Raw genomic sequence first — 51,461 nt, forward strand, 5'->3', positions numbered from 1 at the left:
CGTGATGGGTGAGCACGACGAGGAGTGCGTCTTCCTCGATCCTGAAACCATGATGGTGCTCGCCACTGACGAGCAGCGCGAACTGCTCGTTCGGGATTGGAACCGACGCAAGAAATCAGCCGCCCAGTACCAGGGCGAGCCGGCGGCAGCTATCCCAGACGGTTACTGCCTCATGCCCAGGCGGCTCACGGCCGAGAACGGCGCCAAAGCTCTGCTGCTCGGTGAGTTCAAGCTGGAAGTCATTCGCGAATGCCCGGAATGCATTGACCTGGAGGAGCCAGCAGAAGGATGCGAAATATGCGATGGCGAAGGTGAATACGCGCAACGTCACACGATCCCGTGGGAGCAGATCAAGTTCATTTACAGCGAGGCCGTAAAGGGTCTCGCGCTCCAGCCGAGCCGCATCCTGTAGCGAAAAACTCCGACAGGAGAACATTTGTACTCCACCCGACGAAGCGCCATCGACGGCTGAGCGAAGCGGGAACAAAATACTGTTTATTTGAACAGTATCCTCTATGCACTTCCTCATCGTTCCAATGCGCGTGCGCGGCGTGCCCCGCAGCAAGAAAGAGATCAACAGCGCCGTGCCGATCCGCGGAGACGTGCACCTGTGCGTCGATGCGTTCTCACCCATGGGCCGGCCTTCCAGCTCTGCGTCGATCCTGAAGATTCACCCGGGCGAGCCGCTTCTGCCGCCGCTGTATGAGGCGGTGATGACTGGTATGTCGACCATGGGCGCCACGTTCACTGGCATCGAGTTCATCGACGGCGTGGCCTACGCACAAAGCTGGTGGGTCCGCGTTCCGTAGCAACACCCCTGCCCCTCTCCCCTCTATTCACTGCCGCGATATGGCGGCCAAGGAACCTGCATGCCTGCAAAACAGCATCCGCTCGACGTGCAGAGCGTTGGCGAAGACACCTACATCGTCATGAGCAAGGGGCATCACGACCTCGAGCAGTTCATGGCCGCAGCCATCAAGCGGTATCCGGGCTGGGCGCTTGGCGGCCCTGTCCACGTCTGGATCAAGACAACCCCGGGTCGCGGCACCTACGCCTGCATGTACAACATGGTGCCAGAGGGCACCCGGGGCGCCTGGCCTGCGACCTACTGCCATGAGTACGGCGAAGGCTACGAGCGCTACAGCGGCGAGGTGCAGCCATGACCCGCCTCGCCCTCTGCCTCCTGCTGCTGGCCACCGGCGCCAGCGCAGCATCCCCTGATGCAGAAATCCGCCGACTTGAGCGGGAAGACATGGGTTTCGGTGACGGTGTGACCGTGATCCATGACGACCGCCGCAGCGTTACATGCTGGGTCGTAAGCAGCTGGTACGGGAAAGGCATCAGCTGCATTCCCGACAGCCAGCTGCAGGTCAGCAACCAGCGCCAGCTCTCCCCGCACGAACAAGAAGACAACTCCCCTACCCCAGCAGCCGCTCAGGGGTGCTGGATTGATGAGAGGTATCAGCTGTGAAAGAAGACGACATCATCAAGCTTTCGGCCAAGGCCATGGGTTTTGAGCTGGAGTACCGACGCGGCAGTGACTCCTTCTACTACGACGACCCCGAGACAGGCCGAGAGGTCTGGCTGCCGATGCAGGATGACCGGCAGACGATGCTCATCATCTCGAAGTTGAAGGTGGACATCTGCTCACTTCACAGCCTCGCTCGCGCAACTGCCTTCGTGCCATACACCGGGTACAAGGCGTGCGAGATTCCGCATGCAGATGATCCAGCGGCACGCCGCGAAGCTCTGCGCCTAGCTATCGCCACAGTGGCAGCCGAGTACGCGAAAAATATGATAGCCGGCGGTCCTGATGAGCGGGTCCTGGTGCACCTGCTTGGCATCGAGGGATCGACGGCTCACGCCATGCGCGGGGCCATTCGCGAATCTCGCGAGGAGATCAGCAAGGCATGTCAGCGCCTGAAGCGAAAAGGACTGGTGACCAACAAGGGGCCATTCTGGCAGGCAGTGCAGCCATGACCGACCTGATCGAAGTGAAGACGGCCGACTTGGCCGGCGAAGCGCTGGGCTGGGCTGTCGGCAAGGCCGAAGGGCTGAACCTTGAACTGGTCCCGCCGCAGTACGGCAACCCCTGGCGGGTGTTCGCCCGGTACCAGGGCCAGGCCATCGAGCACACCAAACGCTACAACCCGTGGGAAGACTGGGCGCTGGGCGGGCCGCTGATTGACAAGCACCACGTTCAAACCAGCTTCAATGGAAGCGGCTTCAGTCGCAGCCCTACCGGCGAATACTGGTGCGCCTATGTGTGCAAACCAACCGGACAGCAGGAGCTCCCAAGTGGAGGCGGCCCTAATGCGCTGTCTGCCGCCTGCCGAGCGATAGCACAGGCCAAGCTCGGCGATACCGTCCAGGTGCCGAAGGAGCTGATGCCATGATCCTGCCCCTGATGTACATGGCCTACCTGATCTACAGGGGGCCGCGATGAGCGCCGCAGCAAAAGTGCTCGATCCGTGCAGCGCCAGCCGCATGATGTGGTTCGACAAGCAAGACCAGCGCGCTTTGTTCGGCGACATCCGCGACGAGGAGCACCTGCTCTGCGACGGCCGGGTGCTCAAGGTTGAGCCGGATGTGCTGATGGACTTCCGGCAGTTGCCCTTCGAGGATTCGACCTTCCGCCTGGTGGTGTTCGATCCGCCGCACCTCACCCGCGCTGGTGTCGACAGTTGGATGCGCGCCAAGTACGGCCTGCTCACCAGCGACTGGCGCGAAGACATCCGGCAGGGGTTCGCCGAGTGCTTCAGGGTACTGGAACCTGAAGGAGTCCTGATCTTCAAGTGGAACGAAACCCAGGTGCTGGTCAGCGAGCTGTTGGCCCTCACCGATGAGAAGCCCCTGTTTGGCCACAAGTCCGGCAAGCGCGAAAAGACGCACTGGATCACCTTCATGAAGCGCCCCGCTTCAGCCTAACCCCTCCCCCAACTACTCAAGCCCGCCGACATGCGCGGGCGAGGATGACCTGTGCTCAAACAAACATGGAAGCTCGTCACCGAGCCGCTTCGCAAGGGCGACAAGCACCGTCCGCTGAAATGGCGGATGGGCATGCGCCTGAACCACGTCCACCTCGATCTGCACAGCAACTACCCTCGGGCCTGGAACGAAATCGTGCTGGCCGGACGCTTGCTGATATGCAAGCCATTTGGTCACCGATGGTCACGGTTCTCGCACGTGAAGTATGGGGACTTCGGCGATTCGCGCATGTGCAGGGTCTGCCGAATCAGCCACGGGCGGCATCGCAGAATCGATACCTACCACGAAACTCACCGGCCGGGCGGCTGGACGCCGATCACCAAGCCCTGACCACCAACCTGCCGCCACCGGCGGCGTGGAGACCATCCCATGGCGAACGCCAGCGCGGCACCTGCCGCACGCATTCTGCCGCGCATTATCCGCGCCGGCGAAGCCCCGCAGTACCTCGGCATGTGCCGGGCTGAATTTAACAAGACCGTCAGGCCGTATGTGAGCGAATTCCCAATCGGGGAGCGCGGCATCGGCTTTGACCGGGAAGAACTTGATGTCTGGGTGAACGACTACATCCAGGCAATGGCAATTGCGAAAGAAGGCGCTCAGGGACGACAATCACCCGGCAGCGAGCGCCCATCAGGAGATAAGGGATGGCGCGAAAGACAATCACAGGCCTTTCCCAAAGGAACGGCATCTGGCACATCGACAAGAAGATCAACGGAGAGAGACTTTACGAAAGCACTGGAGTTGGTGACCGGGCGGAAGCAGAAAAGTACCTGATTCACCGCCTGGAGCAGATCCGCCAGCGCAAGGTGTATGGCATCCGGCAGATGCGGACGTTCCGCGAGGCGGCCACCAGGTACTTGCTCGAGCACAAGGATCAGCCGTCGATCAAACTTACGGCTTTGTGCTTGCAGCAACTGGACCCATACCTGGGCGACCTGCCACTGACCCACATCGACGACCAGGCGCTGGCCCCGTTCATTCGGGACCGGCAGACGGACGAAGACTTGCCGGATGGGAAGGTGAGGAAGGCAGTCAGCAACAGAACGGTCAACATCGCGATCGAGCGTGTGATTCGCGTTCTATCGCTGGCTTGCCGGAAGTGGCGGGATGAAGAGCGCAGACCCTGGCTCGACAGCATTCCGCTGCTGGCCAAGCTGGAGGAGAAGAGAGCCAGTCGAAAGCCCTACCCGATGTCGTGGGACGAGCAGTCGATTCTCTTCGGAGAATTGCCGGACCACTTGCAGCGAATGGCCCTGTTCAAGGTGAACACGGGCTGCCGCGAGCAGGAGGTCTGCAAATTGAGGTGGGACTGGGAAATCTCGGTACCTGAGCTGGGCACCAGCGTTTTTCTGATACCTGCCGACTTCGGCGGCCGGCACGAGAACTCAGGCGTGAAGAATCGGGACGAGCGCCTGGTGGTGCTGAACACCGTGGCCAAATCGATCATCGACGGGCAGCGCGGAATCAGCCGGGAGTGGGTGTTCCCCTACAACGGCATCGGGATGCACAGGATGAACGACTCGGCCTGGAAAAAAGCGAGGGTGCGCGCGGCAAAGCTCTGGCAGGAGCAACACTTGCGGCCGGCACACCCCGGGTTCGCTTCTATCAGGGTTCACGACTTGAAGCACACTTTCGGCAGGCGCCTGAAAGCAGCGGGTGTAACAGAGGAAGATCGGAAGTCGCTACTTGGCCACAAGAACGGAAGCGTGACCAGTCACTATTCTGGCGCGGAGCTGGGACAGTTGATAGAGGCGGCAAACAAAGTTTCAGCGACGGACTCGCGTGGGCCGGTGCTGACAATTTTGAAGAGGAGGCAGGCGTAACAACCTGAGAAGTCACGCAAAAGTCACGCACATGAAAAAGGCCACCCCTTTCGAGAATGGCCTAAGTCATTGAAATATATGGTCGGGACGGAGTGATTCGAACACTCGACCCCTTGCACCCCATGCGTGCAGGATATCACGGAAGCCTTTGAATTCAAGGCCTTGAGCGGTTGCTCGCTGCAAACGGTGCCGCACTGTGCAATACCAATTTTCACCATCCCCCGAAAATCTCCCCACGGGCTCCGTCCCGCATCCGGCGTTCTGCCGACCGTTCCCCTTCCTTTATATAGCTACTCACAGGTGGGCTTGCCGCTACCCTGTATCACCTGTACGCCGCCGGGATGATCCTGCGGATAGTCGCCAAACAAGTCCAGCGCCCAGGCCTCTTCGTGCTCTATCAGCGCCCAAAGCCGCGCCGCCTCGACAAGCTCGAGCATTTCGCCCATCTCCTCGATGGACACCTCAGCCCGCTGATAGCAGTCGTAGGCCATCTGCCTGAGCACGGCAACTCGCGCCTCTGGATCTGTGATCAGTGGATCGCGGTCATCGAGTGCGGTTACCCAGGCTGGAGGGTATGGGAGTGACATGGCCGATACTGTATGTAAAACCAGTATCGTATAGCCCGTCATGGCCTCAGGCAATCACCGGTCAGCGGGGCGTTCTCGTGCCGTCCATGATCGATTCACACGCTAGCCCAGCTATTCGGCTTCGCTCAAGCGCTGCTGCGCAGCTGCCCGCCATTCGGTCAGCGTCTTCAAGCAATCCCCCGAGCACCACGACGGCAGTGGCTCCTGCCTGGCGCTGCTGGGTAGCGATGGTATCGCAGGTGGCTGAATGCCCGGCGCGTAGCCGGTTGATTTCCCCGCGCAGCCCGCCAGCAGCAGACTCAGCAGCAAAAAGTTTGCCCTGCAGAGCTTTCTTTTCCCGTTCGGCATTCTCCCCCTCCTCATCAGCCACTAATTGGCGGCGCTGCTCTTCTGCCCGGTCACGAACAGCGCTACGCCTGTCACGCTCCGCGACCTCAAGCCGGTAATCGGCCAGGGATTTGCGCGCATTCATTGCGTCACCCTCGGCGCCGAGCACCCTGAGTTGCTGGAAGGCTCCGACAGCGATAGCAATGCCGAGCCACCAGACCCACGCTGGTGCCAGCCTAAGCCAAGTCACACCAGCACCTTGAGCGCACGCTCGTACAGGGCAAGCCGATCAGCCTGTCCGTTGAGGCCGCCGTTGATCTTGCGGGTGATCGCCTCGAACTTCCCATCGTCCGCCAGCTCGTTCAGGCCGTTCTGTGCCCACCACCAGGCTGCCGACTGGCACGCACTCTCCGGCTGCTCCAGCATTTCAGGCTTATCGATCAGGGGCAGGTCCAGGCCGTCAGCGGCGGCGCGGTAGTTCGACCGGCCGGTGAGCTGGATCAGCCCGCGGCCTCGGTACCGCCAACCATCGCCCGATGACTCGGGGCCGTTCGCCATGCGATCGGCATATACCTTGTTCGCGATCTTCTCAGGCTGCCGGGCATAGGCGGCGCTCGACAGCGCGGTGAACCGTGTGGGCCAGGTCCGCGCCAGCGCATCGGCGCTGTAGTTCAGGTTCTCAACCAGGCTGCGCAGGTGGCCCGACTCATGGCCGACCTGTGCAAGAAACGCCGAGGCGCGCAAACGGCTGTTGATCTTGAAACGAGCCATGGCCCGGTTTAGAGCAGGCAAAAAAATGCCCGCGACTGGGCGGGCATTGGGGAGGATCTGCAGCAATTGCTGCTCGGTGATCGGCATGGGCACTCCTTTGGGTTAAACTCTCGGCCGCCATAGCAGGCAGCTGACCAACACAACAGGTAAGTTATGAGCAATCCGAATATCCAGTACCGCCCTGACATTGATGGCTTGAGAGCAGTTGCAGTCATTGCGGTAGTCATATTCCATGCATTTCCAAGCGCACTTCCAGGCGGTTTTGTCGGGGTAGACTTTTTCTTTGTGATTTCCGGTTATCTGATCGGCGGAATCCTTCTAAAAAGTATCGCAAACGGTACATTCAGCTTTTCCGACTTCTATTCTCGACGGGTTAAGCGAATTTTCCCAGCTCTGCTCACGGTTCTAACGGCCTGTTACATATTCGGCTGGTTCGGACTATTCGCAGATGAATTCGAGCAACTTGGTAAGCACATCGCCGGTGGGGCTGCATTCGTCTCAAACATCGTACTGCTTAATGAAAGTGGATACTTTGACAACTCGGCAGAAACAAAACCACTATTACATCTCTGGTCTCTCGGCGTTGAAGAGCAATTCTACTTTCTCTGGCCCATCATACTTTGGGCCGCATGGAAGATTCGCGCAAACATACTGATAGTCTCGGCAGTTCTGTTTACTGTATCGTTCGCATTGAACATCAGCATGATCAAAGGCGATTCAGTATCAATCTTCTATTCGCCCCAAACCAGATTTTGGGAGATTATCGCCGGCGCGATTCTAGCCTACTTTGCGATATTCAAGAATATTCAACCTAGATTCTATTCTGCAAACCTTCTATCCCTTGGAGGAATATCTCTCGTTGCGTATGGAATTGCGACTATCAGCAAAGAGAACAGCTTCCCTGGGTGGCTTGCGTTGATCCCAGTGTGCGCAGCCGTTGCCCTGATCTCCGCTGGCCCTAGCGCAGTGATCAACAGATACATACTATCCAGCAGACCCATGGTTTGGATTGGATTGATAAGCTTCCCACTTTATCTGTGGCATTGGCCTCTTCTGTCACTTCTGCGAGTAGTGGAGGGTGAAACGGCTTCCGTAGAGCTTCGTGCGATAGCCGTTGTTGCAGCTGTAATACTAGCAGCAGCTACATTTTACTTGATTGAAAAACCATTAAGAGCGAAGACCAAATGGAAGCTCAAGACTCATGCGCTTACTGCTGCCATGGGCATTACTCTGTGCATAGGTCTTGCCACATATTATTATTCAGGCATTCCAAACCGAAATACCGTAAAATCGTACAAGGATATTAACTCGCAATTTGTTGGGCCACACTGGAATTTCTCCACAAACAAGACCTGCCTAAACAGATACAAATTCAAAGAGGCATCGACTTATGATTGGTGGTTCTGCGCAACAAACAACGACAAGCCGCCAACCATCCTTTTGATGGGCAACAGCTTCGCCAATCATATTTACCCAGGTTTGAAAAGCGTACCTGAATTCAAAAACCAGACTATTTTATCTATCGGTGCGTGCGACCCTACCCTGGCAGACACCCAGTCACCAGACGATCCAAAAACAGGAAGACCGTGCGCAGGATTTAGGCCGCTCCATCAGATGGAGTACATAAAAAAGATTATAAGCCAGACCCCAGGACTAAAGTACGTACTTATAAGCGGGCTATCAGGCGCTCCGACAGACAAGTACATAGAATCAATCAAAGAAAAGATCTCATATATCGAGAGCAGTGGCGCCAAGGCCATAATTTTCGTGCCGCATATGGTTTTGCCATACGATATAAAGGGATGCTTTTCCAGACCCTTCACATCTCCAAAAAATGATTGCAGCAAACCAGAATCTGATCATCTTCGTTTAAAAAAATCGTTTGAGAAGCTGATGAGCGAAATACAATCAAGCAATCCAAAAACACTATTTTTTGATCAAAATCAATTATTCTGCAACTCCAGAGATTGCAATTTTATAATTGACGGAATGCCAGTATTCCGGGACGAATACGGCCATTACTCAGAGTATGCTAGTCTGAAATTGGCCGAGCAATTCGTTTCATGGTCAAAAGTAAATGCCCCGGATATATTCCAATAAAGAAAGCTAAAATCTATAAGCATTATGTTTTTTAATTTTCAAAGAATTATACCCAGCATCGCGCGTATGTGATGCTGGGCTTGTCCCATATACTACATAGTAGTCGGCTGATACAGAGGCATGTAGTAGGTATTCGCCCCTCTTCGATAGGGTGCCCAGGCCTTGATCGTCCCTGGCACAGGCGAGGCGCTGGCGGTAACAAAGTCAAGCCAACCAGGGTTGTTGTAGGCGATGGTGGCGGTGCCGAGCACGAGTGATCCGGAGAAATTTCGGAACAGGTTATCGCTGACAAGACCGTCGTTGATCCCTGCCGCCATATCGATGCTGCCGTTCAAGTAGTTGTTCTGCATCGTGAATACCGTTAAAGGAACTCCTACTTGGCGGACAACCTTTGATCCTGAAGCGGTGCCAACCAAGCGAACGCCATTCAATTGCCCTGATGCGGATGCTCGCGTCTGAGTAAGGCGGATCCCCTCCGACCCGGCGGATAGCAAATCCCCGTCCGTTCCCGACACCCGCAAGGTCTCCCAATCGGCGTAAGACTCGTAGATACCCCAAGCACCCTGATGATAATTGCTTTCCGAGGAAACATGACTGCAGGAGTTTATCTGGATCCCGAAAGTCGCAAGCGGGACGGATGGCGTTGTAAGGCAATAGCAGCGATTGCGCGCCAACATAAGAGACCGTACCTGCTGACACTGAATTCCACCTCCGAATCCATCGGGGGCTTCTGCTGGGTTAATTTCGAGGATGTTATCATGGATGCTAACATCTCTAATTAGTACAGGGGCTGCACAAATGACGGATACCCCAAGGTAGCCACCGTCTCGCACCACGTTGTGATGGATACGGATCCCCGACACGCCAGCAACTGGAGATGCTCCAGTATTGTGAATATCGATGCTTTCCAGGGGATAGCTGGCGATACTGTTACGGTAGATCTCCAGATCTGTGAGAAGCCCGATACAGTAAATTCCCATGGTAATTTCTGGGCTGGCTGTTTTATCTGTGCACTTCAGTACACAATCTCGAACCGAATGCCCCGATCCGTAGGAAATAGATATGCCAGTTGATGTTCCGGAAACATTGCAATTGTGTAGCTTCGCCCGGTTGCATACGGAGCTTTCCCCGAACACTGCTATAGCCCCGTAAGTCAATCCTAAGTCAGTAGATCCTACAGAGTCTCTTACGCAGTTCAAGGCTTCGCAGCCGGTGAGGTCAGGGTCATCGCATCCCTGGACGCGGATGCCCTGGCCTGGCGTATTTTCCGCAAGGCACCCGCGCAGGTTGATGTTGTGGGTCCCGCCGTATGCGCAGATGCCGATTACGCTGGAGGCAGATCCGGTGTATTTGACATGCAGTCGGCTCGCGTCGAGGTCTTCCGTTGTCGTGAAGGCCACAATCGCGTTGGCGAATGCGCCTGTCGTAGTCCCGCCGCCATAGCTGATCGTGCCGTTGCGCAGGCTGGCGGTACGAGTGACGCCAGCCGTCACGATGTAGCTGTCTGCTTGCAGGTCGAAGGGGAACTGCAGGCTGTTTAGCAGCGTTGTGATGTCATCACCAGGGGAAAATCCGAACATCGACGGATGCAGACCATCGCCCTTGAAAATCGCATCAAGCGCGACTTTCAGCGATCCAGTACTTCCGTTGTTGGAATAGGAAACGGATTCCGGCGAAACGATCTGGCTCGTTCCCAGCATCAAATCCTGACGAAGTGAACTGTCGCCGACCACGACGAATTTGTCCTCCTCCGTCGCCCAGTTCCCTGTAATGGTGTAGGGAAGCAAGGCCGGGTCTTTCAGTCGGTACTGAATATCGTCGCGGACAACAGTCTGAGTGATACGCTCAAGAGTCACTCCGGCTGCATAGCTCACCGGAGGCTCATAGGAGCTGGCCTGCAGGAATGCTTGGAATTGTGCTTCCCAGCCATCAAACGCGCTTTCGACATCTGCCTCGATGCCGCTCCAGCTGATTCGCTGCTTACCAAGACGATCTGGGTAGAACGGCTGCTCACCATTCACAAACTTGTCCAGATTCCCGGCGTTGTCATACAGATCGCGAGGGTCGGTAGAGCCAACCGGGTTATTGGTGTCGTAGGCCATGCATTTCTCCAGGGCATAAAAAAGCCCGCTCAGTGGCGGGCATGCTCATTCAGGGTCCGGTCAGGCCGGTGGGAAGTTGTCGTCGTCCAGATAGACGCGCTCGTCGTAGTTCACAGCGTTCACGTTGCAGCTGACCGTCCCGCTTGGGTTGACCTCTTTGATCAGCGCGGGGTAGCAGAACTTGGCCTTTGGGCCGAACTGCAGCACAGGCGCGTCCATAGCGGTGTCCAGAACTGGAACGAAGTCCAGTGCAGGGATGGTCAGGCGGTAGTCGTCGATTCGCGTGGCCACATACGGCCCTGACGCGCTACCGTCGAGCCGGCGCAGAGCAACCCAGTGCTCGCCGCCGGCAGACCAATCAAGGCGCTCCGACGAGACCAGCATGTGCAGGCTGCCCAGCTTCGCGTACCCCTTGAGCATCGCGCTTTGGCCGTACCCGGGCGTGGTGTCGCCAAGCAGCGCGTAATCCAGGTAGCCGCTATTCAGCGCGTCCAGCTCCGTCGAGAAGCTGTAGCGCTTGCGCTGGTAGACCTGCTGTCGGCGGCGGCGCATGCCGATACGCCAGGCGCGGTGCTCGTCGCATACGCCTTCGATTCTCACCTTCTCGGTGCGCCGACCAAGATCCCCGGGCAACCGGCACGGAACGGTCTCAACCTGCCAGGTGGCTGAGCTGAGGTATTCAACATCCACCCCGTCGAAGTCATCTGCTGTGGAGTGCTCGGCCTCACGCTTCAGCGGCTTGGTCATCACCTGCGGGTTGTAGATGTGATCGAAGTCTGGGCCGCGAGGCTCATCACGAACAGGGCGAATCAACCCACGATCAATGGTCAGCTCGGCAAAGCCAGCCTGAAGGGCCTCAATCATGCAGGCCTTCACTGTGCTGGCCGAGTCAATGGTTCGGTCGTAGTGGTCACCCCTGGCACTCCAGATGGCCTGGAGTCGATCCAGCTCTGCCAGGTCGATGTCAGAATTACCATCCTCGACCGAGTACCCTACGCTCTGGGCGATGTAGCCAATCCATGCCGCGATGTCGCGAGTCGGCTCTTCCGTGGTCCAGGCGCCGTTCCTCCGCGTGCGCAGAATCCTGGTAGCAATGCATGAGACCTGGCTTTCAGACTGCGAGGCGATCCGGTTACCGCCCTTCACCCGAAGCGCCAGCATGGTCACCCCTTCGTAGCGAGTCGGGGCTACCAGGTTGGCGCGTAGCCCATACCACTGAACATTATCAGCAGTACTTGCATCTCCGGTCTTGGCGCCAATTCTGCGCATGCGCACTTCTGGCCTAATTCCCGCCGGAAGGTTTAGGTATTCGGTAAACCCCAACTGATCCAGTGTCCGTGCTGAGTAGGTCTTCTTGAATGACGTCCATGCACCTGCCCCAGCAATATTTCGATACTGAAGCTCGACGGTTACTGACTTGTCGAACCAATTCCCCTTCCCCCCGATTTCAATGAGCCCTTGAGGGAAAAAAACATCCCACGCGATGCGCCGAGTTGTCGTTCCGCTTGGACATGCCGGGAATGGCCCAGACCAATCGCCCTCTTGCGTAGAACCATCGAGCCGCAGGACGGCAGTAGATGTCGTGAGTACGTCGTAGCCCGGCCACGTAGCGTCATTGTCACCATCGGCATTTATCCGCTCAACGCTGATTGCCGCAGTACTGGCTGCCGTGATTCGATAGCGCAGGCCGCGAAAGCCAATGCCCATTATCAGGTTTGAACCCACGTCCAGGCTGGTAGCGGGTCCGCCTGCCGCCCAGTCCAGGGTCATTTCGTCCGAGGCCCCGCCAACTCCAGGCGTGTAGCTTGCGACGACGTAGTCACCAGCGTTTGCACCAACAATCTCGATGGGCATGCCGACATAGGGCGCTACTTGCCCAAGCTTGCCGCGAATGATGTCCCGACCTGCGCCACCATCGACAACGGTGTACGGGTAGCCGACTTCAATGCGCACGATCATGCCGGCGGCCCAGCCGGCGGGAAACTGGCCGGCGCCGGTTGGCACTGTGACTGTAAATCCCGCGAACTGGTAAGACTGCGCAGTCGGCACCGGGCTGACCGCATAAGTCGCCTTCAGCTCGATGCCCGCAGTGCCGGTGGACGTCGCCCCGACCTCGGGCGCCGAATGCCACCACTTCGCCGCGCTTTCACCAGAAAGGTCTGCGCCAGGCCCATAGATTTGAAGCTCAGCATCAGCGCCAAGCGAGATAACCGGGGTCTCCCCGATCGTGATGCTGCTGAGCGGGATGTCGAACTTTCCGCGCCCTACACACAGGAGCATCTCAATCCACTGAGAGCGCGGATCGAGGAAGTAGCGGTTTGGTGGCAGCGCATAATCTGGATACGGGCGCTGACGGCCGGCGATCTCGCGGATGACCGCGTTCAGCTTTACCTGGTTTCCTTTCACGGTGGCCAGGCCGAGGTCGTTACCGCGCTTGGTGTTGCCTCCGCTGTTGAGCGACGGCATCTTTGGCATCAGCGCGCCAAGCACAGCCTTGGCGCCAAACACCAAGGCCAGGGTGATCGAGAATGGGTCGGTACCCTTGGGCTCCCGGTAAATCTGTACCTGGTCCTGCGGGCCGAACTCGATGGCCGCCCACTGGGTTGGCAGTGCGCGCTCGCCATTGACGAAAACGCTCACAGGAAGCGCTGCCGGCTCCACGTCTACAGGGAGGCCGTCTGCGTGAAACCATGCCAGCAGGCTTTGCCGCCCGGTAACCTGGCGAGTCTCGGCCGGGAACGGCACGATCTTGTTGGGGAAGACTGAGATCATTGGCGGTCCCGATAGTAGATGACGGCGTTGTGGTCCCGCTCCCACTGGGCCAGCGGGAGGCAGCGGGCGCCACGAGTGGGGTTTATCTCCAGCGCCTTGAGGCGTCCGCCGGCCTCCACCACCAGGGCGACGTGCACACAGAGATGCCCACGCATCACAGCCGCAATCGCCCCCGGCTCAGGCCGGCATACTTCCATGTGCTGTGCCTCGGCCCGGTATGCCCGGGTGAACTCCTTCGGCTCTGTGTTGCGTACATGCCCCCAGCTGGGTAGCAGGCGCTTTCCGAGATGCCTATGCCGCGCATCCCGCACCAGGCCCCAGCAATCAAACATTTCTGGACCGCGAGCGCCGTCCTCATACCTGCATGACAGGTATTCGTTGATCCATTCCATAGGGGAGTCCTTACAGGTACTTGAGGCCAGGCACGAAGTTGGTGTCGTACAGGGCGCGCGGCCAGGCCGTGCCGATCAAGTCGAAGAAGCCGCACTGCAGAGTCGCCTGGTTCTGCTCGAACGAATCGCTGTCGACAGACATTCGATATGGCTTCTCGCACGGCGCTGAGAGGTCGCTGGCGAGGTACACTCGGTATGTTGCGGTAACCCTTGCGTTTGCATCCAAAGCTTGGTCAGCGAGCGCTTGGACGCGCCCTGTGGTGTTGTCGACGCCGAATGCCAAGGCCTGGTTGCCCTTGTTGTTTTTGGCGGCCAACGCGATGCCAATGTTGGCCGCCTCGAATGTCACAAGTCGGCCGTCCTCGGTACCGCACACTCGATCCTTGAAGCCGTTACAGATGAGGACTGGCGCGCTCCAGGCTGGGCAGGTGATCTCCAGAGTGCGAACGAAAGCTTCCTTGCCACCAGACGCGACTGCCTCGCGGTAGATCTGCTCGAGAATAGTGGTATCAGTCATGGCTGAGGCCACTCCCTGTTCACTCCATAATCGAACGCGTCCATGTAGGTCTCATACCGACTTAGAGGCCACTGCTCGTTTACCGCGTAGTCGATAATGTCCATCATGAACCAGAACTGCGGGAAGTCCTCCCAGCCTGGCTGGATCAGCGGAGGCTCACGCAGCTCAAGAGTGGCTGAGAACTCCCAGCGGCTGACCTGAACGAGCGCCGGGCCGGTGTAGTGCCCCGTGAATCGGCATTCGTAGTCCTTGAAGCCGATCGGCGTCAGAAGCGTGGCCTTGAACCACTCCACGCCCTGCACCAGGGTCCTGGCGTACCAGCCCTGGAAGAACGCCATTTGGTTGCGGTCGCAGTTCCATCTGGCGTTGATCAGGTATGGCACCTCATCGAAGTTCAGGCGCTGCCTGGCCCTGCCCGACTCCATCGGCGTGCGGAGCATGGGATCAACGGGGGTTTCCAGCACATAGCCATCTTGGAGCGGCAGAGGGAGCTCTGCTGGATACTCAATCATGAACCTACCCCTGGGATTCCGAACTTACTGCTCACGGCCTGATACAGCTCGCCGTCACCCATGATGCTGGCCACGCAGATTTGCAGAACGCTCTGACCATCTTCTGACGTTGTCTTCGACACCTTCCCGGCGTTGGACTTGTCCTCGATCAGGTTGACGGTCAAGCTCATCTGCGCGCCCTGCTGGCCTGTACCTGGTGCACCCTTCACGCTGTTGACCGAGATGTTCTCGCCCGACATGGAGATGCGTTCGCCGGAGTTGATGGCCTCAAGCAGCTGACGGTTGCGCTTCGTAGCCTGGGCATTGATGACGAACTCACCGTTGCTCAGCCGCGCGGGGATGCTGTCCGAGGTTCCCGTGCCCGACCCAGAGACATAGCCACCAGTCGAGAAGCCTTTGATCAGCGCAAAGGCTGCAAGCAGAGCCGTGCCGCCTACCACTGCCGCTGCGCCGAATGAGCCGATAGAGGCCACTAGCGCTGCTGGCAGCCATGCACTGAGCGTGGTACCAGCTGCAGCGACCTGGGCGGTGGTTGTGGTAGCGGTAGATGCGAGGCTGGATGCAGTGGCGATCCCATCCGCCGTCACCTTCGCTGTTGCCACGGTCGCCGCACCTGCCGTCTCTGCAGCAGTGACCGCTCCAACCTGAGCGATTTGCTGAGCCGCAACCGCTGCTGACGTCTGCCCGAACAGCACTTGCATGGCCTGGTTCACAGCCCACTGTGCAGCCATTTGGCCCAGCGAGTTGATAACGCTGCCGAACAAGCTCCGCGTGATGTTGGCCACTGACTGCCCGAAGGTCTGGCCGTCGAGTGCCATGCTCTCGAAGGCGCTCCCCACGCTGGATTGGAGGCTGCCAAAGGCACTCGCAAACAGCGACTGGGTCTGCCCGGCTACGTTGGCCGCGCTTGCCTGGAAGTTCTGCAGCGCCGCTGTCCAGCCATTGATCGGGCTGAGCATCGCCTGATCCATCTGCGTCCATCCGGCCTGCATCGCTGCAAGCTGCTTGGGCAAGAACTCGTTGGTCAGATCGATCTGCGCCTGCAGGTCCTGGCGCTGCTTCTCCGTCGTGGCGTTGGCCAGTTCGGTGCGCAGCTGCAGGATGCGGTCGTTGGTCTGCTGTTCCAACTGGACACGCTGCTGCATGCGCTGGGTTTGTTGGTCTCCCATCCCAACGCCGGCAGCGGCAGCGCCGTACTCATTCCGCTGACCGGCCAGTTGGCGCTCAAGCTGCGCGCGGTACTGCTCGGCCTGGGTCAGGCCTTGTGCGCCTTTGATCGCGGCCGCGTAGTTGATCGAGGCCTGGGCCAGGGCCTTGCCGTACTCCTCCTGGCTGATCTTGCCCTTGCTCATCGCCAAATCGAGCTGGCCCTGCTCTTTTGTGAGTGCGCGGGCTGCCTGGGCGGCTGGGTCATACTGGTTGTACAGCCGGGCGAAAGTGTTCTCCGCCTCTGCAACACCTCGATTGGCGTTCTTTGGCGCGGCCTTCTTCGCCTCGCGGGTTTTGATGTCCGCGATTTCTTTCTCGATGTTCTTGCGAGATTGCGCGTACTTCGCCTCTTCGGCAGCAGTAAAGACGCCGGCAGCTACCGCCTTGGCCCGCGCCTTGTCGAGGTCAGTCAGCTCCTTGTTCAGGCGCTGTGTCTGGGTCAGCGCGCTCTTGTAGGAGGTCTCCAGGTCCTGCAGCCCTTTGCGACCCTCCTCCTGGATACGACGCCGCTTCTCTTCTTCCTCAAGCGTGGCGGAGTTGACCTGCTTGATATCCTGGCGCTTCTTCAGCTCTTCCTGAAGGCTCGAAATGCGCGATCGTGCATCGTTGTCCTCGTAAGCGGTGTCCAGAGTGCTCTGCAGATACGCAATCTTCTGCTGCAGCTGGGTGATGGCCTTGTCTTCGCTCTCCACACTCTTGCGGCCGATACTCGCGAAGGCATCGAGGACTTCGTTCGTTGCATCCTTGATGTTGAGCCAGCCACGCTCGATGAGACCCAGGTTCTCCCGGATCTTCGAGGTGCGCTGGCCCATGGCTTCGGCATAGGTGCGCTCTGCCAGGTCGGCGGCAGCCACCGCGTTGCCCTGGTCGGACAGGGCCTTGATCTGGGCATATACCGATGCAGTCAGGAACCGGTACTTCTCGTCCAGCTCTACGATGCCAGCAACTGGGTCCTTGCCCAGTTTGATGAACTCAGCGACGGTATCCTCAATCGCCTTTCCAGTGACGCGCTGCATTTCGACAGCGGTGGTGGTGATCAGCTTGAGGTTACCGCTTGTGTTCGCACCGGCGGATGTGAGCTGGGCCAGGGCGCCAGCTGCCTGGCCAAATGTCCCGGTAACCTTGTCGGCGGAATCAGCCAGAGCAATCAGCTGCGCCTCTGAGGCCTTGGAGAAATTCCCGGTGAGGATCAGGCTGTTGCGCAGCGCATCAGTCTGTTCTGAGCCCTTGTAGTAAGCCAGGGCCAGTGCGCCGGCGGCGGCCGCCGCGACAGTAAATGGATTGACAAGGCCGAGTATGTACCCACCCAGCGCCTTGGCCGCCGGCCCGATTCCGCCGAACATGTCTTTGAGCTGGCCGCCCTGCTGCAGAAAGACGGTTAGCGGTGCCTGGCCGCCCTGCAAGCTCACCGCGATATCCGTGAACTGTGCCGGCACGCCGCGGAGTGCTGCCTGATAGGCCTTGGCCGACATGCCCGCCTTGTTCATGCCCGTGGTGGTCTCGCCCAAAGCATCGCGCATGGTGTTGATGCGCTGGGTGTACTCCACGAAGGTGTCACTCTCGACAACCCCGTTCTTCCTGAACTTGGCCAGCTTCTCCTGCATCTCATCCAGGCGGCCGAGGGCAGCCACAGACGGGTTGATCTGCCCAAGGAGCTGGGCAAGCTCTTTGCGCTGATCGTCAAGGCTGCTGCTCACCTGGTCGGTCGACGCCGCGGCGGCCTCCCCTGCCTGCTGCATTCTGGTGAGGGTTCTTGCAAGGTCTTCCGCTTTACGCTGAGCGTCTCGCGAGTCGATCGTCACCGCAAGGCGGGATTCCTGCGCCATAGCATTCTCCAGGCGTAAAAAAACCCGCTGGGCGGGCTATCGTTTCTTCGTCGGCGATTTGGGCCTGTCTTTCTCCTGCTGCTCTTCCCAGTACCTGCGGAATTCGTCATCCAGGGCGAAGATGGCGGCGTCATACTCTTCGCGGCATATCGCAGTCGGGTAGCGCTCTAGGTACTCGGTGATGGCTGCTGGTGCGATTGGCGCCGGGGCGCCGACCATTCCGACGTACTGCCTGGATCGGCTGATGTAGCCATAGGCCTCAAGGACTTCGGCGGTTACCCCGTCGATCTCTGGCTGTGGCGGCACCGGCGCTACACCCTTCAACCGCTCTCGCTTCCAGCGGGCCTTTTCATTGGCCTCCCCTGCCCATTCGCGCCCCCACAGGTATGCCGCTACTGCTTTTCCGCAGTGGCCTTGGCCTTCTCCTCGACACGGCGTGCGATGTCGGTGGCGGTGCGCAGCGCCAGGAAGTACATGCTCGGCATCTGGTTGATCAGAGCCACACAGAGTTCAGGGCTGTAAGGCGCCGGCTCGCCCGGTTTCTCTTCGACGTCTACACCCTTCCAGTCCTTGATCAGGTGCTTGGCCGCCAGCTCGACGAACAGTTCGTCGTCGGTTTCCAGCTGCACGTCTGGGATTGCGCCGATACTGAAATCAGCGGTCCCGACGCCGGCCTGCTGGTTGATAGCGGCCAGGTGGCGGTTGACCAGTGCCTGGTGTGATCTGTAGATCGGGTTGGCGATGGAGCTGACCAGGATCTCGGCGCCAGGCGCGAACTCGACCCAGCGCTGGCCGTTGATGTCGAGCTCTGGCTTTTTAGCGATGGTGATACCCATGGATTTCCTCTGCGGTAAAAGGCCCGACGCGCACCGCAGGGCGCGCCGGGCAAAGGGTTAAACGGTGACGGTGATTTCAGCGGTGTCGGTCTTGGTGCCGTCTGCTGCGCTGGTTGCCGTGATGGTTGCCGTGCCGGCAGCAATGCCGGTGACCAGGCCGGTGGCGCTGACGCTGGCGATGGCCGGCGCCGAAGAAGTCCAGGTGACGAGCTGGCTGGCACCGATCGGCGTGACGACTGCCTCAAGGTCAACCGTCTCATCGACTTCGATGCTGGCGGTGGCCGGGGTCACGGTCACGGCAGCGATTGCCACAGGGCCAGGGATGCGGGTGATGGTCGGCGGCACACGCCGGCCGGTGTAGCTCAATTCAACCTGGATGATGTCGGTGGCACCGCCATCAGGCCAGTCGCCGCTCACTTCCATCTCGGGCAGGAAGAAGGTGTAGCCACCGTCTGCGTTGTTCAGCGTGAACTCGAAGCTCAGCGCATCGCCAGTCTGCTGCGCCTTCCAGTACTCGTATGCAGTCTTCGACCAGCTCATGGTGATCGAGCCAGACGGCGTGAAGGTGGTCGGGATGATGTTGCCCGGGAACGGATTGCCGTTGCCGATGCAGCGCTGGGTTTGTACGGCGTTGTCGAACTGCAGGTTGAAGCTGTCGACGCAGGCGTTGTCTTCACCAAGCTGCACACCGTTGATCTTCAGGCCGGTGACGTCCTTGAACCCGTAGCGGCGCTGGTGCGCCTCGGCAATCGGGTTCAGGATGAACGAGGTGTTGTCGGCCTTGTCGGACCAGTCGATGGCCGCGAAGGTGGTGGTTACCGTGATTTCGTTGTCGTTTGGGACTTCGAAGTTCATGGTCGCGACCTGGGCGCCGCGGGCAATGGCCGCGATACCGACGTCGCTTGCGTACGATCCGATGGAGAACGAAATTCGGTCGTTACCCATGGTCAGCACGTTGCCGGCCCAGTCCTTGCCGAAGCATGAGGCCATGAACTCGTCCAATGCCCCGTAGCGCAGCTTGGTTTCGATATCGCCGCCAACGTCCACAGTGGTCTGGGCGGTGCCCTGGGCCATGCGGTCGGCGCCGATCTCGTTGTTCTCTTCCGTGTTGTAGGTCGGCACAAGGCCGAAGCTGACGCGGGTCAGCACGTTCCAGTCGCCGGGCGGGGTGATGCCCGGCGTTACCTCGCGTTTCCAGGCGGTTGATACCTTGGCACCACTGGACATGGGGTGTTTCTCCTATCGATAGGCGTAAAAAAACCGCCATGTGGCGGTGCAGGTTTTAGTTTTGGTCAGGCGGGAATGGTGCGGACCACGATGATCGGCAGAGGGTCGTCGTCAGGCCTGAAGACAACTTCGTCGTGCTCAAGCAGCGGCTCGGTGTACTCGATGGTCGATCCATCTTCCTGGATGGCCAAGGTGGTATGCGCAACGGCGCGGTCTACCACTTCGCCATTGATTCGAACCTTCATGGTGTCGGTCATCAGTAGGCCCTGTAGGGGTAAAATTGAGGAATTGTCGAGGATGAGGGAAAGACCGTTGAAGACGTGTAAAACCTGCCTTCTGGAAAAGCCTTCTGAGCTATTCCACGCTACAAAAAACGCACGCGATGGCTTGGCCGCTTCTTGCAAATCCTGCGCTAACGAGCGCGCCAGGATATGGCGCGAGCAAAACAGGGAGCGTCACCGATCTTCATCCAAGGAGTATTTCTACAAGAACCAGGTCGCGTACAACGAGAAAAGCGCGACCTACTACCGCGAGAATCGAGAAACCCAAAAAGCCAAGCAACGGGTTCGCAACTCGAAAAACTCAGCGCAGCAGGCAATCACCCATCGGGCTTGGCTTGCGGCCAACCCACAATGGCGAAAGAACTACTACAGGCAGGTTCTGAGAAAACGCCCTGACTTCCGGGCGAATATGGCGCTTCGCCGGATACTCCACCGGCTGCTTCGCCTTACCGGAACAATCAAGAGTTCTCGCTCTTCCCAAATTCTTGGCTATAGCGCCGAGATGCTTAGGTGTCGCATTGAGTTTCAGTTCAGCCCTGGAATGTCATGGTCCAATCATGGCGAATGGCACATTGATCATCGGATACCAGTTTCAGTCTTTCTCGCTCGCGGAGAGACAAGGCCTCAAATCGTCAACGCACTTAGTAATCTCCGGCCACTATGGGCTGCGGATAACATGAGCAAGGGTGCGAGGTGGTCCGCTTAATAGGCACGGTACGGCACGCTGATATTTACCTGATACCAGCCGTGGCCGTCATCGCCCACAGTACTGGCCGAGGCCGCGTAGCAGTCGAATGGCCCGGTCGGGTCGCTGTAGAACTCAAAGTGCTGCACCAGCGTGTCGGCGGCCTTGGTGATGGCCAGGGTGCCCTTGTAGCTGGGTACGAACAGTTGAATGATGATGATGCCGGTACGGCGTACGCAGGGGCCGATACCGACCTCTGGCGCGCTGCCAAGGCCGGGGATGTCCGCCAGGCGGGCCCAGATGGCCCTTCCGGCAGGATCGAAAGGCGCATCGCCATTTGGCTCAAGGTCAACATCCTCAGGCGGGATTCCAGCCCACTGCTGCATTCGCCCGATGACGATGGCGCGGATCTGTTCGAAGGTCATGAGTAAGCCTGCGAAACGCCGTGAAATGCCACTTCGTAGACGCCACCCGGCGCCTGGGTCGAGTGGCCTTCCTCTATTTTTTCGGCGTAGGGTAGGTTCGTTTGGATGTAAATTACGGTGAAAGGCTCGAGGCCTGATAGCTGGCGATTGCCCTCTGCTATCGTTTCTGCGCCGTTCTTGTCGATCTTGGTCGTCTGCGTGTAGACGGGAGCGCCGACACTGACGATGTGGCTTCCACGAAAGCGGCCACCTGTGTACCCAGGTGGCGGCGGCTTCTTCCAGAGCTTCGGGTTGCCGACCGGTGACTTGTAGACGATCTCTCCAAGCATGGCCATGGCGATCGCCCTGGAGCGCTGGGTAAGCGCGCTCTCCACCACACCGGCAAAAGCACTTGGCGGCGTACTCCACCCTCTCCCCTTGGCCATTGTCACTTCCTCAGCTGGATCTCGTAATGGGCCTTTGCCGGGTCAATGCCGGGGCTGATGACTCGGTACTTGGCCTGGCGGCCGGTGAGCAGGTCTTCGACCGTGACTTGGTGTCCAACCGCCGGCTTATCCGTGACCTCGTTGGCCAGGCAGATCAGCAGCACATCGCCCACCAGGATGTTCACGCCATCGATGCGTCGGCTGTCGTAGCTGTCGAGCACGCCGCGCCCGGTGTATGTGACCGGCTGGGCAGTAGTCGTTTCGCTGATCGGATCCCGCACGCCCGGCCCCAGGTAGGAGCCGGTGAATGGAACCACAGCATCAGCCAGATCATCATCGAAGGCTTCGGCCAGGTCGGCCTGGATATCGTCGCGAAGACCCATCTCTACCCCCTCTTCACAGCGAAGGCGAACGGGTTGCTGCGCCAAGGCGTGAGCAGGGCCAGAGCCAGCTGCACGCAGGCAGGCTGCGCGGCCGCGGTGGTCTTGTCGATCGAGCCGAAGGTCTTGCTGGTCGTTACCGAGCCGGCCTTGACGGTCTTCGCCTCGAGCGAGCCCTCGGTCTGCTGCTGGTAGAGCTTGCCCTGGGCTGCGCACTTGGCCAGCCGGGCGCCGGCCTGCTTCACGTCGTCAGGGATGTCGTCCGTATCGATTCCGACCAGGTTGAGCGCGGTCAGGTAGGCATTCGCCTCGAACGCCGCCTCTTCCTTGTGCTCGTCAGCCGCCCAGCCAGCCCCGAGGATGCTATCCACGTCGGCCACAGTGATGTAGGTAGCCATCAGGCCTCCGCTTGAATGAGTGGGGCCGAAGCCCCGGTATTACTTGGGCAGGTCGTCGACCAGCTTCTGCAGCGACTCTTTCGAGGCGTTGGCGCGGTAAGTCACGCCGGCCTTGTCCAGGGCAGCCTTCAGCGCCTCGACCTCAGGGTCGGCGGCAGCAGCTTTGAGGGTCTCGATCTGCTTCAGCAAGTCGGCCTTCTCTTGCTCCAGGTCGATTACCTTCTGGACTTCGCCGTCGCGCTCGCGCTGCAGGCTGGCGATGCCGGCATTGACCGCTTCCAGCACCTGAAGCAGGCGGCCTGCGGTTTCGCCCAGCTCGCCCTCTGGACGATCCAGGCTCTGCTCGGCAAACGATTCGACGATCACGCCAATGGCGGCCAGCTCAGCCGTCAGTTGATCGACCACGTCCTGGCTCAGTCCGCCAGCCTCGACAACCACGGCCACGGCTTTCAGCTCGGGCCGAATGGTCACCTCCGGCACGTCCTTGGCCTCACCATGGCGGCTGGCAGCGGCGTTTGCGTCGACGATGACCAAGCCATGCTCTTTGGCCAGGGCCTTCACATCCTCCTGGTACTGGTGGAACGGGCCGGCCAGGTACCAGATGTTGTTCTTGCTCATGCTCACGTCCTCAGTGGGCCAGGCCATAGGCCCAGCCCACCATCAGGGTTACTTGGAAGCGTCACCGATCAGAGCCACACCGGCGGTGTGCTTGATGCTGGTAGCGGTCTTGTCCCAGTTGGTACCGGTGGCCAGTTCGGCATCGGTCGGAGACTTGCCGCCGGCGGTCACATCCCAGGTGTAGCCCTTGAGGCCCAGGCCGAAGGTGTAGTCGGTCTGCAGCGTGGTCTCGATCCGCTCTTTGCCGTTGGTGGTCTGGACGTTACTGATGATGTCGCGACCGTCGTGCACCAGAGCCGCACCCTGGACCAGAGACAGGATGATCTCCTTATCCGGGGTGCCGTCCTGCATCAGAGCAGGGGCATCGGTCACAACCGAGACCTTGCCGAGGATGTCGATCACGCGGACGTTGCCGGCCTGGAACAGCTGCTGCTGGTTGGCCAGGTTCTGACCGACCAGCTTGTGGTAGGTGGTGCCCTGCATCACCTGGGTGACCAGGTTCTGGCTCGCATCGCCGAACTTCGCGTGAGCGTTGTTCAGGCCGGCGTAGGTGATGCCGGCGGTGGCCGACACATCATTGACGGCGGCGGCCTGAGCGGTGATCGCAGCCACCAAGGCGGCGATGGCGGTGTTCAGTTGGTCCTTCAACAGAATCTCGGCGAATGCGCGGGATGCTACCTCGACGCCTTGCGCAGTCGGGCGCTCCAGCCAGGTCATCTGCGATGGCTCGTAGCGGATCGGACCGAAGCCACCAGCAACCTTCACCGAGGTATTTTTCAGCTCGGTCAGGTCGGTGATCGGCGCGGTGCCGTTGGCTGCGTAGCGGTCCACGCGGCGCTGGGCAGCGGCCAGGGTCTGGAAGAACGACTCTTGCAGGAAGTCGCCAGTGAAGCCGTCCGGGGACAGCACGATGGCGCCGCGGCTGGCGGCGTTGAACGCAACGAGCATCTGATCCAGCGTCTCGATAGTCGCCGGCATGATGTATTCGTTGAAAACCTGCATTTGCGACAGGGACATGGGTGTATTTCCTTATTTCAATGGAAGGTCTGGGAACCGGCTGGCCAGTGCCGCCGTGCGTTCCTCTTTGGTGCCGCCGATGTTGCCTCTTGCGGCCCCGCCGCCTTTTCCAGCACCCCCGGCCCCGCCGCCAGATGCCTTGCTGCCAGCGATCAGCGGGCCAAAGGCCGGATCGTTGGTGAATTCTGCTTTCAGCTCGTCCAGCGTTGCCGCCGAGAGCTTGCCGGCGGCGTCGAGCACGACGACGGTGGGTTTACCGTCGCGCTGCTCGACGCTCAGCCGGCGTTCGATGTGGGGAAGCAATGCCTTGGCGCTGCCTGGGACAGCCAGGGTGGTCGCGATCTCGGTGGCGGTGCGGCCCACGGTCAGATCCCGGATCTGGCCTTGCAGGGTGCTGTTGGTGCTTTCGAGCTGGCCGGTCAGTTCAGCCTCGCGGCGTGCGTACTTCTCGGACCAGGACTTTTCTAGCTCCTCGACGTTGCCCGACTTGCGGGCCGCCTCTTCGCGCTCAAGGCGAGCGGTTTCCTCGGCCTCCTTGCGCGCCTTCTCGGCCGCCTTCTTCTCACCGAGCAGTTCGTCAACCTTGGCCTTCAGGCCGCTGACGTCTTCCTGCTGCGGGAGCCCGTCGATGCCGAGGACGAACTTGCCGTCCTTCTCGACGTACAGGGCTGCTACCGATTCATCTACGCCTTCGAGGCTGTCCAGTTGGAATTTCAAGGTCATTGCTGTCTCCCAGAGACTTGGTGCAGGCCCAGCCTGCGGATACAAAAAAGCCCCGGCTCAGCCAGGGCTTGGAATTGCGCGCCACAAAATGGCGGTTACCTGATTTGTGGAGCGAATCAGAACCCGTGAATTCGCCGCGCCAGAATCGAGGAGTACTCGCGCATGCACGACAGCTGCGCGGTGAGAAGCTCGTCATCCAGCGCGGTAAGGCTCTTGAAGGCTTGCGTTTTGGTGAATGCGTCGAGCTTGGCGATCTTGTCGTCGAGCTGCGCCTTCTCGGCAACCACGCGCACCTGATGGGGCTGGTAACCCTCGACATCACCGATCGGTAGGTACGCAGCATCAAACTGAGCCTTAGGCGACCAGCTGATGTAGCCCTCATGGGACGGATGGTTGGGCGCACCGCCATCGGTGTACTCGACCAGGTAGCCTTCATCGGCGCCGTTCTCGTCTGCTGGCAAATCCCAGCCACGGTATTCGTTGTATGCCAGGCGGGTCATTGCCAATGCCAGGATGATCTTGGTACCGATGTAGCGCTGATTCATGGATTGCTCCCGGCCGACAGCCTGGAAAGCTGAAGGCTCAATAGGTGGTTGAGGTGGCTATTCAATTTTTCCGCGAGGAACTTCAGTTGGGCGCGCTGCACATCACTGAAATTGTTCTCCGCGAGGAACAAGGCATGGTCACTCAGAAGGCCGACCGTCTCCCGAATGGCTGACTCCAATGGGTCAACGGTGAATGCTGGAAGCGGCTGAAGGCGCGCCAATTCGGGTTTCTCTTCCATGCTGGTCCTCTCAGGCCAAAGCAGTGATAACGGTAGGATGAACATTGGTGGCGTCACATTCCGGCCCTCTCGAAAGCCATCGGCTCACGTTCGCGCAGCTGCTTGAGAGTCAGGGTCTTGCCGTCGTCGTCCACGAACCGGTCGATGGACAGCTCGCCCTTGCTGAACAGCTTGTAGCGCTCGGGGCCGAGCACATCCGACTGGAACGCCGCCGGCTGCCTGGCCAGCCACTCGCTGTAGCTGGTCTTGCTGCTCACCTGCTCGACACCATCGGGACCGATAGAAGGCCGGGTTGATCCGGGAATCTCACGGGCGAACTCGTCTTTCAGCACCGGGATGAGCGTGGTCCGGCACCGCCAGTGATACGGCGGCTTCGGCCCGTCCAGTGGGATAACTGTCTGGTCGATGCTCATGCAGAACAGCGTGGTCCGACTGTCCAGGGTGGCGATCCGGCGCATCCCCTTGAGGATGTCGTCGTTTTCCTTGAGCACTTCGACGCGCGCAGTGGTAGCGATGTGGTTGGTCATGGTGTTGACCAGGGCCTGAGCCTGATCGCGCTGCTGGATCCCCAAAGAGGTCAGGCGGCGTGCGATCTGGTCGGACGTCTCACCCAGCGCGGAACCCATTCGGATCTCGCTGATGATCTCAGCGCTCTTCTTGGTGCCGTACTGGTCGAGCGCACCATTGATGCTGATGCGCTGCCGGCTCTTGCCGACCTCCAAGTCGAAAGGGTCAGCCAGCGCCGCCGCGGCAACCTGCACGATGCTCGGTCTGTTCAGTTGCACGACCGCCTTCACGACCTTGCCCAGCAGGGTCATGTTGAATTCGGCCTCATAGCCTCCAAATTCGGCAAGGTCGAGCACAGCCTGCTGTTTCATCTCGCCGTAGACGCCCGACAGATCGCCCTGCAGCTCTTGGATCTGCTTCTCGTACCGTTGGGTTCCGTATCGGCTCAACCCTTCCGATACGCGCGATTTGGCGGTGCCAATGGCCTTGGTGATGAACTTGGCCAGGCGCTTGAGGCTGCCGCCGGCGTAGCGCTGCACGTGCACCTGGTGGCGAGTCGCTGCGTCGGACAAGTAGCCGTCACTGCTCACTGCCGCGGGCCTTTGATGTGGTGGATTACTCGACCCCCGCCATCTGCCAGAACCACGATCTCGGTGTCATCGAAAGGCACGTTCGCCACGACGACCGATTCCTCGTTCAGGACCTCGCATCGAGTGGATTTGATGATCACCTCGGCACCTACATCGGTGATACGCCATCCGCTCGATCCGTCGCTGTTTCGGTAGAAGCGCTTCAGGTACATCGCTACTGCTCCTCAGGGTTATCGTTGCCGGTCACCGGCGGCTGCTGGGCGATCTCTTCGTCGATCTTCTCGTCGCTGCGGTCTGCCTCGAGCACACCGCCTTGGCGCAGGTTGACCCGCACGTCCTTCTTGGCGATGAAGCCCTGCTGCCACAACTGGATCTGAGCCAGGATGTCCTGGGCGGTCATGGTCTCGTCGAAGAACGATTGGTTGAGCCAGAAGACCGTCCCGGCCTCGTCCGGATCGCCAATCATGAAGCGCTCAGCGTCAAGGATGGCCCGCTTCAGGGCCTCAGAAACGTTGCCGGCGATAGTTCCCAGCACGCTGTTGTCGGAGCTGTAGCGGATGCGCACGGCCTCAGCAGTCTCAGCGCCGCCCGCCTTCTGGACGATGCGAGCGCCGATCATCAGCATCTGCTCTTCCTTGTCCTTCAGCAGCGTCCGAGCCAGCTGGCTCTCGGTTGCCTGGACTAGGTTTGCGGTACCGCTCTTCCCGAGGTTGTAGCCGCGAGTCGAGCCGATATGCATGCCGTTCGGGTTCAGCTTGGCGAACTCATCTGCGCTGATGTCGGTCGTAATGAACAGGGTAGGCTGGCTGCTGATAAACCCGCTCTCCTCCACCGTGGCGCTGTTACCGTAGTGCAGGATGTTGACGTCGGCCAGGTCTTCCAGGGGCGACTTGTCGACGCTGGCGTCGTTGTTCTGGGCGCCGTAGAAGCTGAACAGGATGTGATCAAAGGGGCGGCCGTTCTTGTCGAGAGGCGCGACCTCGGTGTAGGAATTGCCGTCTTCGGTATAAACGCGCTGGACGTAGCGGCCATCAACCAGCAGCAGCACTCGGAACTGGGTGCCCATGGTCCGCTCCAGGCTCTCTGCACTGAACTCGGACACGCTCTCCAGCAAGCAGACATAGACAAGACGCTTCACGCCATCAATCACCTGCTCGTTCCAGTCGATGATCGACTCGGCACCGTAGTGGTGAATCAGCGCGCTTCGGCCTTTCATGTCGGCCATCGAGGAAACGCCCTCAACTGCCGGGAAGTCCACCAGGAACCCACCACGGCCGGCATCCAGGCATTCGCCTACCGCTTCCTTCGAAAGCTGTTCCAAGCTCGTGCCGTCGCCGCTGGCGTTTTCCTTGAGGTACTCGACCCCAGCAGGCAACTGTAGCTCGGCAGTCTTGCGGAACACCGCACCCAGCAGGCCGGTGCGCGTGCGCCCGGTAATGTTCAGGAACATCGCCCGCTTCTTGTACTGCTTGTACCGCGCATGGTTCTCCGGTGATTTGTTCTCCGGGTCCGGCATCGGCAGATAGATATCGTGCTTGCGCACCTCTCGGGCGCCAGCCACGCAGCGCTTGACCAGCTGCCAGCCGGGCAAGGCCTCCGAGTACTCTGCCCGGGGGAGGAAATTAGGCATGGATGGCCTCAGAAAGTGAACGAGATCGGCACGTGAGTGACCGGCCTGCTGATCGGGTAGTCGTGGTGGATGAAGTAGCCGCCAGCGTCGTTCGCGTGGTCCACGCCGGATTTCTTGTCGGGCTCGCCGTTGGCTGCCCACACCTGCTGCTCCAAGCCATCCGCATAGGTCGGGCAGCGCAGCGGATTGATCAGGTAGCGACGCTCGCCATTCGCGTTGCAGAACATCGCGTTCATGGCGTTGATGCGGTCTTTCACTGGCGGGTTGGCGTCGGGAGCGATCACGCCGAAGCCGGCCTGGCGAAGGATTGCGATATCGGTCTCGCTGGCATTGACCGACTTACGGGAGCCGCCCGAGGCATCCGGGTAGATCCTGATTTCGCAGGTTTTCTCGAAGTCCTTGCCGTTGTGCCGCCAGTAGCGCTCCTTGATGCGCCGGATCATGTCAGGGGTATCAAAGCCATCGATCAACTCATCAACCGCCCTGGGTTTGCCGTCTGCGCGCTTCACGTGCGTGATCGCAGCCATCTTGCCGACGTTGAAGTCCATGCCGATGAACAAGGGCTCGCCCGGCTCGACCGTGTCGAAACAGGAATTCAGCTTCCGGTCGTAGGCGTGGTAGATCGAGCCCGCGTTCAGGTTGACGAACTGGCCATTCAGGTACGCCAGGATCAGCTGGGCCGGGTATGACTCCATCAGCGACGGGATGTAGTCCGGGGGCAGGTTCAGCTCGTTGTCGAACGTGCTGGCCTGTACCAAGCCGTACATGCCCTGTAGGGCTGGCTTCTCGCGCAGCTGCTTCACGAACTGCTGATAGACGAACTTGAATCCCTCGGGGGTGGTGGTCACATCAACGCCGTTCTTCAGCCCGGGCACGTTGTAGCGCATCCGGGCAATGATCTTGCGCCAGGCGTGCTCGGCCTTCAGCGCTGGCAGAACATCGAGCTCGTCGACCAGAGCGTGCCCGATCTTGAAACCCACGATGGTTTGCGGCTTCTCCATCGAGCGGCAGATGGTCGTGCTGCGGTACTGACCGCCGCTGTAGAACTCGACCTCTTTGTCGCTCTCCTTCGTCTTGACCTTCAGGCCCCAGTCGAAGGCGACCTCCTCGATCGTCGGGAAGAAGATGTCGCGGATCTGCGGGTAGGTAGGGGCGAAGTAGCCGGAGTCGATCCGAGGCCACTCCCACACGTGCTTGCACAGCGCGGCGCAGCCTACCCAGGTCTTGCCCGAGCCAAACCCAGCCACGAAGCCACGGAACTTGTTCTCCATCCGGAGGAAGTTAGCCTGGGGCACGTTAAGTGACGGCATCAGGCTTCCTCGCATCCACCACGTCTACCTGCACCCGAGTGGGCGGCACGTTGTCGTGGGGGTTTTCGTTCTTGGTCTGGCGATTCACGTAAACATCGCCGACCTCTTTGGCCGCCTGCTCCAGCAATTGGGCAGTCAGGGCCATATTCTTCATGGACTCAGCCTTCTCGGCCATCCTTCCCAGCGCTCGGAGCCGGAATGCCCGGTTGGCAATCGGGATCTCAGATGTCTCTTCACGGAACCGCTTGCGCGTGTCTTCGAACAGGATCCGCCAGCGCTTGGCCAAGTCTCGACCTGCACTCTTGGTCGGGTCATGGGACTCGCACTGCTGGCGGCTCACCTCTATGCCGAATTCTTCTCGGACAGAGGTCGCCACCTGTGCTGGGGTATCGAAACAGGCCAGGGCCTGAACGATAAAGGCTTTCACCTCGTTGCTCAGGGCCGCCATAGGTTCAATTCCGTCTTAGGTCTGTCAAAGGTCAGGCAGACTTGAGCAGACAGGTTCCGCAGGCCCTCGAAATGTTGATCTTGGCCACCTCAGGCGGCCGGCTTGCAGCTTCAATCAGCTGCTGAACGTCTTCCCCTGCTCCATAGCGGCGAACCACACCGACGAACTCTTCAACGTCGTGCCCGCGCATCTGTAACTTAGGGAGACCTTCTTGGGTGAACTTGGGCGCGCCGTACTGATCGGTCGCCTGGGCTATGTGGTAAAGCTCGTGCTCGACCAGGGCGCAGAACTCCGCGTCGGTGCATTGTGCGCAGTAGTCAGCGGCAAGGGTGATCAGGTATTCCGGCACATCGCCGAACCAGTCCCGAATCTGCTGCTCTTGGCGAGCCTTCTGCCAGCCACCGGCGCGGAACATGACCTGCTCGGCCTGGCCTAGCACCACCCTTCCCTTCTTGGTGAATCCAGAGGATGCCCAAAGCACGCCGATGTTGGCGTCGATCAGGTGAGCGTGGTCTTCGTTGTGGATGCTGCCGGTCTCGGCCAGGATCTCGCGCTGTATCCACCCCCATACATCAGATGCTGGCTGGAGCGTGAGCCACACTGAGTCGAGCAAATCTATCGTCGGTAATGGCCTGTTCATCCTGCTGGTCTCCACCGGTGCAAGTAGTAACTGCACCATGTTGAATAGCGCCTGCGTGCGCGTGGTGATTCAATCGACAGGCACTTAACAAAAGGAGATGTGCATGGAATTTTTGAAACCCCTGAGTATTTTTACTTTTGGCGCCTACTCCGCTGCCGGCGTAGCTGCAATGATCGCTCTCTACTTCCTCTTCTACGGGGCGCGATGCATGGACTTGTGGATGAAGCGTCAGCCAATGCCTTCTGACCGCGTTTGGGCATATGTCGTCATTGCCGCAGTGCTGGGTCTTATTGCTGGTAGCTTTGTTCAAGGGTTAGCAGACATCTACGCAGGGTGCGCGGCCTACGGACAGCCTGTAGGGCCATGCCTATTCCAGCAGATCGTCCAATAGGCAAACAGTCGAACCTGATTGGTTGGCGCTTTCGATCGCCTCCCAGTCGGGTTGCTTGGTTGTCATTCAGCTTTCTCTCATTGCATTGATGGCTGATTGCCGGTATTTGTAAAATCCCAAAAAGTGAGGGAACACCCATGAGTAGCGTTACCGAATCAGTAATCGGCGCAAGCAAAAATGACACCGATAAAACACCCAAAACCGCTAGGGCTTACGCTGTAGCGGCGGCACTTGAGGTCATTGCGCTATATGCAAGCAGCGGGAATCCTAAATTCAGCATGAGAGACCAGATGAGCAAGCTCTCTGACTATGCAGACATGATCCAAGAAGCCCTGAAATTGAAGTGACCCGCCAGTGCCGCGCTAACCTGCGGCACACCTACCCTTCCCCGCCGTCCAGCAACACATCAATCAGCTTCTGCTCGCCCAGGCGCATTGCGCCCAAGCACTGCAGGTCATCGCATTTCGGGCCAAGACCGAACACGGTCACCTCTCCCTTCGCTCCGATCAGCGTCAAGGCGCCTACGGTGCATTCGGGATGCTCGCCAGCGTCCAGGTCATCAGCAATCTTGCGCAGTGTCTTGGCGGTGTCGCGCCACCCCTCGCGCTTGAGCTCAACAATCTTCATGCTCATGCAGTCACCTGCTGTAGCCACTCTTCAATGATCCGCCGCACCACTGGCTCGGTCAGGATGGCGGATGGCTTGGCGCCCTTCGCGACATCATCCAGCAGGGATAGGGGAATGACGTGAGCGGCGTCACTGGCATGCACAACCAAATGCGGCTGCTTGCTCTCGATGTCTACTACTTCACCCATGTTCACTCCCGCGCCACAAAACGGCGCATGTCGATTTCGTGGTGCGGTGGACTTATCCTATCCGCGAATGAATTACCCCACAGGGATCGGGATGACCAAGCTAACCAAGATTCGTATTGCCCTCACGCTCGGTGCGATCGTAGGAATCGCTCCTGTGACACTGATCTTCATATGGGGACTAATCTATTTGGTCATAGCCATCGTCTATACGGATAAGATTGCCTTGCCAGTGACGATAATCGCCATCTCTGTACCGAGCCTATGGGGGTGCTGGAAATCCTATGCAGCCGCAATGGCGAGCAAGCCCAGGCACCCACGTGACTGGCGAGTTATCGCGTCAGTCATTGTCGCCACTTTCTGGGCCTTCCCATGCAGCGCGGCAATGAGCTGGGATCTCACGATCCTATTCACCTTCCTCATGCCGGGATTGACTGCAGCGATCATGCTCGCCGTGACCGAGTGCCGCGCTCGCAGGAATGGTCAGAACGGCAAGGTTACGGCGATACCCGATTGAGGGCCTCATCAGCCTTGTCGGCTGCCTTGGTCGCGGTAGTCGCCGCCTTGGTGGCCTTCTCGGCTGCCGTGCTGGTCTTCCGGGTCAGCTCATCCAGGCGATGGTCACGCTGCAGTGTGGCCTCGTCGTAGGCGGCACGGATCTCGGCGACCTGCTGGCGGTAGGAATCTGCCAGCGCCCACTGCCCGAGCTGGAAGCCGAAGAACACCCCGCCGGTGACCAGCAGCATCGCGATGAACCACACCTCCACCCGACGCCACCAATGGCGAGCCATGAATTGGATTGCGCACTTGTCCATCAGGTAGTCCCTCCGAGCTTGATGCGCAGGCGGGCGATCTCGTCGCTCTGCAACGTCACCCGCTCTGTGAGGTTGGCAACCTGACTGGTCAGGGCTTCAATCTTCCCTTCCATGCGGCCGACGGTTGCGGCCAGGTCATTGCGCTCTTTGGCGAACTGGTCGGCGCGGGCCTCGGCAAGCTTGCGGGCCTCGCGCTCGGAGTCGAGGAGCTCATTCAGCCGGCGCACGGTGCCGATGTCGGCGTTATCCATGGCGCGGTCAGCGGCATCCTTGGAGAGGAACTTGCGCAGCCAGAGGAAGCCACCCAGCAATACAGTGCCCGTTCCGCCCAGCCAGGTAGCTGTGCCTGGGCCAAGGTCGGTTGGGTCCATATTTGCTCCGCCCCGTCCGGGACTCTTGAGGCCCTCTTTGCGGGCAATAAAAAACCCGGCTCAGTGGCCGGGCTTTTGTGGTCACTCCTAAACGCGCAGGAATGACAGGATGGGTGAATATTCGGCGAACCGGCAGGCCCTGTCAAGGCCCTCTATGCAACATCTTGCTCATCGAAGAAAACGCCCTCCTTGGCCAGAATCTCCCCAGCCTCCAGAAGCGCCTGATTCACCAACGTATCCAGCCCCTTGAATATCTTCCTGCGCCAGTCGCGCCTGGTGCGCTCCGGCGTCCCGTCGACGTCCCAGGTGTTCATGTCGTAGTTATGGGCTGGCAGGATGATGACGCCTTCACATGGCGCCTCCTGACGCTGCTTGAGCTTGGCGTTGATAGCCTTCTGGGATTTCGCCACAGCCGCCTTTCTCCAGGCCGGAGCGTCTTCATCCACCTCAAGCGTTACCTTCTCCGCAGGAGCCCGTTCAGCGCCACCCAGCTGCGGATATGCCCACGCTGTAACTGCTTTGGTGAGGAACAGGCGCGGAGCAGGCGAAGACACGTGCGATACGATCCGCCCGATAGCGCCGACCTTCGATGCCATGTGCGTTGAGTAGCAAGCGTTCAAGACCATCCAGTGCTTAGGCTCCAGGCAAGAGTGAAGCCTGCCAAACACCCAGCAATCAGTGAGAAAAGCCGCCTCTTTACCCACGATCTCGCCTTTGAGCTTGCTGGCCTGGATTTTTGGCGTGTAGTCGCAGCCGCCGGCGCTATTGATCGTCTCGGATGCCAGTGCACGAATTACTGCGGAGATAACGTCGCGATAGATCATTGCCCACCCCCTGCCCGCTTGGATTTCCTCAAAATGAATTCTTCGTAGCTGCGCTTACGGGCGACTGCGGCGCCCCAAGCAATCACGGCGCCGGATGCCACAAGCATCACTGCCAGAATGAAAAACGCCAATGCTGTGGTCATGCTGCAGCCTCCTTCAGCTGTTTGATCTTTGCCCGGTACTCGGCCTTGATGGCCTTGAGGTCGTCGATGGTGTACTTGCGGGCCTGATGAGGGCCTTCCAGCCAGGCCACCCGGTCAGCGCCGATGCGCTGAACCAGCCGGATGCGGTACTCGACCGCGTTGCCGGACAGGTTTCGATTGCACTTCACACACTGGCGGTGCACGTTGAGCGGCTCGAAGCGCAGTTCCGGGCACGCGCCCACCGACCGGTAATGCCCGGCGTCCCAGCGGCTGCCGGTGATCAGGTCGTGGTCGCTGGGGAGCGAGTCGCAGCTGATGCAGGGCAGGTGCTGGTCGCGCAGGCGGATGTAGGTGTTGAATTCGGCCTGGGCCTCGCGCATGTAGTCGCCGCGGCTCTTCAGCTTCTCCTTGCGCACCTTGACCTCGCGGCGCTCGCGCTGGTCGATGGCCTTGCGGGCCTTGTCACGGTTCACCGGCGCGATGGCCAGGCCGCAGGCTGGGCTGCAGACGGCCTGGCCCAGGCGGCGCGGTGGGAAGCTGGCACCGCACGCAGGGTTCTTGCACTTCTTCGGGCGCGGTTGTTTGGTCGCAAGCATCAGTAACGCCCCTCCCACAGATCCTTCTGGCTCCAGCGCACCTGGTGCTCGGCGCCGAAAGCCTGGATCCACTCCAGAAGACTCGCGCACTGCTTCACGCTGAGCTGGCTGGTGCGCTCGTACACGACGTCGAAGCCGTTACCGTCTACCGCTGGTATCAGTTGGGGCTGCTCGCCCGCCTCACGCAGCCAGGCGGCAGTCAGGAGTCGCTTCCAGATCAGAACGTCCCACTTCTTGCCGGCGTGCTCGACCTGCTTGGCGATATCGCTCAGGCAGGCGTGGAGCTTCTTGTTCTGCTCGCCGCTGCGGTCCTGATCCTTGATGACGATCTTCTTGGGCCGGGTGAAGTCCTGGGCCTGCAGGTGGCCCAGCAGACGATTGACGTCCGCCATGCTGTGCATCACGAAGTCAGTCACTGAACACCTCAATGCCCCTTTCCAGGTGCCGGTCATGCCATACAAGGCCGAATGTCTTGGCGGCCAGCGCCCGGCGTCGCACTTCGGCGTCACCGTGCCGTTTGAATAGATCCCAGGTGACGTACCATTGCTCAAGGGAGGAAAGCGCTATCTGAATGATCCAGTCCATCCGCTCCTTGGTCATGGCGCCACCTTCAGGCCCTGGGCCTCGATCGCTTCCTTGGCCTCAACTCTGCGGCACAGCCCGAATATCTCGTCCGCATCCTCAACGTCGCTCATGCTCGGGACGAATTCATGATGGCGGTGCGAGTCATACGCTCCCTCGAAACCAACTACCTTGGGCAGCTCCACCACCACAGCAGCGCGGGATGCCTGCCAGGCCCACCAGGCCATCTCTACCCAATACGTGTCGTACATGCCGCGACTTCGGCAGTGCAGCTTGTATGCAGTGGGCGGCTCATCAAAGTCGCCGTCACGCTTGAGCATGTGCTCAGCTGTGGATCGGTAGTCTTCGCCAAAGGCGCCCACTTGCCGATCCACGAATGCTGCCTCGAACTGCTCGCGCATATTGTTGGTGTCCATCAGTGCTTCTCCTGCGAGCGCGGGCGTCCTACAAGGGACGACCGCCAATGACGAGAGGGCTTCGCCTCAACGCTGGGCTCTATTTCGCAGCCGCCGGATAGCCATGAGCAGGCACCAACCTTCGGCATCTTCTCGTACCACCACCATTGGCCATTAGCGTCCTGAGCTACCCAGTTCATGTTTTCCGGGGCATCACTCCAATCTGGCTTACTCACACCCCCTCCCCGGCCGGCTGCCCGGCGCGCTTGATGTTCAACTTGGCCATCAGCTGCGCACGGCAGGCTGCGGCTGTGGTTGGGATCTGCTGGATCTCCAGCAGGCGGGCCTGCTTCTGCCTTGCATGCTCTTCGGCAAGCTCGGCGGCGCTCTTCTGGCTGTCGTGGCCGATGCCGGTGGCGATCTTGCCGTCGAGTGCTTGGCCGTCCTGGGCGCGGCGCAGGACGATCTGGTAGGCCCGGTCGAAGCGCGCTTGCAGCCCCTTGTCGCTTTGCTGGGCGGCGCGCAGATCGAACAGGCCGGTGGCCACAGCGGCGATCTTCACGCCCTCGTGGCTGTAGATGCCCATCAGCGCCTCAATCCATGCATCAGCAGGTGCAGGCATGCCGAAATCCTCAGGCGTCGGCTGGCACATGGCGATGAACTCGCCCACGCTCGGTGCGAAAGGCTTCTTGAGCTTGCGGCACTTCTCGATGCCAAACTCGATCTGCTCGATGGTGCGGATGCCTTGGGCGGCGAACTCCTTGATCCATTCTTCCTTGGCGGCCGCCAGAGCCTCTGTGGATGGCCAGGCTTGGCGCCAAGCAGGGAAGATGCCCCGGAGTCGCCTGAACAGGCCGTTAACCACCTCAGCGGTCTCCAGAGAGACCACAACGGGGCCGCCGTGCAGCTCTGGCGGACGGTTCTGCATGACCGCCATCAGTTGGTTTGCTGATTTCATGTGCGCACCATCAGCCCTTCGGCCCAGGTTGAGTCGTTGAAGTCAGGTTCGGATACTGGCCGGAGGCCCTGCGCCCCGGCGCCCGGCAGAACCTTCTCCGGGAACAGGCCAGTCCAGCCGTTGCTGATCGACTGGTTGATCACGGCGTCGGGTGCGGGGTGGCCGGCCAGGGTCTTGGCTTGGCGGTCACAGGTGGTCTTGGTCAGGCGCTTGCCGATCTCGCGACGGTGCTGGCACCAGTCCGCCCAAACGGAGGCGCTGACGTTGTCCGGCTTCGCAGTCAACGGGTCGAACTTGGGAGCCTTCTTCGAAGCCGCAGGAGCGTCAGCGACTGGCCCCTTCGGTTCTTTGATGGTTCCTTGATGGTTAATTGATGGATTGGGTGCAGCTCCTGCACCCCGTTCTGTCGTGGTTTGCACCCCGTTCTGTCGTGAGCTGCACCCCGCTGCGTCGTCATTTGCACCCCGTTCGGAACCGGGTGCAGCTGTTGCACCCCGTTCTACGCACAGGTCGTAAACGGTCGGGCGCCGGTCGTGACGGTCGATATAGGCGCCGGCAATGGCCTGATTTCCAAGGCGAATCACCCCGATCTCCAGCAGGTGGTCGAGCTTGTACTTCACCGTGCGGATGGACAGGCCGGTGTCATCGCTGATGCTCGCGGAGGACGGAAAAGCCCCTCGGCCGTTCTTGTCGGCGTAGTTGGCCAGGACCAGAAGCACGTATCGCGCAGTGGCGTCTACGATGTCGCGCTGCTCCAGGGCCCAAGACATGGATTGAACGCTCACTTGGCACGCTCCAGGGACGCAGCTTCCCTCTGTTGGCACACCAGCATGAGGGCCGCATTCCGCTCTTCACGTGCTGTCTTCCCACGTCGCCGCATACCGACGACATGCCGGTACGCTCGGAACTTAAGGCCGGTGCCAGATGGCATGTCGTGCGCAGCCTCCTGCAGATCGCAGCAGACATCGCCGTAGCAGAAGGCTCCCCACTCGCTCTCACGGAAATCGGTCGAACTGAGATCGTTGACGTAGAAGTCACGCGCTGCTTCGCAGTGGCCGCAGGTTTTGTAGGTTGACACGTCGCCCTCCCATAGCCCCGAGACGTATTCGTAGCGCTCCCCTGGCTCGATGTGGCCATGGCATTCGGTGCAGGTGTGACGCTTGCGCGCAACGCGGTGCGCTTCGGTGTGGAATGCGGGAGTCATGCTGCACCCCGCACAGCCTTGTCGTGGGTGTGCAGGCCGTCCCAGTTCTTCTTCATGGGCAGATGGCCGGCCAGGTACAGCTCGTACAGGCGAACGGCGCCCTTGCGCAGCAGGATCGGCGTGAAGCTGATGAAGGGCTCCCTGCCGTGCGGGGTGATCTCCTGCTGATGCTCGGTCATGTACTTGTCGCGGGCGTACGAGCCGACGCGCCAGCGGGTGCTGGTCTTGCTCTCGTTGTAGAGCCAGCTGCGGCCTTCCAGGTAGTGGCCGATCTGCATGACGTTGACCCCATTGAGGCCCTTGCAGAACTGGGTGGCGGTCATGCCCTCCTTGAACAGGTTCTCCAAGTGGTCGATCTTCTTGGCCTGGGCCTCGACCTGTACCGTGAGCAGCACGCGGGCTTTCTCCGACTCCAGGGCCATCTGGAGGATTTCCAGCTTGCTGAGGTCGGCGGGCTGGGCCGGCGTGCTATACCCACCGGTTTTGCGAATGCTAGGCAGAACTTCGCCCACCACCCATTCCTCGAAGCGTTCGGCTTGAGGCATCTTGGAGCGCATGACCAGCCGGTAAACGTCGCGTTCAGGGATGATGTTTGCCGAAGGCCCAAGGGTGAACGAATCGTTCACCCCTACTGGACGCGGGCTTTTGCAGTGGTCGCGCACTGCTTTCTGTGGGTTGGAGTAGCCCAGGCCTTCCGCCACATCCCTGGCAGAGAACCAAGGCTCTCCTTCGATGAGTACGACGCGAACTTCGAACCCTTCGAAATTGAACAGGTTGACTGTGCGCGCCACGAAATTGTGGCTCGCATTTTGTGGCGCGAGGGCCACGGTATTGATTTGGCTACCAAGGTGCATATATGATTGCCTCGCACATGTGTTACGAATGCAGTACAAGAAGCCGGTCTAGCCACCGGCTTTTTTGCGTCTGCAGTTTGGGTTTTGGTGTTTTCAACGGCAGTTCCTCATGAGTCCCTCAGGGGCTTATTAGCCCTTGCGAAACGACCGAACATTGCTTCGGCCAGGCTCTGTTCTCGTCATCCGGTTGAGAGCCTCATTGATGATTTGTGCCGCCAGTTGCTCAGGGGTTAAGCCCTTCTGCCTGGCGAGATACGCCAGATCCGAATTGCCCTTCCCGTCGAGCTGGACTCCCAGCTCTTTGCTTTCTGGCACAGGGCCTCCTCGGCCACTTCAGGCCACGTCAGTCTTCGCGTTAAGCTCTTGCATCATCTGGTCGAGCCCGCGCTCCAGGATTTCCCGTGCGAGCACAGCTTTCTGGGTCCGCTTAAACCTGGCCATAGCGGTCAGGAGGTCATCAGCCGCCTCATCGAGACGAACCTTGGTGGGTTTGTCGTGCAAGTGGTCGGGTTCGAAGTACGACATCAGGGGTACCTTTGCGATGTGAATTGGTTAAGCAGCAGATTCAGCGGAAGTTGCAGCAATGGCTGCGAGCTTCGGGAAAAACGAGAAGGCCGAGACGCGACCTTCCGTTGCCTTGTGCAGGCTTGCGGCGACGTCTTCGGATGGCTTCCGATGGCCTCCAGCGATCAGCCACAGATAGCCGACCGAGATTCCCGACTCATCGGCTACACGCTGGCGCTCCATTGCTGATGCACTGGAAAGCCAGGTCTGCATGTCAGGGATGGGGGTTTTCATCTTCTTCACCTTTCCGGGAGATAAACCAAATTTATCTCACTGATAATTTTAAGGCAAGAATTGATTGATCGCGGCGATTATTTATCAGCGAGATAAAAGCAGGGATCATCCGCGCATGGATACGAACACAATTCGCAGAGAAAACCTGCGGGCCCTTGCAGCCCGCTACCCGACCCAGGCTGAATTTGCGGAGGCTTGCGGCACAGCTCCGTCAGTTATCAGCCTGATCGTCTCCCCAAATCCAAAGCGTAATCTTGGACCGAAGCTCGCCAGGAAGATTGAGGCTGCCGCAGGCCTTCCTCATGGCTGGCTGGACCAAGCTCACGAACAGACGAAGCGTCTCATTGAGCCGAACGCCTCTATCGAATCGGAAGGTATTGATGAGTGGGCTGACGACACCCCGCTCGACGATGACGAAATCGAGCTCCCCTTCCTCAAAGAAGTAGAGCTGTCCGCAGGAGGCGGGAAAACAGTGATCGAGGTGAGCGGCACCAGAAAGCTACGCTTCGGCAAGTACACCGTGCGCAACATGGGTGTGCAGCCAGACCAGGCAGTTTGCGTGTCGATCTCAGGCAACTCGATGGAGCCAGTTCTACAGAACGGCGGCACGGTCGCAGTGGATCGCTCTAAGAACAAAGTGGCGGACGTTGTTGACGGCAAAATGTACGCACTGAACCACGCCGGCCACGTCCGGGTGAAGCAGCTCTATCGCACGGCGCGCGGCGGCCTACGCCTGAGAAGCTTTAATCGCGATGAGCACCCCGACGAGGAATACACCGCTGATGAATTGATCGCCGAAGACATCGCGATCATTGGTCGAGTCTTCTGGGGCGCGTCGTTCTTCTGATCCTTCCCGGCGATGGCTCGATGTTATGATCGGGATTTATTTAGGAAGGGAAACCTATGCTCTCTCTACTCCGCCGACTGGCCGTCGTCTCCGCCTTCTGCTTTATGGCAGGCTGCGCATCAGGGCCTACCCCGCAAGATATCGCAAGCGCCGATTACGGCAGCTCCATTCCCCAGGCCCAGGCCGAAGAGCGGGTCAGGCAGTATTTCAATGGCACCCTTAAAGACCCGATGTCAGCTCAGTACCAGTTTTCACAGGTGAGCAAAGGCTACATCGTGGGTGGCGCCGTTGAAGGTCGCCCGCTCTATGCCGGGTACATCATCTCGGTGAACGTGAACGCCAAAAACAGCTACGGCGGGTACACCGGCAATCAGGCCTACCAGTTCCTTTTTCAGAACGGACTGCTCGTCAAAGGCCTGAAGGTCAACCCCGGCGGCATGAGCATGCCGCTGTTCTAGATCCACCCGATCAATCAAGCCCGCCTCTTGCGGGCTTTTTTTCGTCCCGAGAAAAGACCTCAGATAAACGACCGATCATCATCTGGAGATAAATTTATCAAATTGATATTGACAGCCATTTATCGCGCAGATAAATTTACCTCAACGCAGCGACTCACCCGGTCCTGCATAGACCCTCAACCGGGCCGCCGCTCTTTAACATCCAGCGCAACAACCAACAGACCGCATTGCCTCTACCGGCGACCGGCGCCAGACAGCCCCGAAAGGCTGCCCACGACAGGGAGAACCCTGTACGGCTGACGAAGGCGAAATGCCTTAACCGTGTGAATGACCTGGCAAGCAATGCGCCCCGCCTTCCCCGGCGGTAGTAGGGAGGAATCAAGCTGTGCCCACCGGTAACCGGCGGCGCGGTGAGTGACCAGACAACAGAGTGCGAACTGGGCAAGGCCCAGGTGGTAACCAAGGCGCACATGAGCCAGCGACCGACGCCAGTAGCGGGTCGCGGCGATACAGAACGATTCACTGAAGCACCTGGGCGACCGGGTGCTTTGGGAATTCACTGGAGGAAATGAAGATGCGACCAGTTATGACCATGGCGGCAGTGCACGATGATCGTGGCCGCCGCACAAGGCTCGAAGACGCGGCCGAAGGCAAGTTCCACGGCTGGGGCGTCGAGCACGAAGAGTTCGAGAACGGCCCAGGCAACTACAGCGTCGCCATCGTTGAGATGGCAGACGGCACGGTTCAGACGTTGATGCCGTGGGCGATCCGCTTCTTGGATGGCGAAGATGCCAAGCAGCAGGCGCTGAATGACTTCCTCGCCCGGCCAGCAATTGGCTGACTGATTCCCTGACAGCCGGAAAGACGGCCCGATGCCCTGCTCCCCATCGCAGGCTGCATCGGGGTGTGATCTGAATGCGCAGGTTGATGCGCAGGGAAAGACCCAACGGGCTTTGCACGACTTTCCTTACCCGACTCTCGTGCATCGACGCTCCGTAGGGCTACTCATCTAACCACCGCCCTTTGATGCGGCAAGCCGGAACGAACGCAGCACCGGCCAGATCACACCCCGATGCATCCCCCATCCCCTTCCCTTCACATACGACCGCATTGGCAGGCGCCAGGCCACCTTTCACGGTGGGTTTGGTCACCTTCGCCTGGCTCCTGGCCAATGCGGTCCTGAGGATCACCCAATGAGCGGAATGAACGTTTCCGGCCAGGTCATGGTTCAGGAGCCTTCAGGCAGCGGCTTTTCGGCCCATGTCTACCCGACACTCCTTGATGCGGCCATTCAGTTGCTGCGCGTGATGATTCGCCGCGCCGCTGACGATCAGCAGGCCATGGCCCAAATCGAAAGTGCTGTAGCTGAGCTGATCAGCGAGGAGCGACATGATTTGGACATGGAAATTGCAACCGAGCGCCGGCGCCGTGGAGAAGAGCCATGAGCGGCTGGATCAAGTGCAGCGACAGACTGCCTCAACTGCCCAAGGGTGGCGGCAAGGCCTGGGTTATCGCCTACACACCAGCACGAAAAGCACAGAGCGCCTTCAACGGCGCCCGCTTCCTCTACTGGAACGGCATTGACTGGCGCTACGGGGATGGCTCGCGCTTCGAGCACCGCGTGACGCACTGGCAGCCACACCTCACCCCACCCACCGAGTAACCCACCACCACCTGGAGGCCGTCATGGCTGCCACAGCAGAGTTTGCTTGCCAGTGGTGCAAGCAGCCATTCATTGCGCGGCTAGCCGACCGCAAGCGCGGCTGGGCTCGCTACTGCTCAAAGTCCTGCAAGGCAAGCAGGCAAGAGCGCCGTACAGGACAGCATACCGCCTATCAGGATCGCCGTGAACGCAGCGGAAACCCATACGAAGGCGGCGAGTTTGCAGATGCTCACCTATTCAGCAACGAAGATCACGACTGCAACAAGCCCCTTTAAACCGACATCTGGAGGCGACCATGCACCCAAGCATTCAAACCCGGCGCGACATTCTCTCCGTGCTCAAGGAGCGCTCTGTGATTGCCACTGCCGAGTTCTACGAGAAGGTTGGCCGGGTGATGCCGGTGATCCTGTTCCGGCTCCAGGTAAAGCCTGCGGGCCGGGACTTCTTCCACGTAGTGGACAGTTCCAGCGGCAGGGTCGTTGGATTCCGCCGTGATCACAACGAGGCCTGTGCATTGGCGCGCCGGCTGGAGACGGAGACAAGGTCATGAGCAACTTCCTCGAAACGCCGGAAGGCCCGAACTGGCTGCACGACTCTATCAACAAGCTGATCTGCGGCGAGAACGTCACGGCGCCGCGCCCATTTGGCAAAGAGGTCTCGCTGGTAACCCCCCAGTCGCTGTACGAGGCCCTCGCGGAGCACTTGGGCGCACAGGAGCACATCGCGCCGCTGCTGACCGACAACCGTGAGTACCCGATTGAGCGGATGATCTGCGAGGTCATCGCCGACGGTCGCGGTATTCACCGCAAGGCGCACGATCTTGCCTGCGAGGCGGTAGGCCCATCCAAGGCGGGCCACCCTACTGCTCTGCATGACGTGGCCGAGGCCCTGATTCGGCCGTGGGCCAATGAGTATGGCCGGGCCCTAGCCGAAGAGGTCGCTGCTGACCGGGCTATCGATCGGTACGAGCAGGCCAAGGCTGACGCAGCATGACAAGACTGCAGCGCGCACGCCGCTTCGCCTTCTGGCGAGGCAGCTTCACCACCCTCTTCATCTGCACTGCCTGGATGCTCGTAAGCGCCCTGGCCAGCGCCATCACTTCCTGAATTCACACCCGGCGCACGGCGGGCCCCATCGGGGATAACCGTACCCCATCGGGAGCGTAAGCGGCGAGAGCGCGCAACCATCCACCGCAGCCAGGGCGCGGAGCAACCCTCCGTAACCGCGTGACCTGGCATTCCCCCTATTCCAACTGACGGCGCTCGCATGGAGCGCGAGGTGTGTCCCAATGTCCGCACAACAGCAGCTGATCACCGTCGACGACATCAGCGAAGAGAATGCCCCGGCCATCTACGTGCTGGGTGGACTGAAACCTTTCCTTGAGCACACCAGGTCGCAGGTATGCGGCGAAGTGCCAGATCTGACCACCCGTAAAGGGCGAGAACGCATCGCCAGCCTGGCAGCTGAAGTGAGCCGGTCCAAGAAAGCAGTGGAGAATCCTGGTCGAGATTACTTGCGCCGCCTCAAGGAGATGCCGAAGGTCGTCGAGACCGAGCTTCGCGAGTTCGTCACTGAAATGGACAAGCTTCGCGACGAAGTGCGCAAGCCGCTGAACGACTGGCAGGCCGCTGAGGATGCCCGGGTAGACCGACACAACAGCGCCATTGCCCACCTGAAGCTCAACGCCCAGGACCTGGACGGCATCACCGCCGAGGACTTGGCCGACCGAATCGCAAAGGTTGAAGCGGCCCCCCTGGGCCAGCAGTGGGAAGAGTTCGAAGCCGAAGCCGCCCGGGCCAAGGACGATTCGCTGAAGGTGCTGCGCACTGCATTGGCTGCCCGCCAGCAGTACGAAGCCGAGCAAGCTGAGCTGGCTCGCCTGCGCCGCGAGGCAGAAGAGCGCGCCGAACAAGACCGCATCCGGGTGGCACAGGAAGCCGCTGTCGAGCTGGAACGCCAGCGCGTGGCTCAGGAACAGCAGGCGGCGCGAGAAGCCGCCGCCCGCCGCGAGCAGGAGCTGATTGACCAAGCTGCTGCGCAGGAGCGCGAAGCTGAGAATCAACGGCTGCAGCTCAAGTTGCAGGCCGAGCAAGCCGAGCGCGCCCGGATTCAGGCCGAGGCCGACCGCGTTGCTACCGAGCAGCGGATGGAACAGGAGCGGCAGGTCGCCGCCCGCCGACAAGAGGAAGCGGCCGAGCAGGCGCGCCAGGATGAACGCCGCCGTGCTGATGCCGCTGCCGCCGAGATCCTTCACCAGCAAGAAGCCCGCGAGCGAGACGAAGCCCATCGCCGCAGCATCAACCGTTCAGCGCTGGAAGCTTTCATCGCTGGCGGCATGCCAGAAGCCTGCGCCAAGCAAGCGGTCACCCTGATCGCGCAGCGCAAGATCCCGAACATCACCATCGCATACTGAGGTCACCATGAGCCAAGTAGCCAGGGTTGAAACCCAATCCCAGTCGCCGGTCGTTGCCGCCGAGTCGGTCACCGTTCTGCAGATCATCCAGCAGGTCGCCATGACCCCGAACGCTGACATCGACAAGATGGAGCGCTTGATGGCAATGCACCGGAACATCCAGGCCCTGCAGGCTAAGCAGCAGTTCGACGAGGCCATGGCCGCCATGCAGGAAGAGCTCCCCGTCATCGGCGAGCGCGGTGGCATCAAGGACAAGAGTGGCCGAATCCAGAGCACCTATGCGCTCTGGGAGGACATCAACGAGATGATCAAACCCGTTCTGGCCCGCCACGGCTTTGCTCTCTCCTTCCGCACACCACGCAACGAACGCGGCATCGAGGTGGAAGGAGTTCTGAGCCACCGTGCCGGCCACCGCGAGACAACCTCTCTCGTCCTACCGGCGGACACCACCGGCAGCAAGAATGGCGTCCAGGCCGTGGCCTCCAGCGTGAGCTACGGCAAGCGGTACACCGCCGGCGCGCTGCTCAACTTCACCACCACCGGCGAGGACGACGACGGCAACGGTGCAGTCGTGACGCCGCGGGTAACGTCGGTGCAGGCCAGTCAGCTGGCCATGCTGCTGGAGCGCTGCAGCGACAAAGCCAAGGCCGCATTCGCCAGCATCCATGGCACCCCATCTGCGGTTGAGAAAGCCGCGTTCGACCAGGTGCTGGGCATGCTCACCAAGTCAGCCAACCAGAACGCAGCCGCAGACCAGGAGACCTCCAATGCAGATCATCACTGACATCGAACAAGGCACGCCGGAGTGGCTGGCCCTGCGCCTGGGTATCATCACCTGCTCGGAGCTGGACTGCCTTCTGGTCAGCGGCAAAGGGGAGGCAGGATTCGGCGTGGCCGCCTTCACCTACATGGACCAGTTGATCGGCGAGCGCATCACTGAAGAGGCCGCCGAGATTCCATTCCAGACCAAGGCAACCATCCGTGGTCATGAGCTTGAGGGTGTCGCGCGCGGGCTCTACGAGGATCGCGAAAGCCTCAAGACTCGTTCAGTCGGGATCATTCTGAACCACGGCATCGGCTACTCGCCTGACGCCTTGGTCGGCGACGACGGCCTCACCGAGATCAAGACCAAGCTTCCCAAGTTCCAGATCAGCGTCATTCTCAACGGCGAAGTGCCAAAGGAGCACATCGCGCAGTGCCAGGGTGGCCTGTGGGTATCCGAGCGCGAGTGGCTGGACTTCATCAGCTACTGGCCGGGCATGCCGCTCTTCGTCAAGCGCGTGTACCGCGACGAAGCCATGATCCGCAAGCTCACCGAACGGGTGAAGACCTTCTACGAAATCCTCGACGAACGCATGAACAAGGTGCTCGGCCTGGCCGCATAACCAAGGAATCACGATGCCTACTCTTACCGATATCGGCCGCCTGGGCCGCGACGCTGAACTGCGCTACACGCCTGACGGGAATGCCGTCTGCAACCTGGCCTTGGCCTGCGAGTACGGACGCAAAGGCCAAGACGGAAAGCGCCCCACCCAATGGGTCGATGCAACGCTCTGGGGCAAGCAGGCCGAGGCCATGGCCCAGTACCTGGTCAAAGGTCAGCAGGTGTACTTCACCATCGACGACGCCCACGTCGAGACCTACACCAAGTCCGATCATTCGCAGGGCGTGAAGCTCACCGGACGGGTGATCATCATCAAGTTCGCGGGCAACCCGCCACAGCAGGCGCAGGGTAACCAGTCTGCGCAACAGCCACGGCAACAGCAGCGCACCCACCAACAACGGCCGGCGCCGCAGCAGAGCCAGCAAGGAACGAACGGTCCCGACTACGAAAGCTTCGACGACGACATCCCGTTCGCCCCGCTGCACCACCTGACCGGGGCGTAGCCATGATCGCCACAATCGGCCAGGCCATCCCTGCCGTGAAGTACGCGGCGGCCATGGCAATTTCAACGGGCAAGCCATGGGGCGTATACCGAGGCAACAAGAGCCTGCTGGTCGTCATGCCCACCGAAGGCTCCAAGCGCCAACCTATCGAGGTGTGCCACCCATGAGGCGCATCAACAACCGAGTGCAGCAGCGCCGCCGGCAGTTGCACGTTCACTTGCCGCCCAGCGGTTTAAAGGGGGTGCCGTATGGCGATGACGCCGAAAGAGCGCGACCTGAGGCGCCGAGAGAAACAGGAGCGCCTGGGCGAGCAGGACTTGAGAATCAAGGCCACTGCCGCACACGCCGCACAGCTCGCTGACCTGATGCTGTGGGCGAAATGGTCGAGAGCAGCGAAGCGCTCACCCTCCTGATCTACCATGCGCACAAGCTGGGCCGGGAGAAATTCACCTTCTTCGCCGCTGGGGCGCAACTCGAGATTGAGAGCGACCAGCACATCAAGGCAGAGCGCACCGAGATCAGGCTGATGGCCAGGCGCGGCACCGTCCATCAGGTCGACGAAATGGGCGGGTGGATCAACGCCACCGACCGAAGCTTCGTAGTCCGCCTGCTGATTGAGCGTGCCCATGCTCTGGGGCCGATTCAGGCCCTCACATTGCTGTCGCTGCCTCCGCGCCACGATTTCGTCACCAGCAATTCCGTGGCGCGAACTCTCTATGAGTGGCGAGTGCAGCGTGAGCTTCGTGCATCAGACATCCGCCTTGGCGATGACCCCGATGACACCGGCCTGTTGTTGCTCGGCAACGGCTGAGCCAAAACTTCAATTACCCATATGCCGCCCAGGTAGGGCTGCTCATTCCTGAGAGATGCTCATGAAATCTGAAATGGTAAAGCTTGAACACAACGGTCTGCACTTCAAGGTGGCCCGCCCGAAGCTCGCCGAACTTGCCCTGGTTAGCGCTCTGGCCGGCCTGTCGTCCGCCAACGCCCCGAGCAACATCGCTGTGCCGCCAGTCGGCCAGCCTTGGCCGGGCCAGGGCGGCATCAACGGAGGCTTCGTGCCGGCCATCGGTGACGTGCCAGCGCACTACCTGATCTTCGCCGACAGCGATGTTGGCGAGCACGAGTGGGGCGGCCGCAATACTGAGTCGAAAGCTACCAGTCGGCACGACGGCAAGGCCAATACTGACATCCTGATAGCAGAGGGCGGCCATCCTGCTGCTGAAGCAGCCCGGGCATACCGCGCTGACGACCATGCCGACTTCGACCTTCCGGCCGCATCCCAGCTCTACCAGGCCTGGGTACACGGGCTGATCACCGAGGGGGCGTACTGGAGCAGTTCGCAGCGCTCCGCCTACACCGCATTCTACATGTACTTCGGTGGTGGCTATCAGGACAACACCGGCAAGGACGACGAGCTCCGTGTCCGCCCCGTCCGCAGATTCTTTATTTGATCCTTCATTCATTCGACCAAGGGCGCATCAGCGCCTTTTTTGTTGCCTGCACACAAGGAGCAGCACATGAGCGCAGTTGAGAAAGCAGCACAGCCCGCCAACATCCCCGCCATCGGCGAGGCCTACGGCGGTGGCTTCGTTACTGGCATCACTCGCGACCAAGATACCGGCGCGCGTCACCTGTGGATCACCGCCGGCGCCGAACATGAGCTTCAAGGGCGCTGGGGAGAGTACGGCGTGAAGATCGAAGGCGTCGACAGCTTCACCAACAGTCGCGCCAACACCGAGGCTATGGCCGCATCTGGCAGCGAGCTGGCCAAGCAGGTCCTGGCTCTGGAGATCGATGGCTTCACAGACTGGGCCATCCCAGCGCGCGACGTGCAGGAGCTGCAGTACCGCCACTTCAAGCCGACCACCGAAGAGAACTGGGCCGGCCGGCGCGACGGTGACAACCCTCACAGCGAGCCAGTAGGCCTGCTGTACAGCGAGGAAGACCCCAAACAGACCGCTCACGAAGCTTTCCAGGCCGGCGGCCCCGAGGCGTTCCGCGATACCTGGTACTGGTCGAGTTCGCAGCGCTCCGCCAGCACCGCATTCTGCATGGACTTCGCTGGTGGCTGTCAGGGCGACGGCGGCAAGGGCGACGAGCTCCGTGTCCGCCCCGTCCGCAGCGAGCTTATTCAGTAATTTTTTCATTTAACCGGCCGCTTGCGGCCGGCCGCCCAAGGAGGGGCATGACATGGCAATGCACACCGAGCTTTCGATCTACAGGGCCGCCAGCGGCCTTTTGCAGATGGCCACGAACCTCACCAGGAACATCCCGCGCGAGCTCAAGCAGTCGCTGGGCCGGCGCGTGATCGACGAGTGCATTGACGTGCTCATGCTCATTGCCCGGGCAAACGCGACGCAGGACAAGCGTCCACACCTGTCGGTACTGGTCGAAAAGGTCCAGGTGATCGAACTGCTCATGCGCCTCTTCAAGGACAACCGCTTCATCAGCGCTGACCAGCACGCCAGAACGATGGAGGTCACCACATCGATCGGCAAGCAGGCCAACGCCTGGAAACGCTTCACCCCATCCGCGCCCGCTGCCTGAAGGTTACGGCTTCCAGGCCTGTGCGAATTGAATCTGGTCGTGCCGCTGACCTTGGGTCACCGCCATGCGCACCATGGATACCGCCGGTCTAAAGCGTCCGTGTAGGTCCAGCGCAGTTTGTCCGCCGAGCAATCGGCAGGCCGACGTAGATAGCACGACAGGTCGCAGCGCTCCGCCAACAACGCATTCAACATGAACTTCGATGATGGCTATCAGAACAACAACGACAAGAACAACGAGCTCCGTGTCCGCCCCGTCCGCAGATTCAACGCCCTACCCGTTCAGCGAACTGGTCCAGGCCTACTACGACTGCCGGCGCTCCAAGCGCAACAGCAACAGCGCGCTGGCATTCGAAGTGAACCTGGAGCGGAACCTGACGGAGCTGCACCGCGCCCTGGTCACCGGCCAATACCGGCCAGGCCGCTCTATCTGCTTTGTGGTCACCCGGCCAAAAGCCCGCGAGGTGTGGGCCGCCGACTTCCGCGACCGCATCGTGCACCACCTGCTGTACAACCGCATCGGCCCCGGCATCGAGCGCAGCTTCATAGTGGACAGCTGCGCCTGTATCCCAGGTAGAGGCACGCTGTACGCCGGCAAGCGCCTTGAGGCGAAGATCCGGAGCCAGACGCAGAACTGGTCCCGCCCCGGCTTCTACCTGAAGTGCGACCTGGCCAACTTCTTCGTCGCGATCGACAAGCGCGTGCTGGGCCGCCAGCTGGTAGCCAGAGTCACCGATCCATGGTGGCAGCAGTTGACCCTGCAGGTGCTTATGCACGACCCGCGCGAGAACTACGACGTGCGCAGCCCGGCACACCTGTTCAATCGGGTACCGCAGCACAAGCGACTGACCGCGCAGCCTGCTCATCTTGGCTTGCCGATCGGCAACCTGTCGTCGCAGTTCTTCGCCAACGTCTACCTCGACGCGCTGGACCAGTTCTGCAAGCACGAGCTGGCGGCAAAGCACTACATCCGCTACGTCGACGACTTCGTGCTGCTGCACGACTCAGCGCAGCAGCTGAACGAGTGGCTGCACAGGATCGAGCAGTTCCTGCCAAGCCTGGGCGCCAGGCTCAACCCGAAGAAGACCATCCTGCAGCCAATTGATCGTGGCGTGGACTTCGTCGGGCACGTGATCAAGCCCTGGCGACGCACTACCCGCAAACGATCAGTGGTCCAGGCAATGAAGCGCACCGCTGCCGCGCCGGCGGAGGATCTGCGCGAGACAGCAAACAGCTACTTCGGCCTGCTCGCCCAGGCGAGCCACAGCCAGAAAGACCGCGCCGCACTGGCGAACCTGATCCTGCGCCGAGGCCATGCGGTCAACGGCGAGCTGACCAAGACCTATCCGAAACGCTGCCCGCCAGCGCCTTCCCCTATCCAACGATAACGCCTCCCCGGCGAGGATCACCAATGCCCATCACCTACGGAAGCGTCTGCAGCGGCATCGAAGCTGCGACCGTGGCCTGGCACCCGCTGGGCTGGCAGGCGGCCTGGTACGCCGAGATCGAGCCATTCCCCAGCGCGGTACTGGCTCACCACTACCCGAAAACACCGAACCACGGCGACATGACACGTCTGGCCGCCATGGTTCTGTCCGGCAAGATCCTGGCGCCTGACGCCCTGGTCGGCGGCACCCCATGCCAGGCCTTCAGCGTGGCCGGCATGCGCGAAGGCCTCAACGACCCACGCGGCGCCCTCACCATCAAATACGTGGAGCTGCTCGATGCAATTGACCATGTTCGAACAAAGCGCGGCGAGCCCGAGGCCGCCTGTCTCTGGGAAAACGTCCCAGGCGTCCTCTCCGACAAAGGCAACGCGTTTGGCTGCTTCCTCGGCGCCCTGGTGGGCGAATCCGAAGAACTCCAGCCGCCAGGGGGCAAATGGAAGGACGCTGGTTGTGTGTATGGACCCACGCGAACAGTCGCATGGCGGGTTCTGGATGCCCAATATTTCGGCCTGGCCCAACGACGCCGCCGTGTGTTCGTTGTCGCAAGTGCTCGAGCAGGATTCGATCCCCTCGAAGTACTTTTTGAGCGCGAAGGCGTGCGCC

The 51,461-nt window shown here is 60.2% G+C and carries 75 protein-coding genes and 1 pseudogene; 32 read left to right on the forward strand and 44 right to left on the reverse strand.

Features of this window, described 5'->3' with window-relative positions; all coding sequences use genetic code 11:
* From JZZ72_RS17860 to JZZ72_RS17900, 10 genes and pseudogenes are all read left to right on the forward strand, one after another.
* Nucleotides 1-412: pseudogene (locus JZZ72_RS17860) on the forward strand (hypothetical protein); the annotation flags it as partial.
* A gap of 103 nt (nt 413-515) precedes the next feature.
* Nucleotides 516-809, forward strand: a complete 294-nt coding sequence (locus tag JZZ72_RS17865; protein WP_210014789.1) for a hypothetical protein — start codon at nt 516-518, stop codon at nt 807-809.
* Between the two features lie 60 nt (nt 810-869).
* Complete coding sequence (locus tag JZZ72_RS17870) at nt 870-1,163, forward strand: hypothetical protein (protein WP_210014790.1); 294 nt, start codon at nt 870-872, stop codon at nt 1,161-1,163.
* Entirely contained in the window at nt 1,160-1,471 is a 312-nt protein-coding gene (locus tag JZZ72_RS17875; RefSeq protein ID WP_210014791.1) for a hypothetical protein, read from the forward strand. The genes JZZ72_RS17870 and JZZ72_RS17875 overlap by 4 nt, the downstream gene beginning before the upstream one ends.
* Complete coding sequence (locus JZZ72_RS17880; RefSeq protein ID WP_210014792.1) at nt 1,468-1,980, forward strand: hypothetical protein; 513 nt, start codon at nt 1,468-1,470, stop codon at nt 1,978-1,980. The genes JZZ72_RS17875 and JZZ72_RS17880 overlap by 4 nt, the downstream gene beginning before the upstream one ends.
* The gene (locus JZZ72_RS17885; protein ID WP_210014793.1) at nt 1,977-2,396 is read left to right on the forward strand and encodes a DUF2591 domain-containing protein; all 420 of its coding nucleotides are present in this window, start codon (nt 1,977-1,979) and stop codon (nt 2,394-2,396) included. The genes JZZ72_RS17880 and JZZ72_RS17885 overlap by 4 nt, the downstream gene beginning before the upstream one ends.
* A 46-nt stretch (nt 2,397-2,442) precedes the next feature.
* A complete protein-coding gene (locus JZZ72_RS17890; RefSeq protein WP_058541207.1) occupies nt 2,443-2,928 on the forward strand; it encodes a class I SAM-dependent methyltransferase in 486 nt (161 codons plus the stop codon).
* Nucleotides 2,929-2,979: 51 nt separating this feature from the next.
* The gene (locus JZZ72_RS17895; RefSeq protein WP_210014794.1) at nt 2,980-3,318 is read left to right on the forward strand and encodes a hypothetical protein; all 339 of its coding nucleotides are present in this window, start codon (nt 2,980-2,982) and stop codon (nt 3,316-3,318) included.
* Nucleotides 3,319-3,357: 39 nt separating this feature from the next.
* Nucleotides 3,358-3,762, forward strand: a complete 405-nt coding sequence (locus JZZ72_RS28110; protein ID WP_328825167.1) for a hypothetical protein — start codon at nt 3,358-3,360, stop codon at nt 3,760-3,762.
* Nucleotides 3,648-4,811, forward strand: a complete 1,164-nt coding sequence (locus JZZ72_RS17900) for a tyrosine-type recombinase/integrase (RefSeq protein ID WP_286898266.1) — start codon at nt 3,648-3,650, stop codon at nt 4,809-4,811. The genes JZZ72_RS28110 and JZZ72_RS17900 overlap by 115 nt, the downstream gene beginning before the upstream one ends.
* 290 nt (nt 4,812-5,101) lie before the next feature.
* Here the strand turns inward: JZZ72_RS17900 and JZZ72_RS17905 are convergent, their stop codons facing one another.
* The 3 genes from JZZ72_RS17905 to JZZ72_RS17915 form a co-directional block, all read right to left on the reverse strand.
* Nucleotides 5,102-5,398, reverse strand: a complete 297-nt coding sequence (locus tag JZZ72_RS17905; RefSeq protein ID WP_236066289.1) for a hypothetical protein — start codon at nt 5,396-5,398, stop codon at nt 5,102-5,104.
* A 61-nt stretch (nt 5,399-5,459) separates the two neighbouring features.
* A complete protein-coding gene (locus JZZ72_RS17910; protein ID WP_210014797.1) occupies nt 5,460-5,975 on the reverse strand; it encodes a DUF2514 family protein in 516 nt (171 codons plus the stop codon).
* Nucleotides 5,972-6,583 (reverse strand): glycoside hydrolase family 19 protein, encoded by a 612-nt coding sequence (locus JZZ72_RS17915; RefSeq protein ID WP_210014798.1) that lies wholly within the window; start codon nt 6,581-6,583, stop codon nt 5,972-5,974. The genes JZZ72_RS17910 and JZZ72_RS17915 overlap by 4 nt, the downstream gene beginning before the upstream one ends.
* A gap of 66 nt (nt 6,584-6,649) precedes the next feature.
* On the opposite strand from JZZ72_RS17915, the gene JZZ72_RS17920 reads away from it, so the two are divergent.
* A complete protein-coding gene (locus tag JZZ72_RS17920) occupies nt 6,650-8,596 on the forward strand; it encodes an acyltransferase family protein (RefSeq protein ID WP_210014799.1) in 1,947 nt (648 codons plus the stop codon).
* Nucleotides 8,597-8,688: 92 nt separating this feature from the next.
* On the opposite strand, the gene JZZ72_RS17925 is transcribed toward JZZ72_RS17920, so the two are convergent.
* The 25 genes from JZZ72_RS17925 to JZZ72_RS18045 all read right to left on the reverse strand — a co-directional run bounded on the left by JZZ72_RS17925 (nt 8,689) and on the right by JZZ72_RS18045 (nt 30,850).
* Nucleotides 8,689-10,698, reverse strand: coding sequence for a right-handed parallel beta-helix repeat-containing protein (locus JZZ72_RS17925; RefSeq protein ID WP_210014800.1), 2,010 nt, complete (start codon nt 10,696-10,698; stop codon nt 8,689-8,691).
* Between the two features lie 60 nt (nt 10,699-10,758).
* Entirely contained in the window at nt 10,759-13,470 is a 2,712-nt protein-coding gene (locus JZZ72_RS17930) for a host specificity factor TipJ family phage tail protein (protein ID WP_210014801.1), read from the reverse strand.
* On the reverse strand, nt 13,467-13,862 hold the full coding sequence (locus JZZ72_RS17935; protein ID WP_210014802.1) for a hypothetical protein: 396 nt from the start codon (nt 13,860-13,862) through the stop codon (nt 13,467-13,469). Before JZZ72_RS17935 ends, JZZ72_RS17930 begins: the two co-directional genes overlap by 4 nt.
* Nucleotides 13,863-13,872: 10 nt before the next feature.
* Nucleotides 13,873-14,379: a DUF1833 family protein gene (locus tag JZZ72_RS17940; protein WP_210014803.1), complete on the reverse strand. Its 507-nt coding sequence runs from the start codon at nt 14,377-14,379 to the stop codon at nt 13,873-13,875.
* The gene (locus JZZ72_RS17945) at nt 14,376-14,891 is read right to left on the reverse strand and encodes a transposase (RefSeq protein ID WP_210014804.1); all 516 of its coding nucleotides are present in this window, start codon (nt 14,889-14,891) and stop codon (nt 14,376-14,378) included. The genes JZZ72_RS17940 and JZZ72_RS17945 overlap by 4 nt, the downstream gene beginning before the upstream one ends.
* A complete protein-coding gene (locus JZZ72_RS17950; protein WP_210014805.1) occupies nt 14,888-17,926 on the reverse strand; it encodes a phage tail tape measure protein in 3,039 nt (1,012 codons plus the stop codon). Before JZZ72_RS17950 ends, JZZ72_RS17945 begins: the two co-directional genes overlap by 4 nt.
* Before the next feature lie 36 nt (nt 17,927-17,962).
* On the reverse strand, nt 17,963-18,232 hold the full coding sequence (locus tag JZZ72_RS27845; protein WP_313328343.1) for a hypothetical protein: 270 nt from the start codon (nt 18,230-18,232) through the stop codon (nt 17,963-17,965).
* An 86-nt stretch (nt 18,233-18,318) separates the two neighbouring features.
* The gene (locus JZZ72_RS17960) at nt 18,319-18,762 is read right to left on the reverse strand and encodes a hypothetical protein (protein WP_210014806.1); all 444 of its coding nucleotides are present in this window, start codon (nt 18,760-18,762) and stop codon (nt 18,319-18,321) included.
* 57 nt (nt 18,763-18,819) lie between these two features.
* On the reverse strand, nt 18,820-19,989 hold the full coding sequence (locus JZZ72_RS17965) for a phage tail tube protein (protein ID WP_100633262.1): 1,170 nt from the start codon (nt 19,987-19,989) through the stop codon (nt 18,820-18,822).
* Nucleotides 19,990-20,054: 65 nt separating this feature from the next.
* A complete protein-coding gene (locus JZZ72_RS17970; RefSeq protein WP_210014807.1) occupies nt 20,055-20,246 on the reverse strand; it encodes a hypothetical protein in 192 nt (63 codons plus the stop codon).
* A 726-nt stretch (nt 20,247-20,972) separates the two neighbouring features.
* The gene (locus JZZ72_RS17975; RefSeq protein ID WP_210014808.1) at nt 20,973-21,380 is read right to left on the reverse strand and encodes a phage tail terminator-like protein; all 408 of its coding nucleotides are present in this window, start codon (nt 21,378-21,380) and stop codon (nt 20,973-20,975) included.
* Nucleotides 21,377-21,805, reverse strand: a complete 429-nt coding sequence (locus JZZ72_RS17980) for a hypothetical protein (protein WP_100633256.1) — start codon at nt 21,803-21,805, stop codon at nt 21,377-21,379. Before JZZ72_RS17980 ends, JZZ72_RS17975 begins: the two co-directional genes overlap by 4 nt.
* A gap of 2 nt (nt 21,806-21,807) precedes the next feature.
* The gene (locus JZZ72_RS17985) at nt 21,808-22,188 is read right to left on the reverse strand and encodes a glutamate 5-kinase (protein ID WP_210014809.1); all 381 of its coding nucleotides are present in this window, start codon (nt 22,186-22,188) and stop codon (nt 21,808-21,810) included.
* A gap of 2 nt (nt 22,189-22,190) precedes the next feature.
* Entirely contained in the window at nt 22,191-22,583 is a 393-nt protein-coding gene (locus tag JZZ72_RS17990) for a protein singed (RefSeq protein WP_100633252.1), read from the reverse strand.
* A gap of 39 nt (nt 22,584-22,622) precedes the next feature.
* Nucleotides 22,623-23,201: a hypothetical protein gene (locus JZZ72_RS17995; protein ID WP_210014810.1), complete on the reverse strand. Its 579-nt coding sequence runs from the start codon at nt 23,199-23,201 to the stop codon at nt 22,623-22,625.
* Nucleotides 23,202-23,249: 48 nt separating this feature from the next.
* Nucleotides 23,250-24,218 (reverse strand): major capsid protein, encoded by a 969-nt coding sequence (locus JZZ72_RS18000; RefSeq protein ID WP_156858491.1) that lies wholly within the window; start codon nt 24,216-24,218, stop codon nt 23,250-23,252.
* Between the two features lie 12 nt (nt 24,219-24,230).
* On the reverse strand, nt 24,231-24,941 hold the full coding sequence (locus JZZ72_RS18005; protein WP_100633248.1) for a hypothetical protein: 711 nt from the start codon (nt 24,939-24,941) through the stop codon (nt 24,231-24,233).
* Nucleotides 24,942-25,057: 116 nt separating this feature from the next.
* Nucleotides 25,058-25,486 carry a crAss001_48 related protein gene (locus tag JZZ72_RS18010; RefSeq protein WP_100633246.1) on the reverse strand — a complete coding sequence of 143 codons (429 nt, stop codon included), beginning with the start codon at nt 25,484-25,486 and terminating at the stop codon, nt 25,058-25,060.
* Nucleotides 25,483-25,725 (reverse strand): hypothetical protein, encoded by a 243-nt coding sequence (locus tag JZZ72_RS18015; protein WP_157811426.1) that lies wholly within the window; start codon nt 25,723-25,725, stop codon nt 25,483-25,485. The genes JZZ72_RS18010 and JZZ72_RS18015 overlap by 4 nt, the downstream gene beginning before the upstream one ends.
* A gap of 53 nt (nt 25,726-25,778) precedes the next feature.
* Nucleotides 25,779-26,822: a structural protein gene (locus JZZ72_RS18020; protein ID WP_210014811.1), complete on the reverse strand. Its 1,044-nt coding sequence runs from the start codon at nt 26,820-26,822 to the stop codon at nt 25,779-25,781.
* Nucleotides 26,819-27,034 (reverse strand): hypothetical protein, encoded by a 216-nt coding sequence (locus tag JZZ72_RS18025; RefSeq protein ID WP_210014812.1) that lies wholly within the window; start codon nt 27,032-27,034, stop codon nt 26,819-26,821. Before JZZ72_RS18025 ends, JZZ72_RS18020 begins: the two co-directional genes overlap by 4 nt.
* 2 nt (nt 27,035-27,036) lie before the next feature.
* A complete protein-coding gene (locus tag JZZ72_RS18030; RefSeq protein ID WP_210014813.1) occupies nt 27,037-28,452 on the reverse strand; it encodes a DUF4055 domain-containing protein in 1,416 nt (471 codons plus the stop codon).
* 8 nt (nt 28,453-28,460) lie between these two features.
* A complete protein-coding gene (locus JZZ72_RS18035; RefSeq protein WP_078479689.1) occupies nt 28,461-29,762 on the reverse strand; it encodes a terminase large subunit domain-containing protein in 1,302 nt (433 codons plus the stop codon).
* Nucleotides 29,749-30,210 carry a DUF2280 domain-containing protein gene (locus tag JZZ72_RS18040; protein WP_078479688.1) on the reverse strand — a complete coding sequence of 154 codons (462 nt, stop codon included), beginning with the start codon at nt 30,208-30,210 and terminating at the stop codon, nt 29,749-29,751. Before JZZ72_RS18040 ends, JZZ72_RS18035 begins: the two co-directional genes overlap by 14 nt.
* Nucleotides 30,211-30,241: 31 nt before the next feature.
* A complete protein-coding gene (locus tag JZZ72_RS18045) occupies nt 30,242-30,850 on the reverse strand; it encodes a putative metallopeptidase (RefSeq protein ID WP_078479722.1) in 609 nt (202 codons plus the stop codon).
* A 103-nt stretch (nt 30,851-30,953) separates the two neighbouring features.
* On the opposite strand from JZZ72_RS18045, the gene JZZ72_RS18050 reads away from it, so the two are divergent.
* Both JZZ72_RS18050 and JZZ72_RS18055 read left to right on the forward strand, forming a co-directional pair.
* Nucleotides 30,954-31,241 carry a hypothetical protein gene (locus tag JZZ72_RS18050; protein ID WP_078479687.1) on the forward strand — a complete coding sequence of 96 codons (288 nt, stop codon included), beginning with the start codon at nt 30,954-30,956 and terminating at the stop codon, nt 31,239-31,241.
* A 137-nt stretch (nt 31,242-31,378) separates the two neighbouring features.
* Nucleotides 31,379-31,588: a hypothetical protein gene (locus JZZ72_RS18055; protein WP_213085958.1), complete on the forward strand. Its 210-nt coding sequence runs from the start codon at nt 31,379-31,381 to the stop codon at nt 31,586-31,588.
* 31 nt (nt 31,589-31,619) lie between these two features.
* On the opposite strand, the gene JZZ72_RS18060 is transcribed toward JZZ72_RS18055, so the two are convergent.
* Together JZZ72_RS18060 and JZZ72_RS18065 are read right to left on the reverse strand one after the other, a co-directional pair.
* On the reverse strand, nt 31,620-31,874 hold the full coding sequence (locus JZZ72_RS18060; protein WP_210014814.1) for a hypothetical protein: 255 nt from the start codon (nt 31,872-31,874) through the stop codon (nt 31,620-31,622).
* On the reverse strand, nt 31,871-32,056 hold the full coding sequence (locus JZZ72_RS18065; RefSeq protein WP_210014815.1) for a hypothetical protein: 186 nt from the start codon (nt 32,054-32,056) through the stop codon (nt 31,871-31,873). Before JZZ72_RS18065 ends, JZZ72_RS18060 begins: the two co-directional genes overlap by 4 nt.
* A gap of 91 nt (nt 32,057-32,147) precedes the next feature.
* Here JZZ72_RS18065 and JZZ72_RS18070 point away from each other — a divergent pair, with 91 nt between their 5' ends.
* Complete coding sequence (locus JZZ72_RS18070; protein WP_088514742.1) at nt 32,148-32,570, forward strand: hypothetical protein; 423 nt, start codon at nt 32,148-32,150, stop codon at nt 32,568-32,570.
* Here the strand turns inward: JZZ72_RS18070 and JZZ72_RS18075 are convergent.
* The 14 genes from JZZ72_RS18075 to JZZ72_RS18140 all read right to left on the reverse strand — a co-directional run bounded on the left by JZZ72_RS18075 (nt 32,551) and on the right by JZZ72_RS18140 (nt 39,593).
* Nucleotides 32,551-32,868, reverse strand: coding sequence for a hypothetical protein (locus JZZ72_RS18075; RefSeq protein ID WP_054915222.1), 318 nt, complete (start codon nt 32,866-32,868; stop codon nt 32,551-32,553). The two genes, JZZ72_RS18070 and JZZ72_RS18075, sit on opposite strands and share 20 nt — an antisense overlap.
* Nucleotides 32,868-33,239 (reverse strand): hypothetical protein, encoded by a 372-nt coding sequence (locus JZZ72_RS18080; protein WP_054915223.1) that lies wholly within the window; start codon nt 33,237-33,239, stop codon nt 32,868-32,870. Before JZZ72_RS18080 ends, JZZ72_RS18075 begins: the two co-directional genes overlap by 1 nt.
* 152 nt (nt 33,240-33,391) lie before the next feature.
* Complete coding sequence (locus tag JZZ72_RS18085; RefSeq protein WP_210014816.1) at nt 33,392-34,063, reverse strand: hypothetical protein; 672 nt, start codon at nt 34,061-34,063, stop codon at nt 33,392-33,394.
* Nucleotides 34,060-34,206, reverse strand: a complete 147-nt coding sequence (locus JZZ72_RS18090) for a hypothetical protein (protein ID WP_177346314.1) — start codon at nt 34,204-34,206, stop codon at nt 34,060-34,062. Before JZZ72_RS18090 ends, JZZ72_RS18085 begins: the two co-directional genes overlap by 4 nt.
* Entirely contained in the window at nt 34,203-34,802 is a 600-nt protein-coding gene (locus tag JZZ72_RS18095; RefSeq protein WP_210014817.1) for a recombination protein NinG, read from the reverse strand. The genes JZZ72_RS18090 and JZZ72_RS18095 overlap by 4 nt, the downstream gene beginning before the upstream one ends.
* Nucleotides 34,802-35,218, reverse strand: coding sequence for a recombination protein NinB (locus JZZ72_RS18100; protein WP_210014818.1), 417 nt, complete (start codon nt 35,216-35,218; stop codon nt 34,802-34,804). Before JZZ72_RS18100 ends, JZZ72_RS18095 begins: the two co-directional genes overlap by 1 nt.
* Nucleotides 35,211-35,402, reverse strand: a complete 192-nt coding sequence (locus tag JZZ72_RS18105) for a hypothetical protein (RefSeq protein WP_210014819.1) — start codon at nt 35,400-35,402, stop codon at nt 35,211-35,213. The genes JZZ72_RS18100 and JZZ72_RS18105 overlap by 8 nt, the downstream gene beginning before the upstream one ends.
* Nucleotides 35,399-35,800, reverse strand: a complete 402-nt coding sequence (locus tag JZZ72_RS18110) for a hypothetical protein (protein WP_210014820.1) — start codon at nt 35,798-35,800, stop codon at nt 35,399-35,401. Before JZZ72_RS18110 ends, JZZ72_RS18105 begins: the two co-directional genes overlap by 4 nt.
* A 211-nt stretch (nt 35,801-36,011) precedes the next feature.
* Nucleotides 36,012-36,737, reverse strand: a complete 726-nt coding sequence (locus JZZ72_RS18115; RefSeq protein WP_210014821.1) for a replication protein P — start codon at nt 36,735-36,737, stop codon at nt 36,012-36,014.
* Entirely contained in the window at nt 36,734-37,522 is a 789-nt protein-coding gene (locus tag JZZ72_RS18120; protein WP_210014822.1) for a helix-turn-helix domain-containing protein, read from the reverse strand. The genes JZZ72_RS18115 and JZZ72_RS18120 overlap by 4 nt, the downstream gene beginning before the upstream one ends.
* Nucleotides 37,519-37,941, reverse strand: coding sequence for a hypothetical protein (locus JZZ72_RS18125; RefSeq protein WP_210014823.1), 423 nt, complete (start codon nt 37,939-37,941; stop codon nt 37,519-37,521). The genes JZZ72_RS18120 and JZZ72_RS18125 overlap by 4 nt, the downstream gene beginning before the upstream one ends.
* A complete protein-coding gene (locus JZZ72_RS18130; protein ID WP_210014824.1) occupies nt 37,938-38,795 on the reverse strand; it encodes a BRO-N domain-containing protein in 858 nt (285 codons plus the stop codon). Before JZZ72_RS18130 ends, JZZ72_RS18125 begins: the two co-directional genes overlap by 4 nt.
* Nucleotides 38,796-39,128: 333 nt before the next feature.
* Nucleotides 39,129-39,320: a hypothetical protein gene (locus JZZ72_RS18135; protein ID WP_210014825.1), complete on the reverse strand. Its 192-nt coding sequence runs from the start codon at nt 39,318-39,320 to the stop codon at nt 39,129-39,131.
* Between the two features lie 27 nt (nt 39,321-39,347).
* Nucleotides 39,348-39,593, reverse strand: coding sequence for a hypothetical protein (locus tag JZZ72_RS18140; RefSeq protein WP_210014826.1), 246 nt, complete (start codon nt 39,591-39,593; stop codon nt 39,348-39,350).
* Between the two features lie 64 nt (nt 39,594-39,657).
* On the opposite strand from JZZ72_RS18140, the gene JZZ72_RS18145 reads away from it, so the two are divergent.
* From JZZ72_RS18145 to JZZ72_RS18230, 18 genes are all read left to right on the forward strand, one after another.
* Complete coding sequence (locus JZZ72_RS18145) at nt 39,658-40,440, forward strand: S24 family peptidase (RefSeq protein ID WP_236066291.1); 783 nt, start codon at nt 39,658-39,660, stop codon at nt 40,438-40,440.
* A gap of 56 nt (nt 40,441-40,496) precedes the next feature.
* On the forward strand, nt 40,497-40,898 hold the full coding sequence (locus JZZ72_RS18150; protein ID WP_210014827.1) for a hypothetical protein: 402 nt from the start codon (nt 40,497-40,499) through the stop codon (nt 40,896-40,898).
* A 574-nt stretch (nt 40,899-41,472) separates the two neighbouring features.
* Nucleotides 41,473-41,739: a hypothetical protein gene (locus JZZ72_RS18155; protein ID WP_210014828.1), complete on the forward strand. Its 267-nt coding sequence runs from the start codon at nt 41,473-41,475 to the stop codon at nt 41,737-41,739.
* Between the two features lie 352 nt (nt 41,740-42,091).
* The gene (locus tag JZZ72_RS18160; protein ID WP_236066292.1) at nt 42,092-42,343 is read left to right on the forward strand and encodes a hypothetical protein; all 252 of its coding nucleotides are present in this window, start codon (nt 42,092-42,094) and stop codon (nt 42,341-42,343) included.
* Entirely contained in the window at nt 42,340-42,561 is a 222-nt protein-coding gene (locus JZZ72_RS18165) for a DUF551 domain-containing protein (RefSeq protein ID WP_053867829.1), read from the forward strand. The genes JZZ72_RS18160 and JZZ72_RS18165 overlap by 4 nt, the downstream gene beginning before the upstream one ends.
* A 295-nt stretch (nt 42,562-42,856) precedes the next feature.
* Entirely contained in the window at nt 42,857-43,111 is a 255-nt protein-coding gene (locus JZZ72_RS18170) for a hypothetical protein (protein WP_210014844.1), read from the forward strand.
* Nucleotides 43,108-43,554: a hypothetical protein gene (locus JZZ72_RS18175; protein WP_210014829.1), complete on the forward strand. Its 447-nt coding sequence runs from the start codon at nt 43,108-43,110 to the stop codon at nt 43,552-43,554. Before JZZ72_RS18170 ends, JZZ72_RS18175 begins: the two co-directional genes overlap by 4 nt.
* 295 nt (nt 43,555-43,849) lie before the next feature.
* Nucleotides 43,850-44,974, forward strand: a complete 1,125-nt coding sequence (locus tag JZZ72_RS18180) for a hypothetical protein (RefSeq protein WP_210014830.1) — start codon at nt 43,850-43,852, stop codon at nt 44,972-44,974.
* Between the two features lie 7 nt (nt 44,975-44,981).
* A complete protein-coding gene (locus tag JZZ72_RS18185; protein ID WP_210014831.1) occupies nt 44,982-45,758 on the forward strand; it encodes an ERF family protein in 777 nt (258 codons plus the stop codon).
* Nucleotides 45,742-46,359 carry a lambda exonuclease family protein gene (locus JZZ72_RS18190; RefSeq protein WP_100633203.1) on the forward strand — a complete coding sequence of 206 codons (618 nt, stop codon included), beginning with the start codon at nt 45,742-45,744 and terminating at the stop codon, nt 46,357-46,359. The genes JZZ72_RS18185 and JZZ72_RS18190 overlap by 17 nt, the downstream gene beginning before the upstream one ends.
* A gap of 13 nt (nt 46,360-46,372) precedes the next feature.
* Nucleotides 46,373-46,861 (forward strand): single-stranded DNA-binding protein, encoded by a 489-nt coding sequence (locus JZZ72_RS18195; protein ID WP_210014832.1) that lies wholly within the window; start codon nt 46,373-46,375, stop codon nt 46,859-46,861.
* Nucleotides 46,862-46,863: 2 nt separating this feature from the next.
* Complete coding sequence (locus tag JZZ72_RS18200) at nt 46,864-47,028, forward strand: hypothetical protein (protein WP_210014833.1); 165 nt, start codon at nt 46,864-46,866, stop codon at nt 47,026-47,028.
* Between the two features lie 212 nt (nt 47,029-47,240).
* Nucleotides 47,241-47,672, forward strand: coding sequence for a hypothetical protein (locus JZZ72_RS18205; protein WP_210014834.1), 432 nt, complete (start codon nt 47,241-47,243; stop codon nt 47,670-47,672).
* Nucleotides 47,673-47,733: 61 nt separating this feature from the next.
* The gene (locus JZZ72_RS18210; protein WP_210014835.1) at nt 47,734-48,315 is read left to right on the forward strand and encodes a DUF1566 domain-containing protein; all 582 of its coding nucleotides are present in this window, start codon (nt 47,734-47,736) and stop codon (nt 48,313-48,315) included.
* Between the two features lie 66 nt (nt 48,316-48,381).
* On the forward strand, nt 48,382-49,002 hold the full coding sequence (locus tag JZZ72_RS18215; protein ID WP_210014836.1) for a DUF1566 domain-containing protein: 621 nt from the start codon (nt 48,382-48,384) through the stop codon (nt 49,000-49,002).
* A 52-nt stretch (nt 49,003-49,054) separates the two neighbouring features.
* Complete coding sequence (locus tag JZZ72_RS18220; RefSeq protein WP_210014837.1) at nt 49,055-49,411, forward strand: four helix bundle protein; 357 nt, start codon at nt 49,055-49,057, stop codon at nt 49,409-49,411.
* A gap of 202 nt (nt 49,412-49,613) precedes the next feature.
* Nucleotides 49,614-50,798 carry an RNA-directed DNA polymerase gene (locus JZZ72_RS18225; protein WP_210014838.1) on the forward strand — a complete coding sequence of 395 codons (1,185 nt, stop codon included), beginning with the start codon at nt 49,614-49,616 and terminating at the stop codon, nt 50,796-50,798.
* Between the two features lie 23 nt (nt 50,799-50,821).
* The coding region (locus JZZ72_RS18230) for a DNA cytosine methyltransferase (protein ID WP_210014839.1) at nt 50,822-51,461 on the forward strand (640 nt) is incomplete at its 3' end.

This window comes from Pseudomonas palmensis, assembly GCF_017848315.1.
Taxonomy (GTDB): Bacteria; Pseudomonadota; Gammaproteobacteria; order Pseudomonadales; family Pseudomonadaceae; genus Aquipseudomonas; species Aquipseudomonas palmensis.

What these genes read in the sequence shown, in the direction of transcription:
- JZZ72_RS18190 (WP_100633203.1), top strand. Translation starts at nt 45,742, where the DNA reads ATGCAGATCATCACTGACATCGAACAAGGCACGCCGGAGTGGCTGGCC.
- JZZ72_RS18080 (WP_054915223.1), bottom strand. Translation starts at nt 33,239, where the DNA reads ATGGACCCAACCGACCTTGGCCCAGGCACAGCTACCTGGCTGGGCGGA.
- JZZ72_RS17875 (WP_210014791.1), top strand. Translation starts at nt 1,160, where the DNA reads ATGACCCGCCTCGCCCTCTGCCTCCTGCTGCTGGCCACCGGCGCCAGC.
- JZZ72_RS17985 (WP_210014809.1), bottom strand. Translation starts at nt 22,188, where the DNA reads ATGGGTCTTCGCGACGATATCCAGGCCGACCTGGCCGAAGCCTTCGAT.
- JZZ72_RS18140 (WP_210014826.1), bottom strand. Translation starts at nt 39,593, where the DNA reads ATGAAAACCCCCATCCCTGACATGCAGACCTGGCTTTCCAGTGCATCA.
- JZZ72_RS17865 (WP_210014789.1), top strand. Translation starts at nt 516, where the DNA reads ATGCACTTCCTCATCGTTCCAATGCGCGTGCGCGGCGTGCCCCGCAGC.
- JZZ72_RS18135 (WP_210014825.1), bottom strand. Translation starts at nt 39,320, where the DNA reads ATGTCGTACTTCGAACCCGACCACTTGCACGACAAACCCACCAAGGTT.
- JZZ72_RS17935 (WP_210014802.1), bottom strand. Translation starts at nt 13,862, where the DNA reads ATGGAATGGATCAACGAATACCTGTCATGCAGGTATGAGGACGGCGCT.
- JZZ72_RS17915 (WP_210014798.1), bottom strand. Translation starts at nt 6,583, where the DNA reads ATGCCGATCACCGAGCAGCAATTGCTGCAGATCCTCCCCAATGCCCGC.
- JZZ72_RS18225 (WP_210014838.1), top strand. Translation starts at nt 49,614, where the DNA reads ATGATGGCTATCAGAACAACAACGACAAGAACAACGAGCTCCGTGTCC.
- JZZ72_RS18160 (WP_236066292.1), top strand. Translation starts at nt 42,092, where the DNA reads ATGAGCGGAATGAACGTTTCCGGCCAGGTCATGGTTCAGGAGCCTTCA.
- JZZ72_RS18165 (WP_053867829.1), top strand. Translation starts at nt 42,340, where the DNA reads ATGAGCGGCTGGATCAAGTGCAGCGACAGACTGCCTCAACTGCCCAAG.
- JZZ72_RS18215 (WP_210014836.1), top strand. Translation starts at nt 48,382, where the DNA reads ATGAGCGCAGTTGAGAAAGCAGCACAGCCCGCCAACATCCCCGCCATC.
- JZZ72_RS18055 (WP_213085958.1), top strand. Translation starts at nt 31,379, where the DNA reads ATGAGTAGCGTTACCGAATCAGTAATCGGCGCAAGCAAAAATGACACC.
- JZZ72_RS18210 (WP_210014835.1), top strand. Translation starts at nt 47,734, where the DNA reads ATGAAATCTGAAATGGTAAAGCTTGAACACAACGGTCTGCACTTCAAG.
- JZZ72_RS18025 (WP_210014812.1), bottom strand. Translation starts at nt 27,034, where the DNA reads ATGTACCTGAAGCGCTTCTACCGAAACAGCGACGGATCGAGCGGATGG.
- JZZ72_RS17925 (WP_210014800.1), bottom strand. Translation starts at nt 10,698, where the DNA reads ATGGCCTACGACACCAATAACCCGGTTGGCTCTACCGACCCTCGCGAT.
- JZZ72_RS17960 (WP_210014806.1), bottom strand. Translation starts at nt 18,762, where the DNA reads ATGGGTATCACCATCGCTAAAAAGCCAGAGCTCGACATCAACGGCCAG.
- JZZ72_RS17975 (WP_210014808.1), bottom strand. Translation starts at nt 21,380, where the DNA reads ATGACCTTCGAACAGATCCGCGCCATCGTCATCGGGCGAATGCAGCAG.
- JZZ72_RS18005 (WP_100633248.1), bottom strand. Translation starts at nt 24,941, where the DNA reads ATGACCTTGAAATTCCAACTGGACAGCCTCGAAGGCGTAGATGAATCG.
- JZZ72_RS18205 (WP_210014834.1), top strand. Translation starts at nt 47,241, where the DNA reads ATGGTCGAGAGCAGCGAAGCGCTCACCCTCCTGATCTACCATGCGCAC.
- JZZ72_RS17965 (WP_100633262.1), bottom strand. Translation starts at nt 19,989, where the DNA reads ATGTCCAGTGGTGCCAAGGTATCAACCGCCTGGAAACGCGAGGTAACG.
- JZZ72_RS18065 (WP_210014815.1), bottom strand. Translation starts at nt 32,056, where the DNA reads ATGGGTGAAGTAGTAGACATCGAGAGCAAGCAGCCGCATTTGGTTGTG.
- JZZ72_RS18040 (WP_078479688.1), bottom strand. Translation starts at nt 30,210, where the DNA reads ATGGCGGCCCTGAGCAACGAGGTGAAAGCCTTTATCGTTCAGGCCCTG.
- JZZ72_RS17970 (WP_210014807.1), bottom strand. Translation starts at nt 20,246, where the DNA reads ATGACCGACACCATGAAGGTTCGAATCAATGGCGAAGTGGTAGACCGC.
- JZZ72_RS18045 (WP_078479722.1), bottom strand. Translation starts at nt 30,850, where the DNA reads ATGAACAGGCCATTACCGACGATAGATTTGCTCGACTCAGTGTGGCTC.
- JZZ72_RS17995 (WP_210014810.1), bottom strand. Translation starts at nt 23,201, where the DNA reads ATGAGCAAGAACAACATCTGGTACCTGGCCGGCCCGTTCCACCAGTAC.
- JZZ72_RS18095 (WP_210014817.1), bottom strand. Translation starts at nt 34,802, where the DNA reads ATGCTTGCGACCAAACAACCGCGCCCGAAGAAGTGCAAGAACCCTGCG.
- JZZ72_RS28110 (WP_328825167.1), top strand. Translation starts at nt 3,358, where the DNA reads ATGGCGAACGCCAGCGCGGCACCTGCCGCACGCATTCTGCCGCGCATT.
- JZZ72_RS18010 (WP_100633246.1), bottom strand. Translation starts at nt 25,486, where the DNA reads ATGAATCAGCGCTACATCGGTACCAAGATCATCCTGGCATTGGCAATG.
- JZZ72_RS18000 (WP_156858491.1), bottom strand. Translation starts at nt 24,218, where the DNA reads ATGTCCCTGTCGCAAATGCAGGTTTTCAACGAATACATCATGCCGGCG.
- JZZ72_RS17870 (WP_210014790.1), top strand. Translation starts at nt 870, where the DNA reads ATGCCTGCAAAACAGCATCCGCTCGACGTGCAGAGCGTTGGCGAAGAC.
- JZZ72_RS18050 (WP_078479687.1), top strand. Translation starts at nt 30,954, where the DNA reads ATGGAATTTTTGAAACCCCTGAGTATTTTTACTTTTGGCGCCTACTCC.
- JZZ72_RS18085 (WP_210014816.1), bottom strand. Translation starts at nt 34,063, where the DNA reads ATGATCTATCGCGACGTTATCTCCGCAGTAATTCGTGCACTGGCATCC.
- JZZ72_RS18015 (WP_157811426.1), bottom strand. Translation starts at nt 25,725, where the DNA reads ATGGAAGAGAAACCCGAATTGGCGCGCCTTCAGCCGCTTCCAGCATTC.
- JZZ72_RS18170 (WP_210014844.1), top strand. Translation starts at nt 42,857, where the DNA reads ATGCACCCAAGCATTCAAACCCGGCGCGACATTCTCTCCGTGCTCAAG.
- JZZ72_RS18125 (WP_210014823.1), bottom strand. Translation starts at nt 37,941, where the DNA reads ATGACTCCCGCATTCCACACCGAAGCGCACCGCGTTGCGCGCAAGCGT.
- JZZ72_RS18115 (WP_210014821.1), bottom strand. Translation starts at nt 36,737, where the DNA reads ATGAAATCAGCAAACCAACTGATGGCGGTCATGCAGAACCGTCCGCCA.
- JZZ72_RS18130 (WP_210014824.1), bottom strand. Translation starts at nt 38,795, where the DNA reads ATGCACCTTGGTAGCCAAATCAATACCGTGGCCCTCGCGCCACAAAAT.
- JZZ72_RS17945 (WP_210014804.1), bottom strand. Translation starts at nt 14,891, where the DNA reads ATGATTGAGTATCCAGCAGAGCTCCCTCTGCCGCTCCAAGATGGCTAT.
- JZZ72_RS17930 (WP_210014801.1), bottom strand. Translation starts at nt 13,470, where the DNA reads ATGATCTCAGTCTTCCCCAACAAGATCGTGCCGTTCCCGGCCGAGACT.
- JZZ72_RS18060 (WP_210014814.1), bottom strand. Translation starts at nt 31,874, where the DNA reads ATGAGCATGAAGATTGTTGAGCTCAAGCGCGAGGGGTGGCGCGACACC.
- JZZ72_RS18075 (WP_054915222.1), bottom strand. Translation starts at nt 32,868, where the DNA reads ATGGACAAGTGCGCAATCCAATTCATGGCTCGCCATTGGTGGCGTCGG.
- JZZ72_RS18155 (WP_210014828.1), top strand. Translation starts at nt 41,473, where the DNA reads ATGCGACCAGTTATGACCATGGCGGCAGTGCACGATGATCGTGGCCGC.
- JZZ72_RS18110 (WP_210014820.1), bottom strand. Translation starts at nt 35,800, where the DNA reads ATGGACACCAACAATATGCGCGAGCAGTTCGAGGCAGCATTCGTGGAT.
- JZZ72_RS17990 (WP_100633252.1), bottom strand. Translation starts at nt 22,583, where the DNA reads ATGGCTACCTACATCACTGTGGCCGACGTGGATAGCATCCTCGGGGCT.
- JZZ72_RS18035 (WP_078479689.1), bottom strand. Translation starts at nt 29,762, where the DNA reads ATGCCGTCACTTAACGTGCCCCAGGCTAACTTCCTCCGGATGGAGAAC.
- JZZ72_RS18105 (WP_210014819.1), bottom strand. Translation starts at nt 35,402, where the DNA reads ATGACCAAGGAGCGGATGGACTGGATCATTCAGATAGCGCTTTCCTCC.
- JZZ72_RS18175 (WP_210014829.1), top strand. Translation starts at nt 43,108, where the DNA reads ATGAGCAACTTCCTCGAAACGCCGGAAGGCCCGAACTGGCTGCACGAC.
- JZZ72_RS18090 (WP_177346314.1), bottom strand. Translation starts at nt 34,206, where the DNA reads ATGACCACAGCATTGGCGTTTTTCATTCTGGCAGTGATGCTTGTGGCA.
- JZZ72_RS18220 (WP_210014837.1), top strand. Translation starts at nt 49,055, where the DNA reads ATGGCAATGCACACCGAGCTTTCGATCTACAGGGCCGCCAGCGGCCTT.
- JZZ72_RS17950 (WP_210014805.1), bottom strand. Translation starts at nt 17,926, where the DNA reads ATGGCGCAGGAATCCCGCCTTGCGGTGACGATCGACTCGCGAGACGCT.
- JZZ72_RS18150 (WP_210014827.1), top strand. Translation starts at nt 40,497, where the DNA reads ATGCTCTCTCTACTCCGCCGACTGGCCGTCGTCTCCGCCTTCTGCTTT.
- JZZ72_RS18070 (WP_088514742.1), top strand. Translation starts at nt 32,148, where the DNA reads ATGACCAAGCTAACCAAGATTCGTATTGCCCTCACGCTCGGTGCGATC.
- JZZ72_RS17885 (WP_210014793.1), top strand. Translation starts at nt 1,977, where the DNA reads ATGACCGACCTGATCGAAGTGAAGACGGCCGACTTGGCCGGCGAAGCG.
- JZZ72_RS17940 (WP_210014803.1), bottom strand. Translation starts at nt 14,379, where the DNA reads ATGACTGATACCACTATTCTCGAGCAGATCTACCGCGAGGCAGTCGCG.
- JZZ72_RS18195 (WP_210014832.1), top strand. Translation starts at nt 46,373, where the DNA reads ATGCCTACTCTTACCGATATCGGCCGCCTGGGCCGCGACGCTGAACTG.
- JZZ72_RS17920 (WP_210014799.1), top strand. Translation starts at nt 6,650, where the DNA reads ATGAGCAATCCGAATATCCAGTACCGCCCTGACATTGATGGCTTGAGA.
- JZZ72_RS18030 (WP_210014813.1), bottom strand. Translation starts at nt 28,452, where the DNA reads ATGCCTAATTTCCTCCCCCGGGCAGAGTACTCGGAGGCCTTGCCCGGC.
- JZZ72_RS18180 (WP_210014830.1), top strand. Translation starts at nt 43,850, where the DNA reads ATGTCCGCACAACAGCAGCTGATCACCGTCGACGACATCAGCGAAGAG.
- JZZ72_RS18200 (WP_210014833.1), top strand. Translation starts at nt 46,864, where the DNA reads ATGATCGCCACAATCGGCCAGGCCATCCCTGCCGTGAAGTACGCGGCG.
- JZZ72_RS17890 (WP_058541207.1), top strand. Translation starts at nt 2,443, where the DNA reads ATGAGCGCCGCAGCAAAAGTGCTCGATCCGTGCAGCGCCAGCCGCATG.
- JZZ72_RS17980 (WP_100633256.1), bottom strand. Translation starts at nt 21,805, where the DNA reads ATGGCCAAGGGGAGAGGGTGGAGTACGCCGCCAAGTGCTTTTGCCGGT.
- JZZ72_RS18185 (WP_210014831.1), top strand. Translation starts at nt 44,982, where the DNA reads ATGAGCCAAGTAGCCAGGGTTGAAACCCAATCCCAGTCGCCGGTCGTT.
- JZZ72_RS17905 (WP_236066289.1), bottom strand. Translation starts at nt 5,398, where the DNA reads ATGTCACTCCCATACCCTCCAGCCTGGGTAACCGCACTCGATGACCGC.